50 protein-coding genes, 1 pseudogene and 1 riboswitch (2 of these 52 cut by a window edge) are annotated in these 57,671 nt (G+C 53.5%); of the genes and pseudogenes, 22 read left to right on the top strand and 29 right to left on the bottom strand.

Translation table 11 applies throughout. The features are described 5' to 3' along the window. A protein-coding gene (gene dnaB / locus GTU79_RS27850) for a replicative DNA helicase (RefSeq protein WP_132924563.1) crosses the window boundary here: on the bottom strand, window positions 1-238 show its 5' portion. The gene continues 1,169 nt to the left of window position 1, outside the view; 238 of the gene's 1,407 nt are visible here — the first part of the coding sequence; it begins with the start codon at window positions 236-238; its stop codon lies beyond the left edge, outside the window. A 138-nt stretch (window positions 239-376) separates the two neighbouring features. Here dnaB and GTU79_RS27855 point away from each other — a divergent pair, with 138 nt between their 5' ends. Beyond that, window positions 377-1,357 carry a quinone oxidoreductase gene (locus GTU79_RS27855; protein WP_203523726.1) on the top strand — a complete coding sequence of 327 codons (981 nt, stop codon included), beginning with the start codon at window positions 377-379 and terminating at the stop codon, window positions 1,355-1,357. Between the two features lie 287 nt (window positions 1,358-1,644). Here GTU79_RS27855 and pspG read toward each other — a convergent pair whose 3' ends face one another. Together pspG and dusA are read right to left on the bottom strand one after the other, a co-directional pair. Beyond that, complete coding sequence (gene pspG, locus GTU79_RS27860) at window positions 1,645-1,863, bottom strand: envelope stress response protein PspG (protein ID WP_203523727.1); 219 nt, start codon at window positions 1,861-1,863, stop codon at window positions 1,645-1,647. A 163-nt stretch (window positions 1,864-2,026) separates the two neighbouring features. Next, a complete protein-coding gene (gene dusA, locus GTU79_RS27865) occupies window positions 2,027-3,097 on the bottom strand; it encodes a tRNA dihydrouridine(20/20a) synthase DusA (protein WP_214513572.1) in 1,071 nt (356 codons plus the stop codon). 1,129 nt (window positions 3,098-4,226) lie between these two features. Here dusA and GTU79_RS27870 point away from each other — a divergent pair. The 7 genes from GTU79_RS27870 to zur all read left to right on the top strand — a co-directional run bounded on the left by GTU79_RS27870 (window position 4,227) and on the right by zur (window position 11,562). Further along, the gene (locus tag GTU79_RS27870; RefSeq protein WP_214513573.1) at window positions 4,227-4,643 is read left to right on the top strand and encodes a hypothetical protein; all 417 of its coding nucleotides are present in this window, start codon (window positions 4,227-4,229) and stop codon (window positions 4,641-4,643) included. Window positions 4,644-5,009: 366 nt separating this feature from the next. Further along, window positions 5,010-6,395, top strand: coding sequence for an MmgE/PrpD family protein (locus GTU79_RS27875; RefSeq protein WP_203523730.1), 1,386 nt, complete (start codon window positions 5,010-5,012; stop codon window positions 6,393-6,395). 72 nt (window positions 6,396-6,467) lie between these two features. Further along, window positions 6,468-7,223 carry an SDR family NAD(P)-dependent oxidoreductase gene (locus GTU79_RS27880; RefSeq protein WP_132924551.1) on the top strand — a complete coding sequence of 252 codons (756 nt, stop codon included), beginning with the start codon at window positions 6,468-6,470 and terminating at the stop codon, window positions 7,221-7,223. A 40-nt stretch (window positions 7,224-7,263) separates the two neighbouring features. Further along, window positions 7,264-7,941, top strand: a complete 678-nt coding sequence (locus tag GTU79_RS27885; protein WP_203523731.1) for an FCD domain-containing protein — start codon at window positions 7,264-7,266, stop codon at window positions 7,939-7,941. Window positions 7,942-8,008: 67 nt separating this feature from the next. Next, a complete protein-coding gene (locus GTU79_RS27890) occupies window positions 8,009-9,391 on the top strand; it encodes an MmgE/PrpD family protein (RefSeq protein ID WP_203523732.1) in 1,383 nt (460 codons plus the stop codon). Window positions 9,392-10,263: 872 nt separating this feature from the next. Beyond that, a complete protein-coding gene (rcsA, locus tag GTU79_RS27895) occupies window positions 10,264-10,920 on the top strand; it encodes a transcriptional regulator RcsA (protein ID WP_132924545.1) in 657 nt (218 codons plus the stop codon). A 132-nt stretch (window positions 10,921-11,052) separates the two neighbouring features. Continuing rightward, the gene (zur, locus tag GTU79_RS27900; RefSeq protein ID WP_132924543.1) at window positions 11,053-11,562 is read left to right on the top strand and encodes a zinc uptake transcriptional repressor Zur; all 510 of its coding nucleotides are present in this window, start codon (window positions 11,053-11,055) and stop codon (window positions 11,560-11,562) included. Between the two features lie 146 nt (window positions 11,563-11,708). On the opposite strand, the pseudogene GTU79_RS27905 reads toward zur, so the two are convergent. The 3 genes and pseudogenes from GTU79_RS27905 to GTU79_RS27915 form a co-directional block, all read right to left on the bottom strand. After that, window positions 11,709-11,917: pseudogene (locus GTU79_RS27905) on the bottom strand (CsbD family protein). 517 nt (window positions 11,918-12,434) lie between these two features. Further along, window positions 12,435-13,043, bottom strand: a complete 609-nt coding sequence (lexA, locus tag GTU79_RS27910) for a transcriptional repressor LexA (protein WP_132924539.1) — start codon at window positions 13,041-13,043, stop codon at window positions 12,435-12,437. 123 nt (window positions 13,044-13,166) lie between these two features. After that, complete coding sequence (locus GTU79_RS27915) at window positions 13,167-13,535, bottom strand: diacylglycerol kinase (protein WP_132924537.1); 369 nt, start codon at window positions 13,533-13,535, stop codon at window positions 13,167-13,169. 125 nt (window positions 13,536-13,660) lie between these two features. On the opposite strand from GTU79_RS27915, the gene plsB reads away from it, so the two are divergent. After that, on the top strand, window positions 13,661-16,126 hold the full coding sequence (plsB, locus tag GTU79_RS27920; RefSeq protein ID WP_132924535.1) for a glycerol-3-phosphate 1-O-acyltransferase PlsB: 2,466 nt from the start codon (window positions 13,661-13,663) through the stop codon (window positions 16,124-16,126). 125 nt (window positions 16,127-16,251) lie between these two features. On the opposite strand, the gene ubiA is transcribed toward plsB, so the two are convergent. The 7 genes from ubiA to pgi all read right to left on the bottom strand — a co-directional run bounded on the left by ubiA (window position 16,252) and on the right by pgi (window position 23,893). After that, on the bottom strand, window positions 16,252-17,115 hold the full coding sequence (ubiA, locus tag GTU79_RS27925; RefSeq protein ID WP_213085631.1) for a 4-hydroxybenzoate octaprenyltransferase: 864 nt from the start codon (window positions 17,113-17,115) through the stop codon (window positions 16,252-16,254). Between the two features lie 54 nt (window positions 17,116-17,169). Beyond that, complete coding sequence (gene ubiC, locus GTU79_RS27930; protein WP_203523733.1) at window positions 17,170-17,676, bottom strand: chorismate lyase; 507 nt, start codon at window positions 17,674-17,676, stop codon at window positions 17,170-17,172. 194 nt (window positions 17,677-17,870) lie between these two features. Beyond that, window positions 17,871-19,958, bottom strand: coding sequence for a YjbH domain-containing protein (locus GTU79_RS27935; RefSeq protein ID WP_203523734.1), 2,088 nt, complete (start codon window positions 19,956-19,958; stop codon window positions 17,871-17,873). Continuing rightward, on the bottom strand, window positions 19,958-20,641 hold the full coding sequence (locus GTU79_RS27940) for a capsule biosynthesis GfcC family protein (RefSeq protein WP_338091449.1): 684 nt from the start codon (window positions 20,639-20,641) through the stop codon (window positions 19,958-19,960). The genes GTU79_RS27935 and GTU79_RS27940 overlap by 1 nt, the downstream gene beginning before the upstream one ends. A 68-nt stretch (window positions 20,642-20,709) precedes the next feature. Then, window positions 20,710-21,357, bottom strand: a complete 648-nt coding sequence (locus GTU79_RS27945; protein ID WP_203523736.1) for a YjbF family lipoprotein — start codon at window positions 21,355-21,357, stop codon at window positions 20,710-20,712. Window positions 21,358-21,426: 69 nt separating this feature from the next. After that, window positions 21,427-21,810, bottom strand: a complete 384-nt coding sequence (locus tag GTU79_RS27950) for a hypothetical protein (RefSeq protein WP_203523737.1) — start codon at window positions 21,808-21,810, stop codon at window positions 21,427-21,429. 433 nt (window positions 21,811-22,243) lie between these two features. Continuing rightward, entirely contained in the window at window positions 22,244-23,893 is a 1,650-nt protein-coding gene (gene pgi / locus GTU79_RS27955) for a glucose-6-phosphate isomerase (protein ID WP_203523738.1), read from the bottom strand. A 406-nt stretch (window positions 23,894-24,299) separates the two neighbouring features. Beyond that, window positions 24,300-24,495, top strand: a riboswitch (Lysine riboswitch). 112 nt (window positions 24,496-24,607) lie between these two features. Between pgi and lysC the strand changes: the two genes are divergently transcribed. Continuing rightward, window positions 24,608-25,972 carry a lysine-sensitive aspartokinase 3 gene (gene lysC, locus GTU79_RS27960; protein WP_203523739.1) on the top strand — a complete coding sequence of 455 codons (1,365 nt, stop codon included), beginning with the start codon at window positions 24,608-24,610 and terminating at the stop codon, window positions 25,970-25,972. Window positions 25,973-25,975: 3 nt separating this feature from the next. Here lysC and GTU79_RS27965 read toward each other — a convergent pair whose 3' ends face one another. From GTU79_RS27965 to GTU79_RS27995, 7 genes are read right to left on the bottom strand one after another with little or no spacing between them, the layout of a single operon-like run. After that, a complete protein-coding gene (locus GTU79_RS27965) occupies window positions 25,976-27,631 on the bottom strand; it encodes a Na/Pi cotransporter family protein (protein ID WP_132924517.1) in 1,656 nt (551 codons plus the stop codon). 19 nt (window positions 27,632-27,650) lie between these two features. Then, the gene (locus tag GTU79_RS27970; protein ID WP_203523740.1) at window positions 27,651-28,301 is read right to left on the bottom strand and encodes an HAD family hydrolase; all 651 of its coding nucleotides are present in this window, start codon (window positions 28,299-28,301) and stop codon (window positions 27,651-27,653) included. Then, window positions 28,298-29,290 carry an ABC transporter ATP-binding protein gene (locus GTU79_RS27975; RefSeq protein ID WP_203523741.1) on the bottom strand — a complete coding sequence of 331 codons (993 nt, stop codon included), beginning with the start codon at window positions 29,288-29,290 and terminating at the stop codon, window positions 28,298-28,300. Before GTU79_RS27975 ends, GTU79_RS27970 begins: the two co-directional genes overlap by 4 nt. 2 nt (window positions 29,291-29,292) lie before the next feature. Continuing rightward, complete coding sequence (locus tag GTU79_RS27980; protein WP_132924511.1) at window positions 29,293-30,078, bottom strand: ABC transporter permease; 786 nt, start codon at window positions 30,076-30,078, stop codon at window positions 29,293-29,295. Window positions 30,079-30,110: 32 nt separating this feature from the next. Beyond that, the gene (locus GTU79_RS27985) at window positions 30,111-30,950 is read right to left on the bottom strand and encodes an ABC transporter permease (protein WP_203523742.1); all 840 of its coding nucleotides are present in this window, start codon (window positions 30,948-30,950) and stop codon (window positions 30,111-30,113) included. Continuing rightward, complete coding sequence (locus GTU79_RS27990; RefSeq protein ID WP_203523743.1) at window positions 30,947-31,744, bottom strand: alkaline phosphatase family protein; 798 nt, start codon at window positions 31,742-31,744, stop codon at window positions 30,947-30,949. The genes GTU79_RS27985 and GTU79_RS27990 overlap by 4 nt, the downstream gene beginning before the upstream one ends. 14 nt (window positions 31,745-31,758) lie before the next feature. Continuing rightward, window positions 31,759-32,820, bottom strand: coding sequence for an ABC transporter substrate-binding protein (locus tag GTU79_RS27995; RefSeq protein ID WP_132924505.1), 1,062 nt, complete (start codon window positions 32,818-32,820; stop codon window positions 31,759-31,761). 195 nt (window positions 32,821-33,015) lie between these two features. Here GTU79_RS27995 and GTU79_RS28000 point away from each other — a divergent pair, with 195 nt between their 5' ends. Then, a complete protein-coding gene (locus tag GTU79_RS28000; protein ID WP_203523744.1) occupies window positions 33,016-33,756 on the top strand; it encodes a UTRA domain-containing protein in 741 nt (246 codons plus the stop codon). A gap of 24 nt (window positions 33,757-33,780) precedes the next feature. On the opposite strand, the gene GTU79_RS28005 is transcribed toward GTU79_RS28000, so the two are convergent. Then, entirely contained in the window at window positions 33,781-34,110 is a 330-nt protein-coding gene (locus tag GTU79_RS28005; protein WP_203523745.1) for a Dabb family protein, read from the bottom strand. 617 nt (window positions 34,111-34,727) lie between these two features. Then, window positions 34,728-38,363 (bottom strand): methionine synthase, encoded by a 3,636-nt coding sequence (metH, locus tag GTU79_RS28010; protein WP_420854211.1) that lies wholly within the window; start codon window positions 38,361-38,363, stop codon window positions 34,728-34,730. Window positions 38,364-38,768: 405 nt separating this feature from the next. On the opposite strand from metH, the gene gntK reads away from it, so the two are divergent. Both gntK and edd read left to right on the top strand, forming a co-directional pair. Further along, complete coding sequence (gene gntK, locus GTU79_RS28015; protein ID WP_203523746.1) at window positions 38,769-39,293, top strand: gluconokinase; 525 nt, start codon at window positions 38,769-38,771, stop codon at window positions 39,291-39,293. A gap of 358 nt (window positions 39,294-39,651) precedes the next feature. Continuing rightward, window positions 39,652-41,463, top strand: coding sequence for a phosphogluconate dehydratase (gene edd, locus GTU79_RS28020; RefSeq protein WP_203523747.1), 1,812 nt, complete (start codon window positions 39,652-39,654; stop codon window positions 41,461-41,463). A 104-nt stretch (window positions 41,464-41,567) separates the two neighbouring features. Here edd and metA read toward each other — a convergent pair whose 3' ends face one another. The 7 genes from metA to GTU79_RS28055 form a co-directional block, all read right to left on the bottom strand. Continuing rightward, entirely contained in the window at window positions 41,568-42,497 is a 930-nt protein-coding gene (gene metA / locus GTU79_RS28025; protein WP_132924494.1) for a homoserine O-acetyltransferase MetA, read from the bottom strand. A gap of 251 nt (window positions 42,498-42,748) precedes the next feature. Then, complete coding sequence (locus tag GTU79_RS28030; RefSeq protein ID WP_203523748.1) at window positions 42,749-44,674, bottom strand: sigma 54-interacting transcriptional regulator; 1,926 nt, start codon at window positions 44,672-44,674, stop codon at window positions 42,749-42,751. Window positions 44,675-44,756: 82 nt separating this feature from the next. Beyond that, window positions 44,757-45,728, bottom strand: coding sequence for a 2-keto-3-deoxygluconate permease (locus GTU79_RS28035; RefSeq protein WP_132924490.1), 972 nt, complete (start codon window positions 45,726-45,728; stop codon window positions 44,757-44,759). A 215-nt stretch (window positions 45,729-45,943) separates the two neighbouring features. After that, complete coding sequence (locus tag GTU79_RS28040; protein ID WP_203523749.1) at window positions 45,944-47,107, bottom strand: UxaA family hydrolase; 1,164 nt, start codon at window positions 47,105-47,107, stop codon at window positions 45,944-45,946. Between the two features lie 12 nt (window positions 47,108-47,119). Then, window positions 47,120-47,410 (bottom strand): UxaA family hydrolase, encoded by a 291-nt coding sequence (locus tag GTU79_RS28045; protein ID WP_132924488.1) that lies wholly within the window; start codon window positions 47,408-47,410, stop codon window positions 47,120-47,122. A 168-nt stretch (window positions 47,411-47,578) separates the two neighbouring features. Further along, window positions 47,579-48,007, bottom strand: a complete 429-nt coding sequence (locus GTU79_RS28050) for a GntR family transcriptional regulator (RefSeq protein ID WP_214513574.1) — start codon at window positions 48,005-48,007, stop codon at window positions 47,579-47,581. Beyond that, window positions 47,982-48,239, bottom strand: a complete 258-nt coding sequence (locus tag GTU79_RS28055) for a GntR family transcriptional regulator (protein WP_214513575.1) — start codon at window positions 48,237-48,239, stop codon at window positions 47,982-47,984. Before GTU79_RS28055 ends, GTU79_RS28050 begins: the two co-directional genes overlap by 26 nt. A 729-nt stretch (window positions 48,240-48,968) precedes the next feature. Between GTU79_RS28055 and GTU79_RS28060 the strand changes: the two genes are divergently transcribed. From GTU79_RS28060 to GTU79_RS28100, 9 genes are all read left to right on the top strand, one after another. Next, window positions 48,969-49,787 carry a substrate-binding periplasmic protein gene (locus GTU79_RS28060; protein WP_132924484.1) on the top strand — a complete coding sequence of 273 codons (819 nt, stop codon included), beginning with the start codon at window positions 48,969-48,971 and terminating at the stop codon, window positions 49,785-49,787. A 62-nt stretch (window positions 49,788-49,849) separates the two neighbouring features. Further along, the gene (locus GTU79_RS28065; protein ID WP_203523751.1) at window positions 49,850-50,644 is read left to right on the top strand and encodes an amino acid ABC transporter permease; all 795 of its coding nucleotides are present in this window, start codon (window positions 49,850-49,852) and stop codon (window positions 50,642-50,644) included. Between the two features lie 53 nt (window positions 50,645-50,697). Next, window positions 50,698-51,309, top strand: coding sequence for an amino acid ABC transporter permease (locus GTU79_RS28070; protein ID WP_165934205.1), 612 nt, complete (start codon window positions 50,698-50,700; stop codon window positions 51,307-51,309). A 34-nt stretch (window positions 51,310-51,343) separates the two neighbouring features. Next, window positions 51,344-52,066 (top strand): amino acid ABC transporter ATP-binding protein, encoded by a 723-nt coding sequence (locus GTU79_RS28075; RefSeq protein WP_476749683.1) that lies wholly within the window; start codon window positions 51,344-51,346, stop codon window positions 52,064-52,066. Window positions 52,067-52,106: 40 nt separating this feature from the next. Beyond that, window positions 52,107-53,285: a M24 family metallopeptidase gene (locus GTU79_RS28080; protein WP_203523753.1), complete on the top strand. Its 1,179-nt coding sequence runs from the start codon at window positions 52,107-52,109 to the stop codon at window positions 53,283-53,285. 193 nt (window positions 53,286-53,478) lie between these two features. Continuing rightward, entirely contained in the window at window positions 53,479-54,738 is a 1,260-nt protein-coding gene (locus tag GTU79_RS28085; RefSeq protein WP_203523754.1) for a Zn-dependent hydrolase, read from the top strand. 19 nt (window positions 54,739-54,757) lie between these two features. After that, a complete protein-coding gene (locus tag GTU79_RS28090; RefSeq protein ID WP_132927946.1) occupies window positions 54,758-55,762 on the top strand; it encodes a hydroxyacid dehydrogenase in 1,005 nt (334 codons plus the stop codon). A 98-nt stretch (window positions 55,763-55,860) separates the two neighbouring features. Then, the gene (locus GTU79_RS28095) at window positions 55,861-56,769 is read left to right on the top strand and encodes a hypothetical protein (RefSeq protein ID WP_203523755.1); all 909 of its coding nucleotides are present in this window, start codon (window positions 55,861-55,863) and stop codon (window positions 56,767-56,769) included. Continuing rightward, window positions 56,756-57,671 carry the 5' portion of an Ldh family oxidoreductase gene (locus GTU79_RS28100; RefSeq protein ID WP_203523756.1) on the top strand. 176 nt of this gene lie beyond the right edge of the window, so only the first 916 of its 1,092 coding nucleotides appear in the window; its start codon is at window positions 56,756-56,758; its stop codon lies beyond the right edge, outside the window. Before GTU79_RS28095 ends, GTU79_RS28100 begins: the two co-directional genes overlap by 14 nt.

A 57,671-nucleotide genomic window follows, 5' to 3' on the forward strand; every position in this document is an offset into this window, starting at 1 on the left:
CGATAGGCTTATTCAACTCCATCAGGCGCTGCATTTCGCCAAAAATCAGCCGGTGCGGGCGGTTGAAGAAATCTTTGACGGCGACGCGTTCGGCGACGTTGTCCCAGCGTTCATTATCCAGCATTAAGCCGCCCAACACCGACTGTTCCGCTTCCAATGAATGGGGGGGAAGCTTGAGACCTTCAACCTGACGGTCCTGCGAGAAGTTTGTTTTGTTAGCGGTTTTTTTTTCTGACATGTGATAATGACTTTGCCTGAGAGAAGCGACCTGGGTGAAGACGCATTGTAACGTTGATTGTCGCCAAATCCTATGCGGCTTTGCAATCGGGCGGTAAGGGCTTATGGTTATTTAAGACTTTCCACGAGAGGAACAGCTATGGTTAAGCGCATTCAATTCTCCGCCACCGGCGGTCCGGATGTATTGGAATACACAGATTTTACACCAAAAGATCCGGGTCAGGGCGAAGTTCAGGTTGAAAATAAGGCAATAGGTATCAATTTTATCGACACCTATATGCGCAGCGGCCTTTATCCGGCGCAGCTGCCTTCGGGTTTGGGGACGGAAGGCGCGGGGATCATCACAAAAGTCGGCCCCGGAGTGACCGGGCTGCATGCCGGGGATCGGGTGGTCTACGCCCAGGGTCCCTTGGGAGCCTATAGTGAAATACATAACGTCCCCGATAAGAATATCGCCGTCCTTCCCAACGCCATTTCCTTTGAACAGGCCGCGGCGTCCTTTCTTAAAGGATTAACCGTATATTATCTCCTGCACCAGACCTACGCGGTTAAACCGAATGAAATTTTCCTGTTCCACGCCGCGGCCGGCGGCGTAGGCCGGATTGCCTGCCAGTGGGCCAAGGCGCTGGGAGCCAAGATGATAGGTACCGTGGGTTCGGCGCAAAAGGCCGCCCTGGCCAGGGAGGCCGGCGCCTGGGAAATCATCAATTATCGTGAAGAGAACGTGCCGGAGCGTGTTGCGGCGTTGACCCATGGTGAAAAGGTCAATGTGGTATACGACTCGGTAGGGAAAGATACCTGGGAAATCTCACTGGACTGCCTGCGTCGCCGGGGCCTGATGGTGAGTTTCGGCAACTCTTCCGGGCCGGTGAGCGGCGTAAACCTGGCGATCCTCAACCAGAAAGGGTCGCTGTATGTCACCCGTCCGTCCCTGAACGGCTACATTACCAACCGGGAAGAACTTAAGCTTGCCAGCAATGAACTCTTTTCCATGATCGCCAGCGGCGCAATTAAAATCGACGTGCCGGAGCGGCAAAAATTTCCCCTGGCCGAGGCACAGCGGGCGCATCGGGCGTTGGAAGGACGAGAAACCAACGGCTCCTCCCTGCTGATTCCCTGATCGTTGAAAGACGGGCTTCCTTGCGAAAGCCCGTCATTTTTCACTGCATGTGATGCTGCTGTAGGTAGGGACAGAACGGCAAAACACCGGAAACTGCCGCTAAAGCCGCTATTATTTTCCGATGTGGATGAAATGGCTGATAACCAGGGTGCATCCTATCAGCAGATATAAGTAAAAAATATCGATAATAAATACAAGGTGTAAAAAAGACGAAAAGATGTGATCAACCCTGCATTTTTGGGTTCGGCGACCTGGCAACCCGCCGCCGGGTGGGGTTGATGACTATTCTAATAGCGGGGCAACCGCGGCGGCTTAACGGCGCGCCATACCCAGGCCACCACCAGCGCCAGCAGTAACCATGGCAATAATTTTATTGCCATGACAAACAGACCGGCAAACATCATGATAAACGTCCCCACGGCCAATGCGGCAAGAACGCCCAGCACGGAAATCCCGGTCAGCAGCAGCATCAAAAAGAATCCGATGACAAAGAAAATTTCCAACATGGCAGACTCCTGAAATAGGGGATAAGTCCCGCGGCTGTCTCAATGACGCCTTTAACTATTACAAGAGCTTTATTACAAAATCCATGCCAACAAATATACTTTATAACCCATTGTTTTAGAATAGATTTCCATCACATTATTTAGAATGGATCGGCCATTTTTACTATTTTTTAGTCAAATCCGCCATCTCTTCCCGCACACCCGGTGCAATCACTTTGGCGAGCGCCTGCTCAACCACCGCCACGCCCGCTCCCGGCTTATGGGCATTCTCGCTTAAATGGCGGCGCCACTGCCTGGCGCCCGGTATGGATTGGAACAGACCGAGCATATGGCGGGTGATGTGGCCCAGATAGGTGCCGCGGGATAGCTCAAGCACAATATAGGGTAACATGGCCGCCACAACGTCGGTCATGTCACGATAGGGATCTGTGCCACCAAATAGCCTGCTGTCGACCCGGGACAGGAGCGACGGATTTTGATAAACCTCGCGACCCACCATTACGCCGTCAAGCCATTGCAGATGCTGCTCCGCCTGGTCCAGGGTTTTGATGCCGCCGTTAATGGCCAGCGCCAGGGCGGGGAAATCCCGCTTCAGCTGATAGACGCGATCGTAGTCCAGCGGGGGGATATCGCGGTTCTCCTTGGGGCTGAGACCCGTTAGCCAGGCCTTGCGGGCATGGATGATAAAGGTATCGCAACCCCCTCGCTCGGCAACGGTCTGAATAAACTCGCACAAAAACCCGTAACTGTCCTGCTCATCGATACCGATACGGGTTTTCACCGTCACCGGAATCGACACCGCGGAACGCATGGCGGCGACGCAGTCGGCGACCCGCACGGGCTCCGCCATCAGGCAAGCGCCGAAACGCCCGTTTTGCACCCGATCGGAAGGGCAGCCGACATTGAGATTGATTTCGTCATATCCCCGCTGTTCAGCCATACGGGCACACTGCGCCAACGCCTCGGGTTCACTCCCTCCGAGCTGCAAAGCCAGCGGATGCTCCGTCTCGTTGTACGCAAGATAATCCCCTTTGCCGTAGAGCAGGGCGCCGGTGGTCACCATTTCGGTGTAGAGCAGGGTATGCCGTGTCAACAGACGTAAAAAATACCGGCAATGGCGATCGGTCCAGTCCAGCATCGGCGCAACGGAGAAGCGCTGAGCAGCATATTGGGGCACGGAGCCCTTGTAAACGTTAATCGAGCGCGGATGGGTGTTTTGTTTGATTTCGTGCATTTTTAATCATCGGATCGTGTTTTTTCTTTATCGGCACCCTATCATGCCCCCTTGATTGAAAGAGGTACGTAACAAGGATACGAAAAAGCATGGCTTACCAACAGAAGAGCATGGCATATTGTAGCATAGAAAATTTTTTATGCGGTGGGTCCTTTTACCGGCATCGCTGCACTTATAAGGTAATAATATAGTGGTAATAATATTTATCGCTCTCTTGAAGATTGATAACTATTCTTACACATATTAGGGACATAATGTCACAAGAATACTCCATTATTTATATGTAGTACTAAACGAAAGGACAGAAAATGACTAAAAGGTTAAGCTATTTTTTCTGGTGGTTTTATACTTTCTTTTACATATCTGAATCTGAGGGTATACCACATTATTCGGATGACTTGGTATTTTCAGTAGAGGCACATACACCTGACAAACTTCAATGGTTGATAAACAGATATAATGGTTGGTCTTCACGTACTGCCATAGAATTTGCATTATTGAGCGTAATTAATCATAAAATGGCCTGGGCTGTATGTAATGCATTTTTATGGCAATAATGCTATGTTCATTATCTTATATTACAGCAAAGAATAAAAAGAGATCATTATTGGTGGTTGCATTTTTTACTGATTCTATTACTCACAATAAAAAGGATTTATTAAAGATGGCATGCTATGGATGACGGGATCTATAAACTATCTATGGCCGTTGTCGCTTTCATTTGCTGGATTTTCATTGCTTAAGTATTGCTGTTCTACGCGTCACTCAACAATATGTAGTTTAGCGATACCCATTTTCTTTTCTTGTCATCATTCAGCGAGCAAGTCGTTGTAATAAACTTGATTCTCCTGACGGCCATTGCTCTGATTTTCTTAGGAAATGTACGCAGGGTGGCGCTATTATCCCTAGCGGCGACTTCTCTGGTTTTCACTTACATAATCCTAAGCCCGGGCAATGCAAACAGATATTTATTGGAAATACCCAGATGGTATCCTGATTTTGTAAACTTCAATATTATTGATAAAGTGGCATTAGGGATAAACTTATCATTCGATCAGATGTTTTCAGTTCAACCTTTAGCCTTGATTATCATTTACTCGAGTTTAGCCTTCCTTAATGAAAACAAAAAATGAAATTATTGGCACTGTTGATATTCATTGCGACAATCTGCCTTTTGTTACTCCAGCTTAAAGCATTTTCTTTTGTCTATTTTAACACCATATATAAATTTAATTCATCAAACATATCTGGATTTTTCGCCCTCAGCAGGGTCGCCATAGTCCTCCTTTTCGCCACGTTGACGACGGTAATGATCTATTTTTCAACCAAGGAGAGAAAAGAGGCAGCGTTGATATCGATTGTTTATATATCATCATACGCGGGAACCGTCATGCTTGGGCTGTCCCCCACTATCTATGCTTCAGGGCAAAGGACTCTTTTTGTTTCAGGAATAATGATTTCAGCGTTGGCCACCAACCTGGCAGTGAAATCCATACGAAAGATCAATACAAAAAATTATTCCATCATAAATAATGAAATAAGTTAAATCTGTGTAAGTTCCGTTTTACTTTATGTATTGCCTTATCCCGGTGCCATCCGAAAGCATCCTGAGTGGCTTTGAGGTATGTTATAACGCCATTACTCAGGGGCGTGGGATAACTATCCCTGGAACATGGTAGCTGCGTCCCGTCCCTTTGCCTGCAAGCATACCCACCGCATCAGCAGAATGCCGTTCGTCATCATGACCTTGGGCTTCTGTATTTTTATCAAAGTCAATGGTGCAATTACTTAAAGGTCTAATATCTGATCCAGGTAACAGAATTGGAAAATGTACTTTACAGAATAACCCATACCATCGAATATTGTCGACAATATGCAATACAACCATTGATTTGTTTACTGGGGAGCGTTTATGTCTTTACCCGATTCTCAACAGGCATCGAACACGTCCGACGAAGGCGTTACCCGCGCGCTGGCGCGCTATCTGGTGACATCCAGGCCCGGGGATTTACCGGAAAATGTCCGCGCCCATGGCATCTGTTCTTTCGTTAACTGGCTGGGGTGCGCCGTGGGAGGGAGCCGTCATCCGGCGGTGGATATCGCCTATGCTGCGCTCTCTCCTTTTGCCGGAGCGGAACAGGCCGCCCTTCTGGGACGAAATACGCGCACGGATATCATAACAGCGGCATTGCTCAACGGCATCGCCTCACACGTTTTTGACTTTGACGACACCCATCTTAAAACCGTTATCCATCCCGCGGGGCCCGTGGCATCGGCCATTATGGCGCTGTCGGAATTCCGTGGCATCAGCGGTGCGGACTTTATCCATGCATTGGTATTGGGAATAGAAACGGAATGCCGCATCGGTAACGCGGTTTATCCGGACCACTATGATATCGGCTGGCATATCACCGGCACGGCGGGGGTGTTTGGCGCCGCGGCGGCGGTAGGAAAACTGTTGGCTCTGGACGAACAGCAAATGGTATGGGCGCTGGGTCTGGCCGCCTCGCAACCCGTTGGGCTGCGGGAAATGTTCGGCACCATGACCAAAAGCTTCCATCCGGGGCGGGCGGCGCAAAACGGCTTAACCGCCGCGTTGCTGGCGGCAAAGGGCTATACCAGTTCGGAACAGGGCATTGAAGCGAAACGGGGCTGGGCCAATGTCACCAGCACCCACCGCAACCTGGCGGAGATAACCGGCGGATTGGGGGAGCGGCACGAAAGCCTGCTGAATACCTTTAAGCCTTTTGCCTGCGGCATCGTAATCCACCCGGTGATTGACGGCTGTATCCAGCTACGCAGTGAATACGCTTTGCAGGCCGACGAGATTGACAGTATAGAACTGCGCGTCCATCCGCTGGTGCTGGAATTGACCGGCAAGCGCACACCCAAAACCGGTCTCGACGGTAAGTTCAGTGTCTATCATTCCGCCGCTGTGGCAGTGATTCAAGGGCGCGCGGGCGAAGCGCAATACAGTGACGCGTCGGTACGGGATGAACACACCATCGGGTTGCGCGATAGGGTCAATGCCGTCATCGATCCCTCACTGGACAGCGATGCCGCCCATATCGTTATCCGGCTTCACAACGGCCAACGCCTTGAAAAACACGTCGACCATGCTATAGGCAGCGCGGCGAAGCCAATGACCCGGCAGGATCTGAATACTAAATTTACTGACCTGGTGGCGCCGATATTGGGACAAGATCGCGCCGCCATCCTGTTGCGGGCATGCTGGGACGTCGAGTCCTGCCGCAATATGGCGGAACTGTCGGCCATGACCCAAGAGGGCGGGCGCTGAGCCGGTACTACTCTTGTACTTAGGCAACGTCAGCGAACGTATCATCAGTGATGAAATAGACGGAGGCAATGTATGTCCGCAGAACTGAGTGGACGGGTAGCGGTGGTGACGGGCGCGGCCCGCAATATTGGCCGGGCAATGGCCCTTGAGCTGGCGGCGGCGGGCGCAGCCGTCGTAGTCAACGCCAAACAATCCGCTGACGCGGCCGCCGGGGTGGTTGAGGATATAGAACGTCAGGGCGGGCAAGCATTGCTGCACCTTGCCGACATCAGCGGGCCCGAGGGTGCGCAAAGCCTGATGACGGCGGCATTACACCGCTTCGGCAAGATTGATATTCTGGTAAATAATGCCGCCATACGCCGTGAAGTCCCTTTCGCGCAGTTGGACTGGACGCAATGGCGCGAGGTACTGGCGGTGATACTCGATGGCGCTTTTCTGTGCGCAAGCGCGGCCTTGCCGGCGCTGCGGCAGGCCGGTGAAGGCACCATTATCAATATCGGCGGCATGTCCGCCCATGCGGGCTCCGCCGGCCGGGCGCACGTCATGGCAGCTAAAGCCGGCCTGGTGGGATTAACTCGCGCCCTGGCCCATGATTTAGGCCCTGACGGCATCACGGTGAACTGCGTGGTGCCGGGCATGATAAATACCGCCCGCGGCGCGGCGGCGGGCAATGCGGAGCCCGCGCACCATGCCGTTCACAGCACGCTACTGGGAAGACGCGGCACTCCAAAGGACATTGCGGATTTGGTGCGTTTTTTGAGCGGACCTCACGCCCGCTACCTCACGGGACAGGTCATTCACGCCAATGGCGGCGCGTTTCTCCCTTAAGTACCGTTAAATGTACCGATAATTCTTCACAGGCGAATTTATGTCTTATACAGCAGATTCCATCCAGGTATTACGTTCGGCGACCCTTTGTGACCTCGTGCAGGAAGAAATCCTGCGGCGGATTAAAACCCGGCAACTGGTGGCCGGTATGAAACTCAACGAAATGGAACTGGCCGAGCACCTGCAAATCAGCCGCAGTCCGGTAAGGGAAGCTTTCCGCGCCTTGGAAGAGGCCGGCCTGGTTTCACTGGAAAAAAACCGCGGCGCCTGGATCAGGGATATTTCCGAACAGGAAGCAGCCGAACTGTATGAAGTTCGCGCCGGCCTGGATGAAATCGCCGGTCGCCGCCTGGCGTCCATCGTTACCGAGGACCAATTGCAGGAATTGCATGGCGTGCTTGATCAACTGGAGGCCATTTCCCAGCATGACGATGTGAATAATTATTTTTTATTGAATATTGCCTTCCACGATCGGGTGGTGGAAATGGCCGGAAACGCCACATTATTGACGCTCTATCGCCAGGTTATCAACCGCATGCACTTAATCCGGCGTCAGGGCCTCGCGTTATCCGGCAGCTCCCAGGCGTCCCATGCCGAACACCGCATGATTCTGGCAGCGCTGGCGGCACGAGACCCGGATGCCGTTGCACATTCGATGCGTCAGCATATTCAACAAGGGTATCAGCGTGCCTGTAGTGCGCAAAACCGGGCGCTGTAGTCAGCCGTTGCCCTTTTGATCGAGCGAGATATCTTGCCGCCACCCTGCTCCGGGAGAAAAACACGTTATGAACGATCGCCAACTGGATAAGAATAGTATTGCCGAGCAGCTTGCCCATTGGATCCTGGCGCAGGATGCCGGCGACTTTCCGCAAAAAACCATCGGCACCGCACGCTTGCTGCTGATGGATGTGATGGGTCTGTGCATTGCCGCGCGACACGAGTATTACGTAGAGTCCGCCCTGGCAACGGCTGACGGTAGCGGTTTATGTACGGCGCTGGGGCATCCCGGGGGGCTGACGGCCTATGACGCCGCCCTGGTGAACGGTACCGCGGCCCATGGTGAAGATTACGACGACACATTCGAGGGCGGCCCGGTTCACTCCGGCGCGGTGGTGGTGCCGGCGGTCATGGCGATTTGCGAGCGCGAAGGGCTAGCCGGAGAAGCGCTGCTACGGGGCATTGCCGTGGGGGCTGAATTAATGTGCCGTTTGAGCCTGGTGGCGCCGAAAGCCATCCATCGGGCGGGATTTCATCCCACCGCGGCCATCGGCGCTATTGCCGCGGCGGGAGCCGTTGCGGCGGCGCTGCGGCTGGACCACGGGCAGACGACGTCGGCCTTGGGGATTGCCGGCAGCATGGCGTCAGGGATTATTGAATACCTGGCCGAAGGCACCTCCACCAAACGCATGCATGCCGGCTGGGCCGCGCAATCGGGCATTCGCGCCGCCTTGATGGCCCGGGGCGGATTAGACGGACCGCGAACCGTGCTCGAGGGGCGCCATGGTTTTTTCCAGGCCTTCGCGCCTTCGGTAACCCCTGATTTCACCCCGCTCTTATCTGACCTTAATCAGCGCTGGCTAATGCAGTCCATCGCTTTCAAGCCTTATGCATGCGGCACCATGACCCAGCCCTATATCGATTGCGCCATCGCCCTGGCGCGCCGGAACATCAATCCCGGCGATTTTCGCGACATCGTTTGCCGGGTCGGGGAGGGTACAGTACATCGGCTGTGGGAGGATTTGGCGGTCAAGCATCGCCCTCCCACCGCCTACGCGGCAAAATTCAGCACGCCGTTTTGCATGGCGGTGGGCTTTTTTGACGGCCGGGCCGGACTGGGACAATTCACGCCGGCACGGATTAACGACCCGGCGGTGCTGGCGCTGGCACAAAAAATCCGCTATGAAATCGACCCGCAAAACCCCTACCCGGCCCAGTTCACCGGCCATCTGCGGGCAACGATGAGCGACGGCACCGTTTATGAGCACGTTCAGCCCTGGATGCGCGGCGGCGCACAGCAGCCGCTGTCGCCGGGAGAGCTGGCGGAAAAATTCCGGGATAACGTCCGGCACGGCGGCTGGAATGACAGCCTGTGCGAGGGGATGCTCGCCATGTTTCAACAGATATTTACTCAAACCGATATAAGATCCCTCGAACGGGGGAGAGTCTGATATTTTTGCAACATTGCCCTGGGGAAAGCCTGATATTTCTCCAACGGGCTTTATCCTTTCTCTTAATGACGCTTAAAGAAGGCGGATATTGAGTTGAGCAAAAAAAAGGGCATATCGGCGATGGATACCTAAAAGACAGATACAAAAATATATCGCATCTCTTCTATGCCCTATAATAATTTTTAATCAAAAAGGCATACGTTATTGATAAATTTATTTGCCCGTCAATAATCATAAGCATCACGCTGCAGAGTAGCAATGTTGATTTTTAACTGATTAAAAAAAGCAATTACCAGCGTATATCTCATCCTATTCCACTATTCCCACAGCGCCTTCTCCATGGCGTGGCACAACTCCTATTCCGGCAAATAAGATCTCTGCCGTTTGCCGCTGGCCTTTGGCATGAAATCCGGTGGCGGTAACACCCTGCCAAGCGTTTCAAACGACCGGAGGTACGCCGTGCGCAAACCGCGGTTTGGCAGCGAAGTATTAACATTCAATAGCTTTTTTTTGTAAAAAATCTCATTTTGTACCAAATAACTTATATTACGTCCCAATGGCTTCAATGGCGATTTACAAACTGGTCATAATCCTCTATCACATGGATTTAATGCGTCGCCGTCTTCATTACTGAGTGAAAGGTTGAAGTATGATTATTTACAGCGTGCTTATCGCTTTTATGCTGCTGATTACCATAATCAGCCTGGCTCTGCATTTCAGGGAAAACAGAAAGAGAAAAATCATATTCAACCGAACAAGCAGCCGGTAAACAAATACCGAAGGCACTGTTCTCGTCTTCAAAGGGAATTTATAGAACGAACTAACGCATCCTTCCCCTATCAATAACCATAACTGTAGATATCGCGATTATTATGACAGTGTTTATTCTTGATCCATGCACATACACCAGATATGCGCTGAAAAGCTCTCTTGGCGCAAATGGTGTTAAAGGAAGTATTCGAACACTGGACAGTTTGTCAACATTGAGAAAAAAATGCGAAACAGCATCTCCTTCCATTATTTTTATCAATCAGAATTATTTTCAATATCAGCACAATAATGAGGAGCTCAAGACCGTCATAGAACAGCATCCGGCGACGCTCTTTTTTATCTTTATCGGTAATGAAAGCATAAAATTCTATGATTTTATCCCAATCAAAAAGAATGTCATTATCACTTCAAAGTTTATCAAAATCAGCACTATCAATATGATTATCCGTTATTATCTCGATGTCAGAACATGGCTGGATGATAATAACAAACTTGGATTTTCCCCACTGCGCTTTAGTAAAACGGAAGCTGAAGTCCTCACAATGTGGATGTCCGGCTACGATACGTTACATATCTGTTCACATTTGCATATCAAAGAAAAAACCCTTTCCTCCCATAAGATAAATATCAAGAGGAAAACCAGGGCAAGCAACAAACAGGTTATCTATCACCTGATTACCATCGCCAATAGCGTTACGGAAGGCATCAACAGCCACCCTCCCCGGGAAATAAATATGTCGCCACGCCTGACAGCATAAAAGCTCTTCTCTGCCCTGTTTTGCTGACCGTTAGCCGGGAATGCTATAGCCTCGCTCGGCTTACATCCCTAAATTCGGTATTTTATCGTCATCATGATAAGATGATGGATAGATAAGCTACGGGGGTTCCCTATGAAAAGCATGACTAGTTCGCAATTGCTCAGTCAAGCTGAACAATTGTGTGAACAACGGAATGTACGCCTGACGCCGCAGCGGCTCGAAGTATTGCGCCTGATGACGCAGCAGGAGGGGGCCATTAGCGCCTACGATCTGCTTGATCTGTTACGGGCCTCAGAACCCCAGGCTAAACCGCCGACTATATATCGCGCACTGGATTTTCTAATGGAGCAGGGATTTATCCATCGCGTCGAGTCAACCAACAGCTTTGTCTTGTGCCATCATTTTGAAGAGCCTAGCCATACCTCGGCTTTTTTTATCTGCGATCGCTGCGGCCAGGTCACGGAGCAATCCACCGAGGGGATTGAGGAGATTCTACAACGCATGGCCCGGTCAGCGGGTTTTGCCATGCGGCATAACGTTGTGGAAGCCCATGGTTTTTGCCTCAAGTGTTCCGAAGTGCAATCCTGCGATCGGCTGCATAATTGCGGACATGACCATAGCATTGGGATCAAAAAGAGGTAAGAGTTAAACAGGGAGGCATTAAAATTTTTAGTAGATTAGTTTAAGTATGTGATTAGTAAGGTGGTACATCCTTGTACCTTTGGGTAGGAACATTAATCTGATTATTTCGGGTAACCAACGTAATAGCGGGCTACCACGTCACATCGCTACCAGCGATATTTATTCTGGGTTTCCCAGTTCGAAACTTCCTTTTCTGCTGCTTCTTTGCCGTAACCATAACGTTCTTGAATTTTACCGATTAACTGGTCACGCTTCCTTCAACAACGGTCAAATCATCATCGGTGAGTTTGCCCCATTGTTCTTTCATTTTACCCTTGAATTGCTTCCAGTTGCCGCTTGCTTGGTCAGTATTCATTGTAAAACTCCTTCACTATCGTTTGGTGAGGAATTTTAATCATTAACCTTTGCAGCGGTTAATGAATAATCGGATTCGTTAAAGAAAACGTCTGACATCGTTAATCTATAAGCTAACCCTATGAGATTAAGTATAGCAGTGCGTTTGGCGAAAGGCTTATTTGGCAGAGGATTTGACGTCATATGGACGGTAATTCCCGCGTTTTTTACCATAAGGCGATATAAAACAGCAGGTAGCGGAGGAAATTAGAATGACGATAAATGTAACAGACTATGTATAAACTTCACTTATGCTCTAACGCGGATAGCTGGCGGGAACAGCGATTAATTACGGCAAGTATTGAATAAAGCGAGGCAAGAAAAGATGCAAAAGGTTATTGAACGGAACAAAACGACGCGCCACAGCTCCCCCAATAAATCTGCGGCCGCCGAAGCTGATAAAGGACGCCGAAAACCAAACCGGGGGAGAATACGCTACCTAGAGTCACCAACAGATCAAAGCGGGTCCAGACAAAGGCTCAGATCCAATTGCCGTTGCGAATGACACCTACCGCCAATCCTTCGATAGTGAGCTCCTGCTGGCGTAGATCTACCACGATGGGGGAGAAATCACTGTTTTCAGGTAACAGCTCAACGATATTGCCTTGTCTTCTGAGGCGTTTTACCGTCACTTCATCGTTAATCCGCGCGACAATCACCTGGCCATTACGGGCATCCTGCGTTTTGTGCACCGCCAGCAAATCACCATCCATGATGCCGATGTCTTTCATTGACATGCCGCTGACGCGCAGCAAAAAGTCCGCATGGGGTTTGAACAAATCAGGATCGACTTTGTAATGGCTTTCGATATGCTGTTCCGCCAGCAATGGCTCGCCCGCCGCCACGCGGCCAATCAGAGGCAAACCGCTCTCTTCCTCAATGAGTAAACGGATCCCGCGGGAAGCGCCGGAGACAATCTCAATCGCCCCTTTTCGCGCCAGCGCCTTAAGGTGCTCCTCGGCGGCATTGGGTGAGCGAAACCCCAGCTGTTGGGCGATCTCCGCGCGTGTCGGCGGCATGCCGGTTTGCGATATATGATCGCGGATAAGGTCAAAAACCTCTTGTTGTCTGGCGGTTAACGCTTTCATTCCGTCCCCTGTTTGTTTATACAGTCTTCATGTGAGTATATACAGGTCGAGCCCAATTGAAAACCTCATGTGTGGCAAAACGTAATAAAAACGGCTGAATTTAACAACGGTTAAGAGAAGCCATCATCGAAATAGTCGCCACAGCAAGGTTATCCAGACCCAGGCCGCCAATATGATGGCCAGCGCAACCGCAGCCGACCCGAGATCCTTTGCCCGTCCCGAGAGGGGGTGCAGCTCTGGCCCGATGCGGTCCACCACCGCTTCTATGGCGCTGTTTATCGTTTCCATCACCAATACCAGCCACACCGAGCCAATCAATAAAATACGCGAAATAGCGTCGGATTCGAGATAATATGCAAGTACGATGGCAAGGATGGCTATTACCGCTTCCTGCCGAAAAGCCGCTTCATGACGCCAGGCCGCTGATAATCCTTTTAATGAATATCCCATGGCGTTATAGATACGTTTAAGTCCACTGATTTGGTTTGCCATACATTTGCGCGCTTGAGGAAAATTGCGCCCATATTACCGGTTCTTTGCGTTCTCATCACCACAGATCTGTTGCGCAGTTTCTGGTATTCTTGTGCCGCAATGCTAACAAGAGGCTTCACACAGATATGTCAGGTTGGCGTAACATTTATTATGCGTTATTGGATTTGCCAATAAAATTGCTGGTGAGAAGTAAGGTAATCCCCGCGAATCCACGGGAAGAAACCGGTCTGGATCCCATGCGGGCCATGATGTACGTGTTACCTTATAATTCCAAAGCGGATTTGCTTACCCTGCGCGGGCAGTGCTTAAAGCTCCAACTGCCGGATCCGCTGATTCCCCTGGAAATTGACGGGGTAACGCTGCCGCGTTATGTCTTTATTAACGATGGTCCGCGGGTTTTCTCCTACTTCACCGAGAAGCCGGAATCCGTCAAGTTATTCCACAATTACCTGGACTTACACCGTAACAACCCCCAGCTCGATGTACAAATGGTGCCGGTTTCCGTGATGTTCGGACGCGCCCCGGGCCGTGAAGCACAGCCCAACCAACCGGCTCCGCAGTTACGGCTGCTGAACGGTTTTCAAAAATTCATCGCCATTCTCTGGCTGGGGCGTGACAGTTTTGTCCGCTTTTCCAATCCGCTGTCGATGCGGTACATGGCAACGGAACACGGCACGGATAAGACCATCGCGCAAAAGCTCGCCCGGGTCGCCCGGATACATTTTGCCCGCCAGCGCCTGGTGGCGGTTGGGCCGCGTTTGCCGGTACGCCAGGATCTTTTTAACAAGCTGCTGGCGTCCAAGGCCATTGAAAAAGCCATTGAAGATGAAGCCCGCAGCAAAAAAATCTCCACCGATAAGGCGCAGCAAACCGCCATCCAGCTGATGGAGGAAATTGCGGCGGACTTTTCTTATGAGGCCATACGTTTATCGGATCGGGTATTGAGCTGGACCTGGAATCGCCTGTATCAAGGTCTGCACGTACGCAATGCCGATCGGGTCCGGCAACTGGCCGAAGACGGCCACGAAATCGTCTACGTGCCCTGCCACCGCAGCCACATGGATTATCTGCTGCTGTCCTATGTGCTTTATCACCAGGGATTGGTGCCGCCGCATATCGCCGCCGGCATTAACCTGAACTTTTGGCCGGCGGGCCCGATTTTCCGGCGCCTGGGGGCATTTTTTATCCGCCGCACGTTCAAGGGCAATAAACTCTACTCCACCATATTCCGTGAATACCTTGGGGAACTGTTCACCCGCGGCTACTCGGTGGAATATTTTATGGAGGGAGGGCGTTCCCGTACCGGACGCCTGCTGGAGCCCAAGACCGGCACGCTGACCATGACCATCCAGGCCATGCTGCGGGGAGGAAACCGGCCCATCACCCTGGTGCCGATTTATGTCGGCTATGAACATGTCATGGAGGTGGCCACCTACGCCAAGGAATTGCGCGGCGCCACCAAGGAAAAAGAGGGATTTTTGCAGATGGTGCGCGGGTTGCGTAAATTGCGTAATCTGGGCCAAGGTTATGTCAACTTCGGCGAGCCTTTGTCACTGAGCGCCTATCTGAGCCAGAACGTGCCGCAGTGGCGTGATTCCATCGATCCTATCGAAGCCCAGCGTCCCGGCTGGCTGGCGCCGGTGGTGGATGACATCGCCGGCAAAATCATGGTGCGCATCAATAACGCCGCCGCGGCGAATGCCATTAATCTTTGTTCCACGGTACTGCTGGCTTCACGCCAGCGTTCGTTAACCCGGGAACAATTGCTGCACCAACTGAACTGCTATCTGGAACTGATGCGCAACGTTCCCTACGCAGCGGATGTGACCATTCCGGATACCACGGCGGAAGGCTTGCTGGAGCATGCTCTGGCTATGAATAAATTCAGCGTTGAGCAGGACACCATCGGCGACATCATCTATTTGACGCGAGAACAAGCGGTGCTGATGACCTACTACCGGAACAACATCCAGCATTTATTTATCCTGCCGTCGCTGGTGGCCAGCATCATTCTCGGCCATCCCGGTATAGACCGCGAGACGCTATTACGCCATAGCTATCTGCTTTACCCGCTGCTCAAAGCAGAACTGTTTATGCACTATGAAACGGCGGAGATCGGCCCGGTTATCGATGCGCTGATTGAAGAGCTGCTCCGGCAGGGATTGATTATCGAGGAGGCGCGGCAACTCCTGCTCAACCCGGTGCGCGCCCAAACTCTGCAGCTCTTGGCCGCAGGAATAAGGGAAACCCTGCAGCGTTATGCCATTACGTTCTCCTTATTGCGGTTCAACCCTCAAATCAATCGAGGCACGCTGGAGAAAGAGAGCCGGATCATGGCCCAGCGGCTCTCGGTCTTGCACGGTATCAATGCGCCGGAGTTTTTCGATAAGGCGGTGTTTTCCACACTGGTGGCCACGCTGCGCGAAGAGAACTACATCAGCGACAGCGGCGATGCCATTAGCGGAAAGGTGCTTGAAATGAGCGAGATACTCAGCGAGTTGATGACGCCGGAAGTGCATTTGACCATAGAAAGCGCCAGCCTGCTGGTTGCCGCCCCCGGACTTCAACCCCTGCCGTCACCGGCGGAGTAGAATAAGCAGTATCGACAATCCCTGGCGGCTTGGCGGAAAGCCGCCAGGGGCGGGCTGTGCGATGTTGTCTGTCGACTGCGATGCTGGCTGTCGACATAGTTCCGTGAGCTGTGGGCTGCGGATGATTATTTCATCGCCTCGACAAGCAGGCTCAGCGCGATGCCGAGAAAGATCACCATGCCCACCAGGTTATTATTCAAAAAGGCTTTGAAGCACGCCGGCCGTTCACGTCCGGCGATAAGCTTTTGCTGATAAACGAACAGTGCCCCCGCCAGCGCCAATGCGATAAAGAAAATGCCGTTCAATCCCGACCGCCATCCCAGCAAAACCAATAACAGCAGGGTAGCCGCTTGCAATATACCGATGATAAGCCTGTCATAGCGGCCGAACAGAATAGCGGTTGATTTAACGCCGATGCGGATATCATCATCCCTGTCCACCATGGCATATTGGGTGTCATAGGCCACGGTCCACAGCACGTTCGCGGCGAACAGCAGCCAGCATGAAATCGGTAAGGACTCACTAACTGCGGCATACCCCATCGGAATTGACCATCCGAAGGCCGCGCCCAATACCAACTGCGGTAAATGAGTTATCCGCTTCATAAACGGGTAAACCCATGCCAGGACCAATCCGGCCACCGATAGGGCAATGGTCATGGAATTTAATGTCAGCACCAGGCCGAAGGACGCGGTGACCAGTGACAAGAACAGGACCTTTGCTTCTTTTTCACTGATGTGGCCGCTGGGCAGAGGGCGCGACGCGGTACGCTTAACATGGCCGTCAATTTTGCGATCGGCGAAATCATTCACCACGCACCCGGCGGCACGCATTAAAAATACCCCGAGGATAAAAACCAGCAGAATGCCGACATCGGGAGTGCCCCGTCCGGCCAGCCACAGAGCCCATAACGTCGGCCAAAGTAACAACAGAGAACCAATGGGTTTATCAATGCGCATCAACCGGCACCAGGCCTGCCATTTGCCCATTGTGGCGCTGTGTTCCACTTTTCTCTCCTTCACTTCATCAAAACGCCGCCGCTGTTAACGATACAGAGGGGCATCCGGTAAAAACAGTTCGGTTAGCAATAAGGGCTTTCCATGCGGACGCAGGCAAGAGCGACGCGCCCATAAATTCCCCGCCCGACCCAACTGGATGTAGTCACGGGTCGGCATCCCGTCGCGGAACAGCCATCGCCCAAGCGGCATATCCCCCAGAGTTTTGAGCGCGCACGCCGGTCCTTCCAGCACCGCGGCGGGAATAATCATACGGCCCGCCAGCCATGGATTGCCGTCGCCGTACAGCACCACCTCACGCAGCCAGTAGCGCTCGCTGGCGGGCAGCAAGGCAATATCGTCGCCCGCTTCGCCGGCGAAGACGTACCCCTCCCTGGCCCGCTGTACGCTTACCTGCCGGCAATGGCGTTCCAGGCGCCGGGTCATGGAATCGCACTCCAGCAGCCAATCTCTTTTAGTCGGATCAGGCTGTGGTGACTGTGGGGTTAACCATTGGATGGACGCCAGCAATGAGATATAGAGATTATTCGTCAACCGTTCCCCATCGTTTGAAAATAAGCGGGTGACATTATTGTAGCCCAGAACGCCGGCTTAATGACCCGCCTGCGGCGGGAGAATTATCTGCTGGGGGTTTCCCCTCGCCAATATCGCCCGCGGCGGGCGTCAAGTCAATAAAATGGCCTCCGGGAGGAGGCCATGGCAGCGCAGTAACCGATGTCGGTAAGTCATCAGTTCAGTGCGGGAGAACGCTCGTCGGTTAAACCGTACAGGTAGAATTTGCGTCCGACCATCTGTCCGCCGTCGCGGGTCAGCGGTATCCAGTTCAGCTGGGCACGGGTCCGGTTCGGTGTTACGGTCAGCAGATCCAGCGGTATCGACAGGTAGAATCCCTTGGTGAAAGAGCCTTCGCCGTATTCTTCTTTGGAAACGTTGGTGAACGTGGCGAAAGCACCGGCGGTTATGCCGCTGTCAAAGCGCCGCGACACATCGAACGTCACGCCTTTGTCCTTCGCCAGGTAACGCCCTACGCTGGCTTTAACCAGCACCCCGTTCATAAAGCTGGGCTGCCAGTAGCCGGTCAGGTTACCGGTGGCGACGCTGTAGTCGGCGAACTGCATCATATCGTTCCAGTCACGCTGCTTGACGTAGTTACCGTCCACGCCCACCGCCCAGTTGGCATCCAGCGGACGGTACAGCACTTCGCCGCCGACGCCGCCGTACATCATTTCCAGATAGCCGCCGTATAACTGGCCATACCAGCCGTCGCCCAGACCGGAGATGTAGGCGGTCTGCAGATTGCTGATATAGACATCGTTACTGACATATTCACGAATGCGGGTGCGAACCCGCGGCAAATGGGAGTCACTGGGAGGATTGGTAAAATTGAATTTATTGTAGTTATTGATAATATTACCAAACACGCTGCCAGAGGTAACCCAATGATTGGTTATCCAATAATTGGCCGTACCCTCCACGCCCAGCTGATACATGTAGAACGACTCGGGGCCGCCCACCGACTGGTTAAGTACCGGCGACCAGCCCAGCTCCAGGCGGCTGCGGTCGATATAATAGCCCTGTTCGGCACGCTCCGGAACATCCGGTTCGGTCCGGCGCTGTATCAGCGGCTGCTCATGCCCCAGCGGATAACCGCTCAAGGTATTCTGCAAACTCTTCACGTCGGTCTCGGTGGTCACCATCGGCATATGCAGCCGGGTCTCAGTCACTTTAAGGGTATTGATATTGGCCGGCAGGTTATTCACCAGGATGCGGTTGGCGCGATCCACGCCCTCCGTACCATCCCGATATTTATCCTGTTGACCGGTCATGTACATGGTATTGCCCTTGACCTGGATATGCGGCGCGGTATAACCCGCATTGCTGTTCAGATCCTCCAACTGCTGCGCCACCACCTGATGCTGCAGCATATCGGACTGTTCATTGGGCTGGTAGGCCGGTTTTTCACTGTCCAGGTGCTTCTGGGTCAAGTCGTTGAAATTGGTGCGCAGGGTCACACCGAACATCAGGGTGTTGCCGCGTTCATAGCTAAGATTGACATCCGCCCAGTCGGCGACCCGATAAATCGCGCCGACATTCACCGGCGTATTCTGTTTCAGATCGCCGGCAAAATCGTCCTGGTAATTGTTGCCTTCATACTCCAGCTTCAGGCGCAGGGGCTGCCACGGCGTCTGGTACTCGACGCCGCCGAAAATCGCCGAGGGGCCGTGGAAAAAATCGCCGGTATTAAACGAACCGGCTGTATTATTGCTGTTGTCGCGGTGGCAGAACTTGTCTGAGGCCTCGCAGAAGGGGTTTTTAACGTTACCCCGGGTACCCAGGTATCCCCAGCCAAGGCCGACGGAGAAGTCAAAAGGTCCCCAGGCCTTGCTGGCGGCCACAAACTCGCTGTCAAACAGGCCGGTACCGCCGAAATCGCGGATGCCCACAGAGACTTCCGGCAGGTAATACCCCTCTTCCCACAGGCGCAGCTTGAAATCGATGCCCTTGTCTTTATAGGTTTGACCGCCGCTGAAATTCGGATCATTACTGTACAGGCGGGTACGGACGTCGGTGTAGCGCACGGTGGATTCCAGCCAGGGGAACAGCTGGATATTGGCCGACCAGAAACGATACTGATTATTGTCACGGTAGTTAAGGCTGAATTCCCCGTCCCGGGCCATGCGCGCGGTAGGGGTTTGCAGCAGGCCCACGCCGCCCATATCCATCTGCGACGGACCCAAAGGCTCGGTATAAGGGGTAGCCTGGCAAGCGGAGGCCACTGACAAAGCGATGAGGCTGAATAGATATTTTTTTTTCATCAGTCAGGGATCCGGTGAGTCAACAAGGAAACAATTTGTTCATTTAAGCCCTGATAAGCACTGGGTAATGACCAGGAAGAAAAGCCGACGAAAATAATGCTGCCCGGCGCCGCTTCGTTATGGCGGCGATTCCAGTAGGCTACCGGGACCTGGCGGTACTTCCCGTCGGGCTGGATAAGCCAGGCATAGCTTTTTTCGGCGCCGCTTAAACGATCATGGCTATCAAGATAATCGGACACATCGCTGCCCACCTGATAAGGCTGCGAGCCGGCGGGCGTTACCGCGCCGAACACATGGACGCTGGTGGGCCGCGCCAGGGCATACACGGTATAATCGCCGCTTAATTTACGATCGGCCCCGTCTTCAAGCCGGATGAAATCCGGATCCATGGAAACGAACTGGCGGCCGGTGACTTTCAAGCCGGCAAGCTGGCTGCGCACCTGATCCACGGAATTTGCCAGGCCGTCGTTGCTATCCTGTCTCAGTTCAGCGCTCAGCGCTCCCAGCCTTGCCACCAGTTGCCGCTGCTGATCAAGCTGTGCGGCGGTAGCCAGTTTTTCCGCAATAACGGTGCCGGGCCACCAGGTATGTCCGGCCAGCGCCGGATTAAGCGCGATTTGTCCCAGGTGGGTCGCGCCATTGACCACAACGGCCTGGGACCGGCCCGGTAGATAGATAGACACCCGGCTGTCGGCAGAGGCGGACGCAATAAAACCAGCACATAAACTCACTATCAGTAAGAGTCGTTTTTTCATGGCTTATAAGGATTTAAAGTGGTGGTTTCAATCGGGAAAAAATCCGGTCCGATAAATTGTTGGGTTTTTTCTACGGCGCCGGTGCTCGTGTCGATCCAGAAACGGTTGCGATAATGGGTATTCAATTGCGCCACGGTGACATCTTCATCAAGGATGCGATAGGTCTGGGGAACGTTCATTACGGTCAAGGTTTCATTGCCGGCGATACTGAAGCGGGAAGTGAACGACGCGGAATAGGTTTGCTTATTCTGGGTCCAGGACTGAACGCGGGTCCATTCGGTGCCATCGGTAATCCTGTTGGCGTGCGCCAGCGGATCCGAGGCCAGATTGGTCACCTCAAGAAGGTTGTCGGTTAAATCCAGGGTTTTTACCAGCCGGCCGTTATGGGTGACAAGCATGGCCTTGTCACGGGTAACCCACTTCAGGAAGCCATTCTCGGCATACGCCAGAACGACAAATATCTGCGAGCCTTTATTGACCTTGACATACATGCTGGCATATGGAAGATCCCGAATCTGTTCAGGGGTCCTTTCCACATCGGGCGTACCAAATACAGCTACTTTAAACGTCTCGCCTATACCTTGTTGCGCTGGACTGCACGCGGCCACCAGAAAGCACACCACCAATAAGAAGAAATAGCGCACGTCGTTCATCCCAAACGAAGGAGACCAAAAAATAACCACACAAATGTGTGGTTATCGAGTAATTATATTTTATCGGGTTGAAGTGGTGGTTCCGGTTCCGGTTGTTCCACCGCCACCGCCGTTATCACCGTTGTCATCGTTGTGGGAACTGATCAGCGCAGCACCCGCTATCAATGCCACCGCACCGACACCGATTGCCGTCGCGGCACCCGCGCCCAAACCTGAAGCGGCGGCCGTACTGCCCGTGGTGCCGTTGGAAGTGGTGGTGGTAGGTGCAGCCGCTATCGCGTAGGAACCACTAGCCATCAGCATCGCAGCTATTACAACATTAAACAGTTTTTTCATATTTATTACCTTAGACTCTTGAGGATGATGACTATAAAGCACTGGAATGTTGATTTGCCTTATATAAGCATCATAAAGCAATATAATGCAATAAAATATATCTTGCATTCATCCCTGTGAATCAGGGGCTAAAAAATGGCATTCAAAAGTCTCCGGTGGCTTAAACCAGTGACTTCCGCTATTTGATCGAAAATTTGTAAGATTAAACGCTAATATAGGCGAGGAATAGACAGATTATTCAATGCTATGAAGCTTTCATGACAATAATAAATCAGAAAATTCTCACGGCTTTATAGCGGCTGCCAGGGTAAATAGCAACGAGATTATAACAGCCTATCCGCTTGAAGTAACATGCTTTTAAATTTTATGGCTCTTTTCAGCCAAGTCGCATATAAAAATTGTTAAAAGCCTTTTACCGGTTTTTAGGATTAACCTTACTCTTATCAAAAAGTTAATTATAAACAAGCGGATACCATAAGCGGCAACGCTCGGGGCCATAACGGCAGCCACTCCTTGGCTGCCCGTTCGGTCTGTAGCGTAATCAGCGGCGCCAGGCTTTGAAACGATTTATCAATCCGTTGGTTGAGCTGTCGTGGCTGGTGACATGGTCGTCAGCGGCTAATTCCGGCAGGATCCGGCTCGCCAACTGTTTACCCAGTTCTACGCCCCATTGGTCGAACGTGTAGATGTTCATGATGACGCCCTGGGTGAAAATTTTGTGTTCATACAATGCAATCAAAGCACCCAGGCTGTAGGGGGTGATCTCTTTGAGCAAAATGGAATTGGTGGGGCGATTGCCCTCAAACACCTTAAACGGCGCCACATGGGTCACCTGTTCCGGCGTTTTACCCGCTGCGGCGAATTCATCTTCCACCACCTGGAGTGATTTGCCGAATGCCAGGGCTTCCGTTTGCGCAAAGAAATTCGACAGCAGCTTAGCGTGATGATCGCTTAGGGGATTATGGCTGATTGCCGGCGCAATAAAATCACAAGGTACGATTTTGGTGCCCTGATGAATCAGCTGATAAAAAGCGTGCTGGCCGTTGGTGCCGGGTTCACCCCAGATAATCGGCCCGGTTTGATAGGTGACCGGCTGCCCGTTGCGATCGACATATTTGCCGTTGGATTCCATATTGCCCTGCTGGAAATAGGCGGCAAACCGGTGCATATATTGATCGTAAGGCAGGATGGCTTCGGTTTCGGTACCGTAGAAATTGTTATACCACAGGCCGATAAGCGCCAGCAGCACCGGCAGGTTTTGTTCAGCGGGCGTTTGTGCGAAATGACGGTCCATGGCGTGGGCGCCGCTGAGCAGCTGTTCAAAATTATCGAACCCCACGGACAGGGCAATGGAAAGGCCGATGGCAGACCATAACGAGTAGCGTCCCCCCACCCAATCCCAAAATTCGAACATATTGTCAGTATCGATACCGAACTCGCTTACCGCCTTGCCGTTGGTAGAGAGGGCGGCAAAATGCTTGGCGACGTGTTTCTCATCCCCCGCGGCGGCCAGGAACCAGTCCCGGGCGCTGTGGGCGTTGGTCATGGTTTCCTGGGTGGTGAAGGTTTTGGAGGCCACCAGGAACAGCGTTGTGGCGGGATCGAGATGTTTGACCGTTTCGGCGATATGGGTTCCGTCAACGTTAGAGACGTAATGCATGCTCAGGTGATTTTTAAAAGGCCGCAACGCTTCGGTGGCCATATAAGGCCCGAGATCCGAACCGCCGATACCGATATTCACCACGTCGGTAATAGGTTTACCGGTATAGCCCAGCCATGCGCCGCTGATTACCCGTTCGCAAAACTGTTTCATTTTGGCCAGTACCGCATTGACGTCCGGCATGACGTCTTTACCGTCCACAATAATCGGCGTATTGCTGCGGTTGCGCAGCGCCACATGCAATACCGCGCGATCTTCGGTACGGTTGATTTTTTCGCCGGAGAACATGGACTTGATGGCCCCGGAGAGATCGCACTCTTTAGCCAGGTCCTGTAATTTCGCCAACGTCTCGCCGGTTATCCGGTTCTTGGAGAAGTCCACCAGCATCTGGTCGTCAAAAGTGGCGGAGAATTTGCTGAAACGATCGCTGTCCTGGGCAAACAGATCGCTTATCTTCACGTTTTTCATCTGATCATAATGCTGTTGCAGCGCTTTCCAGGCCGCCGTGTGGATAGGGTTAATATTTTTCATAGCAACGCTCTTCTTGAGAATTAAAAAGATCCGATAACGGTGATTGTATCGCTAAGGACTCGGCTTGCGATGCCTTTTATTGCGATATACCCGCCATGCTTCACGTTGCAGGCGCGTGCCGCCTTCCCGCAACTCGAATTAATTTGGATAGTTACAACCACCGGCAAAAACGATCGCGCCATGGCCTCGCGAGGCGGGCGCCTGTATTTCAGAGTAACAGAGTCGAACGGATTTGCGCTATCGCCATGACTTGCGGGCAAATTGAATATCCCCTTACGCTGCTCGTTGACAGGAACAAAATTACCCGCTATTTGTAGTGGCCTAGTTGCGCATCCAATACCTTGAATAATTGGAGTTGCAGGAAGGCGGCACGCACCTGCAACTTGAAGCATGACGGGTATATGCGTGAACCAGAAGAGGCGCGCCGCCCAGGCAAGGTTCCGGAGGATCCGTTTTCCGTTGAAAGAACCCGAGGGGGAGCGGCGCCGAGGTGGCGGTGAATGCACGGAATTTCCGCTACCGACCGCATGGGCTGAATCCCCTGGGTTGTCACCCGCATATTCGCCGTTGGGCGATAGGCACGGTGGGGCGCTTCTGGGCGTATCGTAGTTCATCTACGTCTGCTCCCTGTTCTACGCTCTTAACACGTGCCGGCATTATTTAAACGTTGTCATCACGGATATGGATGACAGCTTGATACGAGGCAGCAAGAGCATGGCAGAAACAGCATTACACCCCCTAATCGTGGCAAAATTCGGCGGTACCAGCGTCGCTGATTTCGACGCCATGAATCGCAGCGCGGATATCGTCCTGTCCAATCCCTCGGTTCGTCTGGTGGTATTGTCCGCCTCCGCGGGCGTCACCAATTTACTGGTGGCGCTGGCGGAAGGGAATGAGCCGGAAAGGCGCGCCTTCCATCTCGATGAAATTCGCCGAATTCAATACGCCATTATCGATCGCCTGGCGGAATCACAGGTCATCCGCGAAGAAATCGATCGCATGCTCGATAATATCGCCATGCTTTCCGAAGCGGCGGGGCTGGCGACCTCTCACGCCCTGACCGATGAGCTGGTGAGTCACGGCGAGCTCATGTCCACCCTGCTGTTTGTGGAGATACTGCGCCAGCGCCAGGTGGCGGCGGAGTGGTTCGATGTGCGCAAGATTATGCGCACCAACGATCGTTTCGGCCATGCCGAACCGGATATCGGCACGTTGAAGGAGCTGACCCGGAATCTGCTGTTGCCGCGGCTTTCCTTGTCGCTTACCGTTACCCAGGGTTTTATCGGCAGCGAGGCCAAGGGACGCACCACGACGCTTGGGCGGGGCGGCAGCGACTACACCGCCGCGCTGCTTGGCGAAGCGCTGCATGCATCGCGAATCGATATCTGGACCGACGTGCCGGGTATCTACACCACCGACCCGCGCGTGGTGCCGGAAGCGCGGCGGATTGATGAAATCAGCTTTGAGGAAGCGGCGGAGATGGCCACGTTCGGCGCCAAAATCCTCCATCCCGCTACGCTGTTGCCGGCGGTGCGCAGCGATATCCCGGTGTTTGTCGGCTCCAGTAAGGACCCCCATATCGGCGGCACGCTGGTGTGCAACAAAACCGCCAATCCTCCGCTGTTCCGCGCCATCGCCCTGCGCCGCCGGCAAACACTGTTGACGCTGCACAGCCTCAACATGCTGCAGGCCCGGGGCTTTTTGGCGGAAGTTTTCAATATTCTGGCCCGCCACTACATCTCCGTGGATTTGATTACCACCTCGGAGGTGAGCGTGGCGCTGACCATGGATACCACCGGCTCTACCTCCACCAGCGCCAGCCTGTTGACCACCTCGCTGCTTACGGAGCTTTCGTCCCTGTGCCGGGTGGAGGTGGAAGAAAATCTGGCGCTGATCGCGCTGATCGGCAATAAGCTTTCCCAAGCCTGCGGGGTGGGCAAAGACGTGTTCGGCGTACTGGACCCGTTTAATATCCGGCTGATTTGCTACGGCGCCAGCAGCCATAATCTGTGCCTGCTGGTACCCGGACAGGACGCCGAACAGGTGGTGAAAACCCTGCATCATAACCTGTTCGGGTAATGCTTAGACAATTTTTGGTGTTTTGCGGCGATCGTCCAGGTCGTCCGCGTCCTCTTCTTCCAGTTCCAGCGCATTGTAGGCCACCGAGCAGAACAGCGAGTTGACGCGCTTCATGTCTCCCAGCAACCCCAAATGAAGGGAACTGGTTTCCAGGCTCTGGACGTTTTGCTGATGCAGCCGGTCCACATGGGCGTGGGCATAGCGGCGATCGGTGATGCGAAACCGGTGTTTTGCCCGCCGCAGACGCCGCGCGCTGGTGATATCCCCCGACAGGAACACCGACAGGCCCAGGCGCAGATTGGATACCAGCTGTTCATGGAGGGTATCCAGTTCCTGTAGCCCTTCCGGGGAAAATGCCCGGCGGGTTGCCAGGGACTTGGCGGCAATATCGCCGGTCATGCGTTCGATGATGTCCCCGGCCTGTTCCAGGTTCAGGGCCATCTCGATGATTTCCGCCCAGCGGCGGGAATCCGGCTCATCCAAATCCTCTTTCGGCATTTGCGCCAGATAAAGCTTGATGGCGGTATAAAGCACATCCACATCATCATCCAGCCGGCGTACTTCACGATCCTTGTTCGGCTGGCCGTGCAGCACCTCATGATGCAGCAGCAGCATACTCTCCACCACATCCCCCATGCGCAGGGTTTCGCGGGAAGCGTTGGCCAATGCCAGCGCCGGGGTATCCAGCGCGCTCACGTCCAAATGGCGGGGCCGAACCCCGAGTTCGCTGGCCGGCGTATCCCCTATCCATTGCGTACAGAGACGGGCCATCGGGCCGGCAAAAGGCACCAGGACAAGGCAGCGGATCAGGTTATAGAAAACATGGAAATAAATCACCAGCTCGGCGGCGCTCACCGGCAGGCGGTCCAGCAGATCGGCCAGTAAAGAAATAACCGGTAAAACCACCACGCAGCCGATCAATTTGAACAACAGGCTGCCGAGGGCCACCCGCTTGCCTTCGGCATTTTGCCCGCTGGCGTTAATCATCGCCAGGATGCCGCTGCCGAGATTGGCGCCAATCACCAGGCACAGGGCGACTTTAAAAGAGATAACATCGGTGGCGGTGAGCGTGGCGGTGAGCAATACCGCCGCCAGGCTGGAGTAACTGATAATGGCGAACAGGGCGCCGGTGAGGGAATCCAGCACCACATCCCCGGTCAGGGAGGAGAACAGGACTTTAACGCCGTTGGCCTGGGTGATAGGGGCCGCGGCGGCTACAATCAGCTCCAGGGCCAGCAGGATCAGGCCCAGGCCGATAAACACTCTGCCTATCTGGCCGATTCGCGCTTGCTTGCGGCCGAGAAACAGGCAGACGCCGATAAAAATCAGCAGTGGCGAAAGCCAGGATAAATCAAAGGTCAGCACCCTGGCCATCAAGGCAGTGCCCACATCCGCCCCGAGGATAATCACCAAGGCAGGGGTTAGGGCCACCAACCCCTGGGACACAAAGGAGGTCACCAGCATTGCCGTGGCGTTGCTGCTTTGCACCAGCGCGGTAACGCCGATACCCGCCATAAACGCCATGGGCTTTTTTTCTACGCTGCTACTCAGCACCTGGCGTAAACGGGCGCCGTATACACGCATAATCCCGGTACGGACAATGTGAGTGCCCCATACCAGTAATGCCACCGCGGAAAGCAGATGCAACAAAGTCAGCACGCGTATCAAAACTCCTTAATTACCAGCGGTGAATCGGCCACCCGGCCCCTTGGGCATGCCGCAGCAGGACGCTATCCGGATTAACGGCATGGGGATAGCCGACCTGAATCAGTAATGGCAAATCGTTACTGGAATCGGAGTAGAAACTCGCCTCGGCCAATACCGATAAATCTCCCCCCAACAGCGACGACAAACGAGCCACCTTTCCTTCCCGATAGGTTAATATGCCTGTGGTCTCACCGGTATAGGAATCGTCCAGCACTTCAAGCTTAATGGATAATGTTTCACTGATGCCGAAATGCTGCGCAATGGGCGTCACCAGGTGTTCACCGGAGGCGGAAATGACGATAACCCTATCCCCACGGGCCCGATGGGCATCAACACAGCGGCTGGCCTCTTCACGGATGGCCGGAACAATCACGCTCTCGATAAACCGGTTCACATGGTGCCTTACTTCGCCGGTTGAACGGCCGATTAACGGCTGCAGGGTAAAGGACATATACTCATCCATGGAAAGTGTCCCCTGGGCATATTGCCGCATCAGCGTCTGCTCCCGCCGGACAAAGGCGCTGCCCTCCGTCCACCCCAATTCGCACATATAACGACTCCACAAGCTGGCGCAATCGCCATTGATGAGAGTTTCATCCAGATCGAATAACGCCAGCCTCATGCCACCTCACATAATGTCGCTATATCTAACTGTAGACCAATCTGCACATCATTAGGATGGAGATCGGCCACCGAACGGTTCAAAACATCTACAAGCAGTTCAATGCCTTGCGTTTCCACACGATAACGGATCACATTCCCCAGCAGGCTGTGGCTGAGGATGCGTCCCTCAATGCCCTGGCCGACCGGAACCAGGGTAATGGACTCGGGCCGGACGGCCACTTGTCCCTGCCAGGAACGTCCAGTCAGCAACGCGGCCTGCTGCGGGCTCAGTACATTGTAACTGCCGATAAACCCGGCGGCGAAGGCATTCACCGGCCGGGTATAAAGCATCTCCGCACTGCCGTTCTGCACGATTTTACCTTTATTCATCAACACCACCCGGTCGGACAGGGTCAGGGCCTCTTCCTGATCGTGGGTGACGAATATCGCGGTCAAGCGCAGCTCTTGCTGAATACGGCGGATTTGATCCCGCAAATGTTTACGAATACGGGCATCCAACGCCGAGAGCGGCTCGTCCAGCAACAGCAGCCGCGGCCGGGTCACCAGCGAGCGCGCCAGCGCTACCCGCTGGCACTGCCCGCCGGAAAGCTGGTGCGGATAGCGGTGGGCGAATTCCTGTAATTCCACCAATGCCAGCACCTCTTCCACCCGCCGGCGGATCTCGGCGGACTGCAATTTCTGCATTTTCAGGCCGAAGGACACATTGCCGTCCACAGTCATATTCGGGAACAGGGCATAACTCTGAAATACCATGCCGATGCCCCGCTGCTGCGGCGCCAGCGGCACCAGGTCTTCTCCCTGCAGAACGATTTGCCCGCTGTCCACCGAGGTCAGCCCCGCCAGGCAGCGCAAGAGCGTGGATTTTCCACAGCCGCTGGGACCCAGCAGCGTAACAAACTCACCCTCATCCGCGCTGAAATCGATATTCTCAAAGACCTGGGTCGGTCCGTAATGTTTGTTGAGTTGTTTAACCGCCAGATAAGACATGATTAATCCTTGTCCTTGTTAACGGTATTCGCCGCCAGGGTCAGCAGCAGTACCACCAGGAAGTATGAGATGACCAGCGCGCTGGTTAAATGACCGCTGCCGTTACGCAGGTTGTACAGGTAAACCTGCAGCGTTTCAAAGCGGTTGCCCACCAGCAGGTTAGCGAACACAAACTCACCTATCAGAAAAGAGAAGGACAGCAGCAACGCGATCATACAGCCTTTACGCAGATTCGGCAGCACCACCAAAATTGCCGCTTTCCAGGTGCTGGCCCCCAGCAACTGCGCCGCATCCATCAGATCGCGCAAATGAATGGCCTGCATATTGTTGGTAATGGCCCGGTAGATAAAGGGCAGCGCTATGGTGAAATAACAACCGATCAGGATCCATGGCGTACCGGTGAGCGCCAGCGGGCCGTCGGAATAGAGCTGCAACAAGCCTACCGATGACACCACCGGCGGTACGGCAAACGGCAGCAGGATCAGGATATTCATAACTGAATCAAGCCGGGGAAAATAGTAAGCAATCACAAACATTAAGGGCAGCACCAGCACCACCGATAACGCCAGGGCGCCGAAACAGATGATTAATGAGTGCTCCAGCGCAATCAGGAAGCGGGGATCCTGCAATAGCTCGGTCATCCACTTCAACGTGAAGCCTTCGGGCAAAATCGTCGAGCCCCACTGGCTGGAAAATGCGTAAATCAACGTGGCGACCAACGGTGATAACAGGATAATCAGCATGACCGTGACCACGCCACGGTGATAGAAATTTTCAATACGCGACATCAGAGCCTCCTGAACAGCCGGCCGGCAATAGATTAAGGACGGGCATGGGTGTAGCTCCGCCGGATGATCCATTGATGCACTAGGGTAATAAAGACCATCAGCACCACCAGGAACATACCCAAGGCGCTGGCCATATTCGGATCCAGGTCCAGATCCCCCGCCACCAGGGCGGCAATGCGAATCGGGATAACGTTGAAATTACCGCCCGTCAGCGCATAAATCGTGGCGTAAGCCCCCAGGGCGTTTGCCAGCAAAATAACGAAGGTACCCAACAGGGCAGGCGCCAGCACCGGTAAGCCAATGTAGCGCCAGTAATGCACCTGTCCTGCCCCCAGCAACGCCGCTGACTCTCGCCAATCCTCGCTTAAGGCGTCGAACGCCGGATAGAGCAGCAGCACCCCCAGCGGAATTTGAAAATAGGTATAAAGCACCATCAATCCGGGTTTGGAGTAAAGGTTAAAGTCCTCCAGCACGCCGTAACGGCGCAGAATCAGCGTGACGCAGCCGTTGGTGCCCAGCAGGATGATAAAGGCGAACGCCAGGGGCACCCCGGTAAAGTTACTGGTCATATTGGTAAAAGACATCACCGCGGTGCGCAATCGGGTGGCGCCCAGCTGGCGCAGTGAATAGCTGCACACCAGTGCGATCAACAGGCCGAACAGGCTGGACCAGAAGGTTATCTCAAGGGAAAAAACGATGGCCTGCCGGTAAAACGGCGAGGTGAGTATCTCCTGGTAATTGGCAAATCCCCATCCGTCCGTCTCGCTGTTAAAACTGTTAAAAGCCATCCAAATCATCGGCGCAATCTGGAAGGCGCAGAAAAACAGGACAAAGGGCAACATGATGGCCGCCGCCAGCCATTTACCCTTCATTTGAGTATCCCCCCACAGACCGGTTTATCATGCTCCACCCCCAGCAAAGAACATACCGTGCCGCAGAGTTCAGTTTGCCGCACCGCCGCCGGCGATTGGCTGAACGCTTCGCCGAAGACAAACAGCGGCACCTGGCGCTCTTCCGGCAGAATTCCGCCATGGCTACGGTCATCGTTCATACCGTGATCCGCGGTCACCAGGACCTGATAACCCCCGGCCAGCCACTCCGGCAGATATAACGACAACAGCCCGTCCGCCGTCCGCGCCGCGTTACGGTATTGCGGCGTGGATAAACCGAAACGGTGGCCGGCATCGTCGATGTTCATCGGATGGATTAACAGGAAATCCGGCTGATAACGCAGCCGCAGGCTTTCGGCGTCTTCAAACACATGGGAATCGGGATAATGATCCGCATGGTAAAAATGCCCGTACTGAATGGCGGCCTCAGGGTCGAGGGTATGGCGATCGCGGGCCGCATCGAACGGCGCGCGATTGTAGAGTTCGCTTACCCAATGATACGCCGCGGCCGCGGTGGTCAAACCGGCGGCGCGGGCATAATGAAAAATACTGCGATGACGGGAAAGCCGCACCACATTATTGTGGACCACGCCGCTCTCCACCGGCGGCATGCCGGTAAGAATGCATTCGTACAATGGCCGCGATAATGACGGCAATTCACATTCCAGCGAATAGAGGCATCCGTGCCCCGCCGCGCATTCCGCATGCAGATAACCCATGGCGTCATAGGCTACCTGATAATTTAATCCGTCCAGTATCACCAGCACAGTTTTCATCAGGACTCCTTGACTTACTGCTGCATGGATATCATGACATTTTCCTGCCACAGCCGAGGTAAGGTTTTAGCGCTCTGCTCCCAAGCGGCCTGATCGGCGATGGGATGGGCGTTTTTATATTGCCCGATAGGCAGCAGTTTGGCTTTGACATCCTCCGGCAGGGTCAAATGTTCTATACGAATAGGACGGGCATAACCTCTGGCCAGGTTGATTTGTCCGGCGTCGGAGAAGATATATTCCCGGGCAAATTTCGCGGCGTTGGGGTGTTTGGCGTATTTATTGATGATGGTGGTATAACCCGAGGTAATGGAGCCGTCGGAAGGAATCAGCACCTCGAAGCGGGTTTTGTCGATGGTATCGCGATAGTTAAGGCCGTTGAAATCCCAGACGATGCCCACATCCACTTCCCCTTTTTCCAGCGAAGCGATAGTGGGATTATTCAGTCCCAACCGCCCGGCTTTGGCCAGCTTGGCAAAGAAATCCAGGCCCGGTTTCAGGTTCTTCTCGTTGCCGCCCATGGCATAGGTCGCCGCCAGGACGCCGTTAACCGCCTGCGCCGCGGTGCTGACGTCCCCTACGGAAACCTTGTAACTGCCGTTAAGAAGATCGGCCCAGCTATGGGGTATTTGTTTTACCGTCTGCTTATTGACGATAAAAGCGATGGTGCCGGTATAGGCCAACGCCCAGTTGCCGTCCTTATCCTTTGCCCAGGCGGGCACCTGATCCCAGGTACTGGGTTTATAGGGTTGCGCTACGCCTTTTTGTACCGCCAAAGGCCCGAAAGAGGATCCCACGTCGCCGATATCGGCGCTGGCGTTATTTTTTTCCGCCAGAAACTTGGCGATTTCCTGGGCCGAACTCATATCGGTATCGCTGTGCTTGAGTCCGTATTTACTGGACAAATCCGCCCAGGTGTCTTTCCAGTTTGCCCAGCTGTCCGGCATACCGACACTATTAACCTCGCCTTCTTGTTGTGCTGCTTTTTGTAACGCCGCCACATCGGCGGGTGCGGCGTAACCGGCCTGGCTGGCCAGCAAAATCGCGGTTGTTAACACTGAAGCGAACAAAAGTTTCATATGTGATGCTCCGGATGATAGTGTGTGAATGGAACAGATAACTGGTCTAGTCCAGCAAGAACCAAGCCAATCTACTTAATAAAGATGAATATTTGATGTCAGTAATTCTTTTAGCCTGTTTTTTGTTATGGTTTCACTACCGCATCCGCAAAGGCGGAAAATCATGCACTATGACAATGCAGATGGGTGACTAAAATGCCTCAAAATGACGCTCCTTTTCTGCAAAGCCTTTCCCGGCAGAAAACCGTTACCGCCATTTGCCAGGCCATTAGCGGCTGGATCACCCAGGGCGTATTGACCCATAACGACCGTTTGCCGGCGGAGCGCATCCTTAGCGAGCAGTTCGCCACCACCCGCATCACCCTAAGAGAAGCCCTGGGTCAATTGGAAGCACAAGGGATGATTTATCGCGAGGAGCGCCGCGGCTGGTTTGTCAGCCCGCCGCGGATTATCTATAACCCGCTTCAGCGCAGCCATTTTCATGCCATGGTCAGGGAACAGGGACGAAAACCGGATACCGAAGTATTGGATGCCGGTGAAATCGTGGCGCCGGACGCGATATGCGCCCATCTGGACCTGCCGGTGGGGGGGCGGGTATTTTGTATTCGACGGGTGCGACGCATCGACGGGCGGGCGGTGCTTTATGTGGAGCATTATCTCAATGTCGCTTTTTTCCCGGCGATTTTGCAAGAAGATCTCACCTCTTCCCTCACCGAACTCTACGCTAACCGCTATGGGATCCGTTATGGCAAGGTCCGTTTCGACATGTTGCCCACCACCTTTCCCCTCGCGGCATCGCAGGCGCTGAAGGTGGCGGATAACAGCCCGGCGCTGTTTATTACCCGTATCAATCGCGATCAGTATGCGCGGATTATCGATTGTGACTTGGAATATTGGCGTTATGACACGCTGCATATCAGCGTGGAAGCGGAATAACGGAGGCAAATGGCACGGGGAAGGTCAGGTCTCGGCTTCCCGGGATAATAACGCATCGAAAATCAGCACTGAACAGACCCCGTCGGTGAGAGACGGCAGAATAATATTTTCCCGGACATAAAGATGATGGCGGTGGTTAAGATAAATTTCCAGCGCGTCATTATCGGCAAAATAAAGGCTTATTTTGTGCCTGAATCCGTAATCGTGTTGTTCGCGGCTGATATTTTCATGCCATGAAGCGTTGATAATACCCGGAATATACCGATCCATGGTCAATAACGCTGCGCTGATGCGATGAATTTCATCTTCGCCGAGCGTCGCCTTGAACCGGAACAACACGTTATGTTGAATCATCTTAACCTCTTACCGTCATTGAATTTTCCCTTTCAAGAACGTGGCGCGGTCTTCTCCATTCCCTTACCGGGCATATAATTGCGCTTCATATACCACTGTGTTGTTCTAAATGCCGCCACTAAGTTTGCCAGGAAAATTTTCTCTTCATGTTGGTCCATATACCACCCCAATTTGCCATATTTATACCCATCAAGGGTATACGAGTCCAAAACCATTAACGCCGCCGGTCCGCAATTGCCGATAGCGGGAATGATTTCCCGTTATCATGAACTGCGTAATGTCCTGCGGGTTAATAGTAAATGTCTGCCGATTGCTCAGACTGCTTCCAATAAAATAAAAATTTAAATAAAGTTATGAACAATTACATTTCAAATAATAATTAGCGTTTTGATTATAATGCCGCTTTGCTTAGATCAATCTAACGCCGGCAAGGGAATAGGTAAAATAATTATATTATTAGCCATAATTAATTAGCGGGGTATAATTCTTATTATAAAATCAATATTGCTAATAAATTCAATGTTAAGCTTCCCTGTCCAGGCAAAAAAACAGGTAATTTTAGAAACAAAAGCAATCCAAAAGGATTGCTTACCATCATCCCTATGTGGAATTGATCCTCAATCGGCATCGTAGCCGAGATTAGGCGCCAGCCAGCGTTCAACTTCCGCCACCGGCATACTCTTACGGGCGGCATAGTCCTCCACCTGATCCCGCTGAATTTGCGCCACGGCATAATATTTACTGTCGGGGTGGCTGAAATACCAGCCGGAAACCGATGCTCCCGGCCACATGGCATAGGATTCAGTCAACCGCATGCCGGTATTTTCGTCAACGTTGAGCAGGCGCCAGATAGCCTCTTTTTCCGTATGATCGGGACAGGCGGGGTAGCCCGGCGCCGGGCGGATACCCTGATAATTTTCCCGGATCAACTCCTCGTTGCTGAGGTTTTCCGTAGCGGCATACCCCCAATAGACTTTACGCACCCGTTCGTGCAGGTACTCGGCAAACGCTTCAGCCAACCGATCGGATAAGGCTTTTACCATGATTTTATTGTAATCGTCATGCAGGGCGTCATAGTCCGCGGCCAGTTGGTCTTCCTCCAAACCGGCGGTCACGGCAAACGCGCCGAGATAATCCGCCTTGCCGCTGGATTTCGGGGCCACGAAGTCTGCCAGGCAGTAATTGGCGAAATCGGTTTTTTCCGTCTGCTGGCGCAGATGATGGCTGACGGCAACCACCTCGCGGCGGCTTTCATCCCGATAGATTTCAATATCGTCACCCACCCGGTTGGCGGGAAACAGCCCCACCACGCCGCGCGGGAGCAGTGATTTTTCAGCGGAGAGCTTATCCAGCATGGCGTTGGCATCGGCAAACAGCCGCCGGGCTTCTTCGCCGATCACCTCGTCCTGCAGCAAGCGCGGATATTTACCCGCCAGCGACCAGGTCATAAAAAACGGCGTCCAGTCAATATAGTTGCGCAAGGTCTCAATGGAGGCCGTCACCGCCTGAATCCCCAGGCGATGGGCCACCGGCGGAGTGTAATGCTCCCAGTCCATGGCGGCGTCATTGTCCCGCGCGGCTTGTAATGTCACCGGCGGGGTACGGGGCTTTTTACGGCCATGCTGGATACGCACCGTGTCATATTCACTGCGGGTTTTCTGGACAAATTCGTCCCGTTGCGCATCGGACAGCAGTGCGGAAACCACCCCCACGCTACGGGACGCGTTCTGGACATAAATCGTCGGTCCGCTGTAGTTGCGCTCGATTTTCACCGCGGTATGGGCCTTGGAGGTGGTTGCGCCGCCAATCAGCAGCGGCAGCGTGAATCCCTGCCGCTCCATCTCCTTGGCGACGTTGACCATTTCATCCAGCGACGGGGTAATCAAGCCGGACAGACCGATGATATCCACGTTCATCTCCCGGGCGGTCTTCAGGATTTTGTCCATCGGAACCATTACCCCCAGGTCGATGATTTCATAGTTATTGCATTGCAACACCACGCCGACGATATTTTTACCGATATCGTGGACATCACCCTTTACCGTCGCCAGCAGGACTTTTCCCGCCGCTTTCTTTTGCTGCTTACCGGCCTGGATAAAAGGCTCCAGGTAAGCCACCGCCTGCTTCATGACCCGCGCCGATTTCACTACCTGCGGCAAAAACATCTTGCCGGCGCCAAACAGATCTCCCACCACGTTCATGCCGGACATCAGCGGCCCTTCAATGACCTCGATGGGCTGTGCCGCCTGCTGCCGCGCTTCTTCGGTATCGGGCTCGATAAACTCGGTAATGCCTTTTATCAAGGCATACTCCAGGCGTTTTATCACCGGCCATCCGCGCCATTCCGCCTGCTGCTGCTTACTGACTTCGTCGGTCTTGCCGCCGCGGTACTTCTCCGCCAGTTCCAGCAACCGCTCGGTGCCGTCGGCGCGGCGATTAAGCACCACATCCTCCACCGCCTCGCGCAGCTCAGCCGACAAATCGTCATAAATGGCCAATTGCCCGGCATTGACGATACCCATATCCATACCGTTGCGGATGGCGTGATAAAGGAATACCGCATGAATGGCTTCCCGCACCGGTTCATTGCCGCGAAACGAGAAAGACACGTTGGAGACACCGCCGGAAATCAGCGCATGGGGCAGTTCGGCCTTGATATCGGCACAGGCGCCGATAAAATCCATCGCATAATTGTTATGCTCCTCAATGCCGGTGGCGATGGCAAAGATATTCGGATCAAAAATGATATCTTCCGGCGGAAAGCCCACCGTCTCGGTCAGGATACGGTAAGCCCGGCGGCAGATGGCTATTTTGCGCGCGCGGGTATCCGCCTGTCCGTCCTCGTCAAAAGCCATCACCACCACCGCGGCGCCGTAACGGCGCACCAGGCGGGCATGGTGGATAAAGACCTCCTCGCCTTCCTTCATGGAGATGGAGTTGACGATGCCTTTGCCCTGGATGCATTTAAGGCCTTGCTCGATAACATCCCATTTGGAGGAGTCGATCATGATGGGTACGCGGGAGATGTCCGGCTCTCCGGCAATCAGGCTCAGAAAACGCACCATGGCGGCTTCGGAATCCAGCATGCCCTCATCCATGTTGATATCGATAACCTGGGCGCCGCTTTCCACCTGCTGAAGGGCCACCGCCAGGGCTTCATTGTACTTTTCTTCTTTTATCAGGCGTTTGAAGCGCGCAGAGCCGGTGACATTAGTCCGTTCGCCCACGTTCACAAACAGGGTGTCTTTGTCGATATTAAGGGGTTCCAGCCCCGCCAGGCGGCAGGCCACCGGCCGATCCGGCAGCTGGCGCGGCGGTATGCCCTCAATGGCCCGGACGATGGCGGCGATATGCTCCGGCGTGGTGCCGCAGCAGCCGCCGACGATATTCAAAAAACCGGCGCCGGCCCACTCCTTGATTTGCCTGGCCATAACATCGGGGCCGAGATCGTACTCGCCGAAGGCATTGGGCAACCCGGCATTGGGATGGGCGCTGATGTAACACTCGGCAATCCTGGACAGCTCGGCGACATACTGCCGCAGCTCATCCGGGCCAAGGGCGCAGTTCAAACCGAACGACAGCGGTTTAACGTGCCGCAGGGAGTTGTAAAAGGCTTCCGTGGTCTGGCCGGAAAGCGTCCGTCCCGAGGCATCGGTGATGGTGCCGGAAATCATCACCGGCAACTCTACGCCCATGGCTTCAAATTCGGTTTCAATGGCGAATATTGCCGCCTTGGCGTTGAGGGTATCGAAAATGGTTTCCACCATAATCAAATCCGCGCCCCCCTCAACCAATGCGTGCACCGACTCTCTGTAAGCACTTACTAACTGATCAAAGGTCACGTTGCGGAACGCCGGATCGTTTACATCCGGGGAAATCGAGGCGGTGCGGTTGGTGGGGCCCAGGACGCCGGCAACATAACGCGGTTTATCCGGAGTGCGCGCCGTCCATTCATCGGCGCACTGGCGTGCCAGCCGGGCGGCTTCGAAATTAAGCTCGCCAACCAGCGACTCCATCTGGTAATCGGCCATGGCGATGGCGGTGGAGTTAAAGGTATTGGTTTCCAGAATGTCGGCGCCCGCTTCAAGGTAGGCGTAGTGAATCGCGGAAATCACCTCGGGCTTGCTGAGCACCAGCAAATCGTTATTGCCCTTCAAATCGCTTGGCCACTGGGCAAAGCGCTCGCCCCGGTAGTCCGCTTCCTCCAACCGGTAGCTCTGGATCATGGTGCCCATGGCGCCGTCCAGCACCATGATGCGCTGGGCCAATTGCCGGCGAAGTCCGTCAGTTCGATTATTCACTATTACCCATCCACCGCAGAAAAATATACCCGTTATACTTCAAGCTGCAGGTGCGTCGCTTTCCTGCAACCCGAATTATCCAGGGTAGAGCGTCTAAAATTGAGCCAAAACAGGCAGAACATCCTAACATAAGTTAAGCGGGAGCGAAGATGGCGGCTCATGAGACTTTTTCAGTTATCGGCTGATAGTTTAAAAAAACGCCACTTAATGTAAAAGTTATGTTTCATAATGCCCTTATAATTTGATGTCGATCACAGAAGAAAATAAAAGTCGTTGATGCCGCTAGAAACCGATAAAAAAACACGCATAATGTTACCGGTAACATCAATGAACTTTAGCAGGCCTCGGAGCCCTACGATGACAACTACATCCAACCATATCTTCGTTTTAATGGGCGTTTCAGGCAGCGGCAAATCCGTTGTAGCCAGCGCCCTGGCCCGCGAGCTTTCGGCCGCGTTTCTGGATGGCGATTTCCTCCATCCCCGCGCCAACATTGAAAAAATGGCGGCGGGCCATGCGTTAAACGATGATGATCGCGCGCCCTGGCTGGCGGCGATTAACGATGCCGCTTTCGCCATGCAGCGCACCAACGCGGTCTCCATCATCGTCTGTTCGTCGCTGAAAAAGCGGTATCGCGATCGCCTGCGGCAGGGGAATGACAATCTCTCCTTCATCTATCTCAAGGGCAGCTTCGAGGTAATTGAAGAACGCATGAAGGCCCGTAAAGGCCACTTTTTCAAATCCGAGATGCTGGTGACCCAATTCGATACTCTGGAAGAACCCGGTGCGGACGAACCCGATGTATTCGTAGTCAATATCGCCCAGCCGGTGGAAAAAGTCATTGACGATACCTTGAATTATATCCGGCAGTTTAATCAGTAAAACGCCGGCTGAAGCCGGCGACCGACGTTGCCGAAACCGCGGTTTCTTCAAAGGATGTAAAGGATTTACATTCACACAGGCCGGATGAGCCCGACTTTTGGCATCCGGCTTTTTAAGTTCTGTGTAGCTGAAACGATTCAACATCGAGGTATGCCAATTTGCACCTCGGTTAAAAGCAACAAAAGAACCGGCCTTACTGGGGGCCGACCGATAACAGCGCCATCAGACGGTTCCGCCACCGACCGATTTTAATAATAAAAGCGTAAAGCATCCTGATGTGCCGTCGGACCACAAATTCTGTTGTTCAGCGCTGCCCGCGAGGGCGGCCCTGAACCGTTCAATCTTAAGTGAGGCATGTATGAATCCTACCGTAGCCCGTGTAACGCAACGTATCATCGACCGTTCAACAGCCACCCGCGCCGCTTACCTGGCGCGCATAGACGATGCGCGCACCAAAACGGTCCACCGCGCCCAGTTAGCCTGCGGCAATCTGGCCCATGGTTTTGCTGCCTGCCAGCCCGACGATAAAGCCGCGCTGAAAAGCCTGACCCATAATGACATCGCCATTATCACCGCCTATAACGACATGCTGTCCGCCCATCAACCCTATGAATATTATCCGGAACGGTTGAAAGCCGCTTTGCATAGCGCCGGCGCGGTAGGCCAGGTGGCGGCCGGGGTTCCGGCCATGTGCGACGGTGTAACCCAGGGCCAGGACGGGATGGAACTCTCGCTCATGAGCCGCGAAATCATCGCCATGTCGGCGGCCATCGGCTTATCCCACAATATGTTCGATGGGGCGCTTTATCTCGGTATCTGCGACAAGATAGTCCCGGGCCTGGTGATGGCGGCGTTATCTTTCGGCCATCTGCCGGCGGTGTTTGTACCGGCCGGCCCCATGGCCAGCGGTTTACCGAATAAGGAAAAAGTCCGGGTCCGGCAACTCTATGCGGAAGGGAAGCTTGACCGGGCCGCCATGCTGGAAGCAGAAGCCGAGTCTTATCACAGCGCCGGCACCTGTACGTTCTACGGTACCGCCAACTCTAACCAGATGGTCATGGAAATGATGGGGCTGCATCTGCCGGGTTCCTCCTTTATCCAGCCGAACACCCCGCTGCGTGACGCCCTCACCGATGCCGCAGCCGTCCAGGTTACCCGTCTGACGGAAAACAGCGGCAATTACCTGCCCGTCGGCCGGTTGGTGGATGAAAAGGTCATCGTGAACGGCATTGTGGCATTGCTCACCACCGGCGGTTCCACCAATCACACCATGCATCTGGTGGCCATGGCCCGCGCCGCCGGCATCATCATCAACTGGGACGATTTTTCCGAACTCTCCGATTCGGTGCCTTTGCTGGCGCGGATATATCCAAACGGCCCGGCGGACATCAATCAGTTCCACGATGCCGGCGGTGTCCAATTGGTGATTCGCGAACTGCTGAAAGGCGGATTGCTCAATGAAGACGTCAATACCGTCGCCGGATTCGGCTTAAGCCGCTATACCCTTGAACCTTGGCTGGATCAGGGTACCCTGGCCTGGCGCGAAAGTCCCGAGACTTCCCTGGATCCGAAAGTGATTTCCACGCTGGAAAGCCCGTTCGAGCATCATGGCGGCACCAAGGTGTTGGACGGCAACCTGGGGCGTGCGGTAATGAAGACCTCCGCCGTACCCATCGCCAACCAGGTTATTGAAGCGCCGGCGGTGGTATTCGAAAGCCAGCATGACGTCGGTCCGGCCTTTGATGCCGGGCAGTTGAATAAAGACTGTGTCATCGTGGTGCGTTATCAGGGCCCCCGCGCCAACGGGATGCCGGAGCTGCACAAGCTGATGCCGCCCCTGGGCGTCCTGCTGGATCGCGGTTACAAAATAGCGCTGGTGACCGATGGGCGTCTTTCGGGCGCCTCGGGCAAAGTGCCCTCGGCAATCCACGTCACGCCGGAAGCCTTTAACGGCGGGTTGCTGGCGAAGGCCCGCACCGGCGATATGGTGCGGGTTAATGGCGTTACCGGCGAGTTGTCCCTGCTGGTGGAAGAAAGCGAACTGGCTCAACGTACCGTCGCGTTGCCCGATTTAAGCGCCGGCCATATGGGCAGCGGGCGGGAACTGTTCGGCGCCCTGCGCAGCCAGCTCTCCGGCGCCGAACAGGGTGCTAGCTGCATCGTCGTCTAAGCGCAAAAATCCTTACCCTACGATTCCCGGCCGAGCCTGGCCGGGATAGTTTCTCTGCCGGCCGTCCATGGCCCTCACCGCGCCCCTTGTATGTTTGTGGGACATCAATCGATGGTGGGGTTCATATTGCGTAAATCGAACGGCGTGATCTGATAAACGTAATAATTGAGCCAGTTGGCAAACAGCAGGTGCCCGTGGCTCCGCCAGCTCGCTTTCGGCGTCAGATCGGGATTGTCATCCGGGAAATAATTAACCGGCAGCAAGGGATCCAGGCCGGCGGCCAGATCCCGATGATATTCGCCGGCCAGGGTCAGTGCGTCATATTCAGGATGTCCGGTGACAAAGGCCAGCCGCTTGTCTTTACTGGCGAACAGATACGCCCCCGTTTGCTCGGACTCCGCCAGGATCTCCAGATCGGTATACCGGCGGATGACGTCGGTGGGAAAATCCGCATAGCGGGAATGGGGCGCCAGAAAGGTCTCATCAAAACCACGGGTCAGCAACGCGTGGGGCTTAAGGGTATTGTGCTGGTAAACGCCGGCCAGTTTTACCTGGCGGGTCATTTTAGGAATATCGTACAAAATATTCAGCGCGGCTTGTACCGCCCAACAGACAAACAGGGTTGACGTGACATGATCCTTTGACCATTGCAGGATCCGGGCGATCTGCGGCCAGTAAACCACATCGCTGAAATCCACCAGCCCCAGCGGCGCCCCGGTAACCACCAGACCGTCGTAGTTCTGATCCTGGATATCCTCAAAGTCGCAGTAAAAGGTATTGAGATGCTGCGCCGGCGTATTTTTCGACTCATGGCTGTCGATGCGCAGCAGTTGAATATCGATCTGGAGCGGCGAATTGGATAACAAACGCAGGAATTGGTTTTCCGTCTCTATTTTTTTCGGCATCAGATTGAGTATCAGAACCTTCAACGGACGAATTTCCTGTGTGCTGGCGCGGGAAGTCGTCATCACAAAGACATTTTCATTGCGCAGAAAATTTACTGCCGGCAACTCATCAAGAACCCGAATCGGCATAACCTTAGAACCTCAAAGCATACGTTTATACGTTTAGACATCCAGATGCCCGACCATACCGCTTTTGCTAAATGATGTCGAGTATTCAACCATAAGTTGAAAATGTTTCATCTTAATCACTATTTTAGCTGATGGATTTTTTAGCGGCCGTATTTTTGTAATGGTTTGATTAAATGATGAAATAACTGTTTTCATGCGTGAAAGGCAGGCTGGGGCACCAGGATGCCCGGCAGTTTTACCGCCGGCATCCCCTAAGGTTTCATTAGCCAGCGGTTGATTGAGGTACGATCCACATCCAGCATCCGTGCGGTACGGCTTTTATTATAACCTTGCCTGGCAATGACCCGCTCCAGTATAGCCCGGCGGATCTGTGCGTAATTACCCTCCAGCAAATCGCATTGGGTACAGGCTTTTTTCCCCAATTGCTGTTGCCCGCCGGCGAGATCCTCGATGTAGAGCGCGGCCTGCTCGAGATCCAGCGTATCGCCGACGGCTGAGAGCGCCAGACGCTCCATAATATTGCCCAGCTGCCGTGCATTGCCAGGCCAAGAGTAACGAGTCAGGAATCGCCACAGATTGTCCGCCAGACGCAGCGGCGGCAAATCATAGCGCCGGCGATAACGGCTCAGCCAGTATTCACCGATGGCGCGGATATCTTCCGGCCGTTCGCGCAGCGGCATGGCGGTAATCTTCAGTACGTTGATGCGGTAATAGAGGTCTTCGCGAAAACCGCCTTCCTCGACAAATGTCTGGATGTTACGGTTGGTGGCGGCGATGATGCGCACATCGATGGGAATAATACGATCCGAGCCCAGGCGTATCAGCTGGCGTTCTTGCAACACCCGCAGCAGTTTTGATTGCAGGCTTTTGTCCAGCTCGGTGATTTCATCCAGGAACAGCGTACCGCCATGGGCCAGTTCAAACAGTCCGGTTTTGCCCTTGCGCGACGCGCCGGAAAATGCCCCCTCCACATAGCCGAACAGCTCGCTTTCCAGAATATCCGGCGGGATGGCCCCGCAATTTACCGGCACGAACATTTTATCCCGGCGCTCGCTGGCATTATGAATGCTTTGGGCAATGATCTCCTTACCGGTGCCGTTCTCGCCAATCAGCAAAATTGTGGCATCGGTCTTGGCATAGGTTGCCGCCAGCTGCAGCCGGCGGGCCATTTCAGGGTGGCCGGTGATAAAATCGTTGAAACCATAACGGGCCTGGAAATTGCGTTTTTCCGCTTCCTTAAGGCGTATCGCCTGCTCCTCGCCGCGTACGGTGGCGGCTTTTTGCAAGGTGATAATCAGCCGGTCGGTCTCGCCGTTTTCAACAATGGGCGTTACCTTGGCCAGGAGGGATCCATAGGCGCTGCTATCGATAATCAGGCTTTCGTTCACATCATAGTGTTCGTTAAAGCGGGATAAAGACCCAAACGCCAGGTAGCGTTGCAAGTTATCCCCGGTACGCTGCGTCAACCCAAGCATGGACATCGCCTGGCTGTTGCTGTGCAGGATTTCTCCCCGCCCGTTGACGGTGATAATGGCCTTGCTCACCGCATCAATCAAGGTTTGCAGCTGGCGGTTTTCCACACGCTGGCGCGCCAGCCCCCGATAGACCGTAATGGCCTCTTCCAGCGCCCGTTCAATGGACTCCACGCCGGTACTCAACAGCGTGCAACGCTCGGCGGGAAGGTCGAAATAATCAGTGCTAATGGCATCACCGATAAGCCGCTCCACCTCGCCGTTGGCCATTTGCTGATGCACCTGCCGGCGAATACGTTCGATGGTGGGCAGCGACATATCCGGCACGGTAAAAATTTTCAGCGGAATATTCAGCATCGCGGCGATTTTACGGCTGCCGTTGATGACGCTGACGTAACCGACGATGCCAATGCAGGTTTGGTTACGATAAGGAGCCAAGGCGTCAATGATATCGTAAGCGGAGGTTTTTATTTCGATAATGGGCTGCTTTATGCATTGTTCCAGCAATCTCACCATGCCGCCGCGGCTGATAAAAATATCGTAATCTTCCAGCGGTAAATGCTTCAGGGTCTCTTTAATCCCGGTCAAGCTGGATTCCACAATGGTAATGTTGGCTTTACCGGCATAATTGGCTTTAATGCCGGCAATATTTTCGGTGAGATCGGCGGTGGGTGAGATAATACAAAAATGCGGAAGCTTCTTCATTACACAATGTCCCATAAACAACTTCCGCACGATGATAAAGAGATAAGAAATATTTACCGTTAGCCGGTCCCGTTATTTACATTTAGGTCCTTGCTTTTTTGGGAATCATTTGATGTTTTTTTTCCAAGCGTAGGGCCTCTTTTTTAGCGACCCAGGCGCTCAGCAACGGCGTCAACAGCGAGGAAACGATAGTGGATGCCGCCACCTGCGGCGTCGCCACCGCCACTAATCCCGCCATGCTGTGATCGACGCTGGCAATGGCCGCCGGTGTGGCTACCGCGTTGCCCGCGGTGGTTGACACCGCCGCGCCGGCAATGCCGCTGCCCCCCGCCAGGCGCGAAACCAGGATATTAAAGACGCCGCCGATGACCACCGTCATCACGCCAAGCAATACGCCCGACAGCCCGGCTTGCAGCAGCGTCATAAAATCGATATTGGTGCCCAGGCCAAAAGAGAAGAAGGGGATCAACATACCGCCGCCGCTTTTCAAAAAGGCACGCATCTCCTCATCCAGATTACCCAATATCACGCCGATAATGATAGGAATGATTACCGCGATAAAATCCAGCAGCGGAATCGACACCAAGCCGGCGGTGCCCATCGCCACCATGGTGAGAAACGGGCCTTCCAGCACTGACAGTACCGCAATGGCGCCGCGATCGGTTTCATTACCGTATTCTTTGGTAAGCGCCGCATACAGGCCCATATTGGCATTGGTCATGGCGGAAATAATGGCCAGGCCGGACAGCCCGAACAGTCCGCCCTCTCCGCAAAATTTCACTACCGCCAGACCAATGACGATACCCACCACCAGTTTTGACAAGGTAATAGCCGCCCCTTTTTTCAAAGCCTGTGGCGCGGCGTTAAAGCGGATTTCCGCTCCCATACAAATAAAGAATACCGCCAGGATCGCCATCGAACCGTGGGATAACGCGGTGGTAAAGCTGCCTATTTCCAGGGCTCGGGGGAAAAATGTTTTAAATAGGGCGCCGATAATCAGCGGTATGACCATCATGCCGCCCGGAAATTTTTCCATTGCTCGTTTGATTTTCATTTCAGCCTCTTATAAAGGAGCTTGTTGACATAGCGCACGGCCGGGGCAGGTTGCCAGATCGTAAACTCGCCGTGAATACGTCCTTGTAGGCTCGATCCGCGCCATCCCTGGCGCGGACGGTTTACTCTTCCGGCAGCCTGTCCCGTCTTATTGACTCCGAATACGTCTGTCAGCAGTCTGAAGGGACGTTACCGTTCCTTGGGGCCTGAATATATTCAGAAGGAAGGCGCAATTTTATAAATCGAGAACTCATCATGGCCGAGTTCTTCCGCTTTGGTGCTTTTTCCGTTGGCAACCTTCAGTATTTCATCAAATACCCGTTGTCCCATCTCCTCAATGGTGGCTTCTCCGCGCATGGCCGCTGAAACATCAAGGTCGATGTTATCGCTCATTTTGGCGTAGGTGGCTTCGTTGGCGGTGATTTTAATCACCGGCGCAATGGGCGTGCCGGTAGGACTGCCGCGCCCGGTGGTGAATACGATCAAATTGGCGCCCCCCGCGACCTTGCCGGAGAGTGATTCAATATCCTGCCCCGGGGTGTCCATCACCCACAGCCCATGGCCCTGTGGACGGTCTGCGTATTTCAACACTCCCTGCAGCGGCGAATGGCCCGCTTTATGGATGCAGCCGAGGGATTTTTCTTCAATGGTGGTCAAGCCGCCTTTGATATTGCCCGGCGTCGGCTGGCCGCCGCGAATATCCTCGCCTAATGCCTTGGCCCGCTGCTCGCAGTCCAGCACCATATCGATGAATTCTTTCGCCACCCGCGGGTTGACGGCACGTTTGGCAAAAACCTGCTCCGCGCCGATAAATTCGGTGGTTTCCGACAGCATGGCGGTGCCGCCTTCCGCAATCAGCCGATCGCAGGCAACCCCCAGCGAAGGATTGGAGATCAGCCCTGAGGTAGTATCCGAACCGCCGCATTCCATACCCAGCGTCAGTTCGGCAAGGGAAATCGCCTCCCCCTGCTGCATCGACAGCTCCTGGGCATAGGCCCGGGCCAGGGAAATACCTTTAGCCTGGCAATTAAGCGTGCCGCCTTCGCCCTGGATGGTCACGCAGCAGACCGGTTTGCCGGTTTTGCGTATTTCATCGGTAACATAGGTGGGCTCAGCCCCTTCGCAGCCCAGCCCCACCACCACCACCGCACCGACATTACCGTTGGCGGCGACGTTGATCAGGGTTTTTACCGTGAGTTTGGCATCGCTGGCTATTTGACAGCAGCCGAAATTATTATTTATCCACACGGCGCCTTTAACCTGCAGGCTGATATCGCGCGCCACTTTATTGGAACAGGCGCTGGTGGGTAAAATCAATACATGGTTACGGATGCCGACGGATCCGTCGGGACGGCGATAACCTTTAAATGTCATGCTCATGCTTATCTCCTGTTATTGCCAGTCGCCGCGGCCGCGTTCACTTTCCACATTGTGCACGTGGACATACTCGCCCCGTTGAATGGGCGCGGTGCTGCGGCCTATGGATTCACCGTATTTATAAACTTCGCCGTGCAAAGCGATATCGGCGATGGCGAATTTGTGCCCGAACGGCACATCCTGGCGCAAAGACACATCGATAAAACGATTGTCGATGGCAACCGTGGCGTTTTCTCCGGCGTGGAGGGCTATCAGGGCAACGGCAACGTTGTCCTTGCCATTGATGACGACTGCGTTATTTTTCATGGGTGGTCCTCTTTATAGCTACATTGCTTCCGGGCTATAGAGAGCAACCATCATGCCATGATATTAAGCATATGATATTATTGAATTTTTAATAAAATAAACGTTTCGGGGTAAAAAACCTGCGGGATATAGCCTCAGGTGATGCGGATATTTGCCTCACTTTTTACATCAGAGGCTGGTGTATTTTTCGATTATCGAAATCCTGATATTGTCAATATGATGCGAGACCTCCAGGGCGGCCTGCTCCGCGTCCCCCTTTTCAAGGGCGGCAATGATAGCCATATGTTCATTCAGGACGGGCATCATGCGCTTATCCACCCGTTTGAGTGAAAACATCCGGGTTTTGCGCCGTAATTCATCTATCATCTCCGCCAAGAGCTTGTTTTCGCAATAATGGACAATCAGCCCGTGCAATTCCGCATCCACAATCTGGTGCTCATAGCTGGAAGGGTCGCCGGCCTGCCTGAGCTTTTCCAGCCTGACCTTCAGCAGCGCCAGCTTATTCAGGGGGATTTTGCCGGCTGAGCGGGCCGCCGCCTCGGTTTCCAGCAGTCGTCTGACGTGGAGAATCTCAAGAATTTCCTCGAGGGTCACCATGCGGACAAAAGCCGATTATTGGACTTACGCTCGAGGATTTCTCTCCTTCAAGCCTGTGCATCGCTTCACGTAGCGGGGTCCTGGAAATACCGAGACGGATAGCTAGCGCCCGCTCTTGTATCTGCTCGCCCTGCTTTAGCTCCCTGGCAATGATCAAATCCAGCAGCGCTTCATAAGCCTGATTGCCAAGACCGCCATTACCGCCATCCAATAATGCTGTTTTATTTGTCATTTATTTTATCTTTCATGAAATTAAAAGAGGGAGTGGGAGACTGGCCATATCAGACGGAATACCATAGGTATATTAATCTATTAACTCTTAGCAGGATGTCAACGTTTATTGGAAACCATGGCCAAGCATTGGCGGATGTGTGATCAGGCCGGCGAATTCTTTTGCACAAAAATAAATCAATAGCACTGACTTGGTGCGTTTAGCTGCTGAATCACTTGAAACAGGCGAACGCATTCGCTGCTGAAAAGTGAATAAAACCCGGCGGGGAAAAATATTTACCTTATAAAAAGGGATTCGTTGAAATACTCTCGCGGTGAAAAAAAAGGCAGCTATTGGCCGGACTATATCATCATTACAAAAACAGGCGAGAGGACCGGAAGAATATCTAGCTGAATTATAATAAATTTTAAAATTATTGCGCTAAGAATTTCGTGGGAATTGTTTCTTTATCGCGCAGGGCCTCAAGGCATCGGTACAATTTTTATACGCCTGCGCTGCCGTTTTCTTGTGCTGGTTAGGAAAATTTGGCATTTATATTGCTTTCAAAAAATATACCATTTTGATACCAATCGATCATACCAGGTTAACCAAGAGGAAAAGTATCATGGGTAATCTTTGATTCAACTGGTATACCACTTGGATACCAAAATAACATGATGATAGCTATGAAAAAATAAAGCGGCCCAAACGGCTGATAAGCACAATTATCCATATGATAAGGGTAACTCCATGCATTTACTGTCGATTTTCACTCGGAAAGAGTGCAGAAAAATAGGCGCGGCAATCTTATTTGTATTGGGATTCGCGCAATACGCCGCTGCGGCGGATAGCGCGGTCGACACTATTTTGTCAAAGGGCGAGCTGCGCGTTTGCTGGGCTGAAGACAATCCCTATTCCTATAAAGACCCCGCCACCGGTAAATGGGAAGGATTTGACCACGATATGGCCGTTGATCTCGCCAGCGCCATGGAAGTCAAACTGGTGGATGTCGATTCAACGTTTAAAACCATCATAGCCAGCGTGAAAAATCACGAGTGCGACATTGGCGGAGCCGCGTTATTCGACACCATGAAACGGGCTGAAGTCGTTCTTTTCACCGATCCCCTTTCGTATGAAACCAGCGGCGCCTTTGTCAAAAATGATTCTCCCTATAAAACCTACGCCGATTTGGACAAGAAAGGGAAGGTGCTGATTTCCAAAACCGGATCCGCATCAGGTGATTTCGCCAAACGGTTCTTCAAAAACGCCGAAATACGGTTTGTCGCTTCCGACAACAGTTCGGTAGACGCGGCGGAAGTGGCCAACGGCCGGGCCGACGCATGGTGGGTTTCCTACACCTCCACATCACGCATGCTCCAGCAGAACCCACAGTTCGGCATGCGGCCTCTGGGTGAAAAACCGCTGGATCGCGTAGGCATTGTCTGGGCAATCGACCTGAATGAATATCATCTGCAGCAGGTAATCAATGTGTGGCTGCGGGGACAGCTCAATTCCGGACGTACGGCCGAGCTATGGAAAAAATGGTTTGGCACCGACTATGTCCAGTAAATAATCACGAGTGCCGAGTCAACCGGCACTCCCTACTCTTCATATCGGTATGAGGACGCTGTATGACCGAGTCAGCCATAATCGCTAAACGTAAAAAGATTGATACGCAAAAAATCGTCGGTACCGTCATCGTTATTCTTTTATTCGCGTTTATTTTATATAACGTGAAATGGAGTTTTGTACGCACCCTCGATTTCTCCGTGATTTATCAATATTGGCGGTTATTGCTCAAGGGACTTTCCATGACGGTGCTTGTTACGCTGGTCTCGGTTATAACCGGCCTGCTGAGCGGCATCGTCCTGGCTATCCTCAGCCAGCTTCCCTTCCGGATAATCAAAATCCTCATCGCTGTCCATGTGGAGATCTGGCGTTCCACGCCGCTGCTGGTGCAAATCTTCTGGATCCATTTCGCCCTGCCGCAAATCACCGGTATTCCCACTCCGGCTCTGGTTTCCGGCATTATAGCCATGACGCTCCAGTCAAGCGCCTATCTAACGGAAATCACCCGCTCGGGCATTGAAAGCATCCCCGAGGGACAATGGGAAGCGGCGAAGGTACTGAATCTTTCAACAAGAACCACATGGCTGCGGGTCATTTTGCCTCAGGCGCTTAGATTGATGCTGCCGGCGCTGTGCAATACCGTTCTCAGCTTTTTTAAAGGCTCCACCATACTTTCCGTTCTGGCCATCAGCGAATTAGTGACAGTCAGTAATAATATTGCCAGCTTTACCTTTAGGCCCATTGAGATCATCACTTTTTCCGGCCTGCTCTTTTTTATTATCGGCTATGGATTTTCGTACCTAAGTTCCAGGCTTGAGAAAAGGCTGTCGCAATCATCTTTATGGGACCCCACATGAATTTCCACTTTTTTGTTATTGAAAACGCTTGGAAAATCCTTGCGCAGGGTGCCGTGACAACCTTTTTAAGCTGCTGCCTGTCGCTGGCGCTCGGTATGGTGCTTGGCGCGGTATTATGCTGGGGAAAGATGCAAGGCAGCGGCCCTCTCTATCGGGTTTCGGTTATCATTATTGAAACCTTCCGGACCATTCCTGAATTGATTCCCATATTTTGGATATACACCTGCGTCCCGTTTATTTTTGATGTGAAATTATCCGCCTTCTCCTCCGGCATCCTGGCATTAACGCTCTGCAGTGGTGCTTTTCTTGCCGAAATATTCAGAACGGGCATCTTGGCTATACCGAAAGGGCAATTTGAAGCCTGCGCGGCGCTATCCATACCCAGGGTGGAGAAATGGAAAACGGTTATTATTCCTCAAGCGGTGAAAGTCGTTTTCCCCGCGTTTGTCAATTTCACCAGCGATCTCGTCAAAATATCCAGTTTACTCTCAACCATCGGTATCGCTGACTTATCTTATGAAGCATCCGTCATCAGCGGTGAAAATTATCGTTACCTCGAAATCTATACCCTGGCCGCCGTCTATTATTTGCTCATGATAGTGCCGCTGAGCCTGTATGGCCGTTATTGCGAAAATCGCAGCAAATATCATATGGCGAGGACTTAAGATGCGTATGAATGCGGATATTCCTTCCTCGCATATTGTCATATGCCAGGAAGTAAAAAAATACTACGGTAATTTTTGCGCCCTGAATGACATCTCCCTGGAATTCAAAAGAGGAACCGTCACCTGCGTTGTCGGTCCCTCAGGCAGCGGCAAATCCACCTTCCTGCGGACGTTAAATGCCCTTGAACCCATCGATGCCGGCGAGATTTTCATAGACGGCATTCGGCTGGAACACAACGCCGCTTCGGCTCGAGCCATACGCAAAGATGTGGGTATGGTTTTTCAAAACTTCAATTTATTCCCGCATCTGAGCGTGAGAACCAACGTCACCCTGGCGCCGGTAAGCGCCCTGGGACTGGGCAGGAAAGAAGCGAATTCACGGGCGGAGCAGCTCCTGGCCCGCGTCGGCCTGGCCGATCAGATAGATAAATACCCCGGCCAACTGTCGGGCGGACAACAGCAACGGGTCGCCATAGCACGGGCGCTGGCCATGGCGCCGGCCCTGATGCTGTTCGACGAACCTACCTCTGCCCTTGACCCGGAAATGGTATCGGAAGTGCTCGTGGTGATGAAAGAACTGGCCGAAAGCGGCATGAGCATGATTGTCGTTACCCACGAAATGGGATTTGCACGCGAGGTGTCGGACCGGGTCATCATGATGAATGATGGACAGGTAGTGGTTGATTTACCGCCGAAGGAATTTTTCAAACCGGCCAATGACGCAAGACAATCAGCGTTTCTCTCCAAAGTGCTTTGAGGCAAAAACAGCCGGCACTCTCTCATAAGGAAAAAGTGAAATGATAGATAAGAACTTAATCGGCAGCATCCCCCAAGGGGGCGATTCGGCCTTTCCCAAGCAGGAATTCGACAGCCGTATCGCGAAACTCCAGGCCATTTTAAGGGATAAAAGTATCGACTTATATCTCACCAGCGGTGCTGAAAATATATTCTATCTATCCGGCCAGCAAACCCCTGGTTATTACATTTTCCAGTGTCTGGCAATTCCGGTACAGGGAGAACCCTTCCTGGTTCTGCGCGAGCTGGAGTCCTATAACGCCCGCTTCAATACCTACCTGGAAAGTTTATACGGTTACGGCGACGGCTTCTCTCCCGCACAAGCCCTGGCTTCGGCCATTGAACAGGAAGGGTGGAAAGGCAAACGCATCGCTATCGATAGAAGCGCCTGGTTTCTCACGGTGAATATTTTCGCCGAACTTGCCGCCCGCCTGGGGGAAATGCAGGATGGCAGCGGTTACGCCGAATCGCTGCGCCGGGTGAAAAGTCCTCTGGAAATCCTCGCGCTGGAGGAAGCGGCGCGGGAAAATGACGCCGGTATGCGGGCAGGAATACAGGCGGCCAGAGCCGGTGTGGATGAAAACGCCATTGCCGGCGCGATTATGGGCGCGACCATCGCCGCCGGTTCGGAATATATGGGAATGGAACCCTTTGTCACGTCCGGCCCGCGATCCGGCGTTCCCCATACCACCTGGCGCCGTCGCGTGATCCAATCTGGCGATGTGGTGGTATTGGAAACCGCCGGTTGCCATCACCGCTACCATGCCGCGCTTTTTCGCACCATCATGGTGGGGGATGTCCCGCAACAGGCCCGCGATTGGCATAACATCACCCTTGACGCCCTCGCCGCCGCCATGGCAGCCATGAAACCCGGCAATCTGTGTTCCGATGTCCATGATGCGGCGCAGCGGGTGATTGACGCCGGCGGCGCCACGAATGCCTATAGGAAGCGGACCGGGTATAGCATGGGTATCTCTTTTGCCCCTGACTGGGGTGAAGGCAATATTTTACATCTTAATAAAGGCTACGATGTGGAATTGGTTGAAGGCATGGCCTTTCATATTCCCATCACCCTGCGGGAATATGCTCGATTTACCGTTGCCTGCAGCGAAACGGTCATCGTTACGCGGGACGGATGCCGGCCGTTAAGTAAAATTCCTCGGGACTTGATTAATATCTAAATGAACAAGCAAACGTATTTTTTTTAACGTCCTGAAACTTATCGGTAATGGCTTCTGTAATAAATCAGGAGAGCATCAGCAAGTCATTGGTATACCAACGGTATTCATAAATCGCTAGGATCTGGAATATGATGAATTTCAATCTGTTTCGACTTCATTACAACGCCTTAGCGCGCCTTGGGATGGTTTATCTATGATTGAACCTGATGTGGAACTGGCGCGAACTTTGTTCAAGGAGCTCTATGCTATCGGCTACGACGGCATTGGCGTCACGCGCGACACGTATGGGCCGGGGGAACAGCGCGCCCATGACATTATCCGGCGCCATGGCACCGGGCTTGGCCTCGAGTCCCGTATTGATGCGGCGCTGAATCTTTACCTCACCCTGCCCGGCCAGGAACGCGGCCTGCCCGCCGTACTGGCCGGTTCCCATCTGGATTCCGTCCCCCGCGGCGGCAATTACGATGGCGCGGCCGGGGTTATCGCCGGCATGTCGGTATTGGCTTCCTGGATAAGGTGCGGCCGGCAGCCGAAACGCGATGTGACCGTTATCTGCATTCGCGCGGAAGAGAGCGTATGGTTCCCGGTCTCCTATATCGGCAGTAAGTCTGCCTTAGGATTGTTGCCCCCCGACGCCCTGGAGGCGGTTCGTTTTGATACCGGCAAGACCCTGCGCGGACACATGGAGGATCAGGGCGGATTGCCTGAAAAAGTATTGAACGGAACGCCTGCCGTTTCCGGCGATACCGTTCGCGCTTTTATTGAACTGCATATTGAACAAGGCCCGGTCTTGATCGAAAGCCGACATGCTATCGGTATTGTGACCGGTATTTGCGGTAGCCTCAGATACCGCAGCGCGGCCATCAACGGCCAGTACGCCCATTCCGGCGCGACGCCCAGAACCCATCGCCATGATGCCGTGGTGGCGTTTGCCGAACTGGTCCATGGACTGCAAGACAAATGGCGGATGATGGAAGCGGAAGGACATGAACTGACGTTAACCTTCGGCCAGGTCAATACCGATGCAAAACAGTCGGATTTCAGCAAGGTAGCGGGATATGTCCTATTTTGCATTGATATCCGCTCCCGTGATGGGGATACCCTGGAACTGATGGATTATTACGTTCGATGTGCCGTAGCGGATATATCCGCGCGCTATGCCGTAAATTTCTCGCTGGGGGAAAAAATTCGCAGCCAGCCGGCAATAATGGATCCGGCATTGCGCCATAGGTTAACAGCCTGTGCGAAAAACAGGGGTTTGAAATTCCATGCGATGCCGAGCGGCGCGGGACATGATGCCGCCATGTTCGCCAACGCAGGCATCCCTACCGCCATGATTTTTATTCCCAACGCCAACGGCAGCCATAATCCGGATGAAATGATGGAAATGGATGATTTCAGCAATGGCGCCCGAGTGCTATCCGATATTTTATGGGAAATATCCAACCAATAGTCATTATCCGGAATACTTGATGAAGCAGCCAATTTGTTTAATCACCCATCCCATTCACGACGATGGCATCTCGCTATTAACCGCCGCGGGTGTTGATGTGCGATTTGCCTATGATTGCGATGACGACGCCTTGGCAAAAGCGCTTTCATCGGCGGACGCGGTGATTACCCGAGGGGAGATCAAAAGCAAATGTATCGATGGCGCGGACAGCCTCGCGGTAATAGCCAATCATGGTTCAGGCACGGACAGAATTGATATCAACTATGCCCATGGGAAAGGCATTTTGGTAGTCAATACGCCGAACTGTAATGCCCTGTCCGTCGCTGAACACACCCTATTGTTAATGCTGGCCCTGTCCCACAAACTGCTTTGCGCCGATATGGCGGCACGCCGGGGGGATTGGGATTTTAAGTTCACCGGCATTACCCATTCTTTATCCGGCAAATCCCTGGGTATTATCGGTTTTGGCGATATCGGACGGCAGGTGTGCAAAATGGCGATAGGTGGCTTCGGAATGCAGGTCTCGGTCTGGTCTCCCCATGCCCACGCCGCCGATATCACCGCCGCGGGCGCCGCCCCGGTCGGCAGTTTAGTCGATCTGCTGGCAAACGCCGACATCATCAGCCTGCATCGCCCGTTGCGCCCGGACACGTTTCACACTATCGATGGCGCGGCCCTGGGGAAGATGAAATCCACCGCGTTGCTTATCAACACCTCCCGCGGCGGGCTGATAGACGAAGACGCATTATACCAGGCCCTGCTGGAAAAACGCATTGCCGCCGCCGGTTTGGATGTGTTTGAACATGAACCCCTGCTGCCCCGCTCGCGGCTGGCCACACTGCAAAATACCCTGTTGACGCCTCACATTGCCGGCTCCACCCAGGAAGCCTTGCGAAAGACGGCCATCTGCTGCGCCGAACAAATTGTTTCGGTGTTCAAAGATATTAGGCCTCCTCATCTCTTGAATAATGAGATATGGCAGTCACGGCGAAAACTCGGCCATAAGCGCCTGCTCAAGGATTAACGCCAGCGAATAACGGCTTTTGTCTTTTCAATAATATAAGCTGCCCGGCCGTTGAATAGGGCAATTATGCCCAATATCCCAATATAGAGGGAGGGAAAATGTATCCTTTAGTCAAAGTGGTATTAAGTATTGACGGCGATCCGGATCCTGTACTTAATCCCGACCCCGATGCCGTCGTTTTTCGCAAATACCATAAAATGCGATCCCTGGTGAATGAGTATTGTGATGGTAAAGCCGTCATGACGGTTCACAGCAGCCCGGTATTTCGGCAGCGGTTTATCAGCGACCGGTACATGGCGTTTTGGCGAGAGTGGACAGCCTCGGGCAAGGACCTGGCCCTGCATATCGAGGATGATTTATATCGCTTACCCTCCTCTGAGTCCTGGCAGCCGAGTATTTTTCACCGTCCGGAAACGCTGTTTGACATTATCAAGACGATATTGGCGCGGCTCAAAGAAGGGAAAATCGACTGTTGCTGTTTCCGCGGCGGATCAAACGGACATTCCCTGACCCTTGCGGAGTTTTTAAAAACCCAGGGCATTATCGCCGATCTGAGCTGCGCGCCGGGGCTTTACTGGCAAGAGCGCGGCGTCAACTGGCAAGGCGCGCCCGCTACCGCCTATTTTGCCCTGGACGGTAATCTCTCGGCCCGGGGCGCCGCCGACCAAGGAGCAATACTGATGATTCCCTTGGGCTGGGACGGTATCATCCCTGAAGACCGGCGCCGCCCCACGGTAAATTACCTGGCGAACGAAACCAGCGCCTTAGAGCAGTTGAAACGGGTCTGGGGTGCCATTGCCCGCCGGGCAACGGATAGCGGTCAACCGCAGGTAGTCTCTTTCCTCTGCCATACCTATTCCGTGGAAAACGAATTTTTGAATCAGCAGCTTAAGACAATGCTGGTCCATATCCGTCAGCACGGCGGCCAATTTATTTCCATAACCGAGGCATTGGAAGACACAAGGCAGCAATATGCCGGAGGCCATGGCTCACATGGATATGAATAATATTCAGCCCAGGCGGTACCACCGCATTGGCATCACCGTCCTAACCGGGTTTATCAAAGATATTTTCATCGCCAACGGCTGCAGTGAAAGCAATGCCCAAATTATGGCGAACGTCTGTATTGAAGCGGATTTACGCGGGCATTCCATTCAAGGTATCGATCATATCTACTCTATACTGCGCGACCTGGCCAATGGCGTTTTAAAAGGCGATGCCGCCCCGCGGGTTATTTCCGACACGGGCGCAACGCTTTTAATCGATGGCGCGGGATGCCCGGGATATGTGGGAGGTGTGTTCGCTGCGGAACAGCTCATTGAAAAAACCCGCCGTATGGGCACGGCTTCGGCGGCCCTGCAGGATGCCGGGGATCTCTTTATGCTGGGATACTATGCCGAGCAGTTCGCCCGGGCCGGCCTGATTGGTCTGGTATTTACCAATACCTGGCCCCCGCGCGTACACCCCGCCGGCGGTATCGATCCGATCCTGGGCACCAACCCCTTGGCCATCGGCATCCCTACCGGAGGAAAGCCGATCGTGTTCGACTCGGCCACAAGCACTTCCGCCATCGGACACGTCAGGCTTGCAGACTATCATGGCGAAAAAATTGCGCCGGGCATCGCATTAAATGCCGATGGCGTGCCGACCACCGATCCCGGCGAGGCGCTGCAAGGAGCGCTTACCCCCATGGCCGGCCATAAAGGGTTTGGGCTGGGACTATGCATCGCCCTGCTCTCCGGGGCCATGGCGGGCGGCGAGCTGGGTTCCCGGCTGGATATAGTGGCCCGCTCCAATGACCGGAGCCTGGGCAAAAGGAGTCATCTGTTTATTGCCATCGATCCCGCGGCTTTTGGTGATCCCACCGTCGCCCGCAGCCGTGCGGATACCTATTTGTCGGAAATAAAAG

The organism is Sodalis ligni, from assembly GCF_016865525.2.
In the GTDB taxonomy this organism is placed as follows: domain Bacteria; phylum Pseudomonadota; class Gammaproteobacteria; order Enterobacterales; family Enterobacteriaceae; genus Acerihabitans; species Acerihabitans ligni.

Excerpts from the sequence above, each read along its gene's own strand:
- GTU79_RS27970 (WP_203523740.1), bottom strand. The coding sequence starts at position 28,301 with ATGAGGCTGGCGTTATTCGATCTGGATGAAACTCTCATCAATGGCGAT.
- edd (WP_203523747.1), top strand. The coding sequence starts at position 39,652 with ATGAATCCTACCGTAGCCCGTGTAACGCAACGTATCATCGACCGTTCA.
- pgi (WP_203523738.1), bottom strand. The coding sequence starts at position 23,893 with ATGAAAAATATTAACCCTATCCACACGGCGGCCTGGAAAGCGCTGCAA.
- dusA (WP_214513572.1), bottom strand. The coding sequence starts at position 3,097 with ATGCACGAAATCAAACAAAACACCCATCCGCGCTCGATTAACGTTTAC.
- GTU79_RS27980 (WP_132924511.1), bottom strand. The coding sequence starts at position 30,078 with ATGTCGCGTATTGAAAATTTCTATCACCGTGGCGTGGTCACGGTCATG.
- metA (WP_132924494.1), bottom strand. The coding sequence starts at position 42,497 with ATGCCGATTCGGGTTCTTGATGAGTTGCCGGCAGTAAATTTTCTGCGC.
- GTU79_RS28030 (WP_203523748.1), bottom strand. The coding sequence starts at position 44,674 with ATGAAGAAGCTTCCGCATTTTTGTATTATCTCACCCACCGCCGATCTC.
- GTU79_RS27875 (WP_203523730.1), top strand. The coding sequence starts at position 5,010 with ATGTCTTTACCCGATTCTCAACAGGCATCGAACACGTCCGACGAAGGC.
- GTU79_RS28000 (WP_203523744.1), top strand. The coding sequence starts at position 33,016 with ATGCCTCAAAATGACGCTCCTTTTCTGCAAAGCCTTTCCCGGCAGAAA.
- gntK (WP_203523746.1), top strand. The coding sequence starts at position 38,769 with ATGACAACTACATCCAACCATATCTTCGTTTTAATGGGCGTTTCAGGC.
- GTU79_RS28080 (WP_203523753.1), top strand. The coding sequence starts at position 52,107 with ATGATAGATAAGAACTTAATCGGCAGCATCCCCCAAGGGGGCGATTCG.
- GTU79_RS28090 (WP_132927946.1), top strand. The coding sequence starts at position 54,758 with ATGAAGCAGCCAATTTGTTTAATCACCCATCCCATTCACGACGATGGC.
- GTU79_RS28060 (WP_132924484.1), top strand. The coding sequence starts at position 48,969 with ATGCATTTACTGTCGATTTTCACTCGGAAAGAGTGCAGAAAAATAGGC.
- zur (WP_132924543.1), top strand. The coding sequence starts at position 11,053 with ATGAAAAGCATGACTAGTTCGCAATTGCTCAGTCAAGCTGAACAATTG.
- GTU79_RS27915 (WP_132924537.1), bottom strand. The coding sequence starts at position 13,535 with ATGGCAAACCAAATCAGTGGACTTAAACGTATCTATAACGCCATGGGA.
- GTU79_RS27995 (WP_132924505.1), bottom strand. The coding sequence starts at position 32,820 with ATGAAACTTTTGTTCGCTTCAGTGTTAACAACCGCGATTTTGCTGGCC.
- GTU79_RS27855 (WP_203523726.1), top strand. The coding sequence starts at position 377 with ATGGTTAAGCGCATTCAATTCTCCGCCACCGGCGGTCCGGATGTATTG.
- GTU79_RS28050 (WP_214513574.1), bottom strand. The coding sequence starts at position 48,007 with ATGGTGACCCTCGAGGAAATTCTTGAGATTCTCCACGTCAGACGACTG.
- GTU79_RS28085 (WP_203523754.1), top strand. The coding sequence starts at position 53,479 with ATGATTGAACCTGATGTGGAACTGGCGCGAACTTTGTTCAAGGAGCTC.
- GTU79_RS27870 (WP_214513573.1), top strand. The coding sequence starts at position 4,227 with ATGAAATTATTGGCACTGTTGATATTCATTGCGACAATCTGCCTTTTG.
- rcsA (WP_132924545.1), top strand. The coding sequence starts at position 10,264 with ATGACAGTGTTTATTCTTGATCCATGCACATACACCAGATATGCGCTG.
- GTU79_RS28035 (WP_132924490.1), bottom strand. The coding sequence starts at position 45,728 with ATGAAAATCAAACGAGCAATGGAAAAATTTCCGGGCGGCATGATGGTC.
- GTU79_RS28095 (WP_203523755.1), top strand. The coding sequence starts at position 55,861 with ATGTATCCTTTAGTCAAAGTGGTATTAAGTATTGACGGCGATCCGGAT.
- lysC (WP_203523739.1), top strand. The coding sequence starts at position 24,608 with ATGGCAGAAACAGCATTACACCCCCTAATCGTGGCAAAATTCGGCGGT.
- GTU79_RS27890 (WP_203523732.1), top strand. The coding sequence starts at position 8,009 with ATGAACGATCGCCAACTGGATAAGAATAGTATTGCCGAGCAGCTTGCC.
- GTU79_RS27950 (WP_203523737.1), bottom strand. The coding sequence starts at position 21,810 with ATGCAAGATATATTTTATTGCATTATATTGCTTTATGATGCTTATATA.
- metH (WP_420854211.1), bottom strand. The coding sequence starts at position 38,363 with ATGGTGCTGGACGGCGCCATGGGCACCATGATCCAGAGCTACCGGTTG.
- GTU79_RS27975 (WP_203523741.1), bottom strand. The coding sequence starts at position 29,290 with ATGTCTTATCTGGCGGTTAAACAACTCAACAAACATTACGGACCGACC.
- GTU79_RS27990 (WP_203523743.1), bottom strand. The coding sequence starts at position 31,744 with ATGAAAACTGTGCTGGTGATACTGGACGGATTAAATTATCAGGTAGCC.
- GTU79_RS28055 (WP_214513575.1), bottom strand. The coding sequence starts at position 48,239 with ATGACAAATAAAACAGCATTATTGGATGGCGGTAATGGCGGTCTTGGC.
- plsB (WP_132924535.1), top strand. The coding sequence starts at position 13,661 with ATGTCAGGTTGGCGTAACATTTATTATGCGTTATTGGATTTGCCAATA.
- pspG (WP_203523727.1), bottom strand. The coding sequence starts at position 1,863 with ATGTTGGAAATTTTCTTTGTCATCGGATTCTTTTTGATGCTGCTGCTG.
- GTU79_RS28040 (WP_203523749.1), bottom strand. The coding sequence starts at position 47,107 with ATGAGCATGACATTTAAAGGTTATCGCCGTCCCGACGGATCCGTCGGC.
- GTU79_RS27985 (WP_203523742.1), bottom strand. The coding sequence starts at position 30,950 with ATGAAGGGTAAATGGCTGGCGGCGGCCATCATGTTGCCCTTTGTCCTG.
- GTU79_RS27885 (WP_203523731.1), top strand. The coding sequence starts at position 7,264 with ATGTCTTATACAGCAGATTCCATCCAGGTATTACGTTCGGCGACCCTT.
- GTU79_RS28005 (WP_203523745.1), bottom strand. The coding sequence starts at position 34,110 with ATGATTCAACATAACGTGTTGTTCCGGTTCAAGGCGACGCTCGGCGAA.
- lexA (WP_132924539.1), bottom strand. The coding sequence starts at position 13,043 with ATGAAAGCGTTAACCGCCAGACAACAAGAGGTTTTTGACCTTATCCGC.
- GTU79_RS27880 (WP_132924551.1), top strand. The coding sequence starts at position 6,468 with ATGTCCGCAGAACTGAGTGGACGGGTAGCGGTGGTGACGGGCGCGGCC.
- GTU79_RS27935 (WP_203523734.1), bottom strand. The coding sequence starts at position 19,958 with ATGAAAAAAAAATATCTATTCAGCCTCATCGCTTTGTCAGTGGCCTCC.
- GTU79_RS28045 (WP_132924488.1), bottom strand. The coding sequence starts at position 47,410 with ATGAAAAATAACGCAGTCGTCATCAATGGCAAGGACAACGTTGCCGTT.
- GTU79_RS28065 (WP_203523751.1), top strand. The coding sequence starts at position 49,850 with ATGACCGAGTCAGCCATAATCGCTAAACGTAAAAAGATTGATACGCAA.
- ubiA (WP_213085631.1), bottom strand. The coding sequence starts at position 17,115 with ATGGGCAAATGGCAGGCCTGGTGCCGGTTGATGCGCATTGATAAACCC.